This window comes from Streptomyces sp. NPDC085866, assembly GCF_044541035.1.
Classification (GTDB): domain Bacteria; phylum Actinomycetota; class Actinomycetes; order Streptomycetales; family Streptomycetaceae; genus Streptomyces.
Map to the genome: position 1 here is coordinate 56,558 of NZ_JBITSQ010000003.1, position 55,689 is coordinate 112,246.

Annotated in this window: 49 protein-coding genes and 2 pseudogenes (2 of these 51 only partly in view); 28 read left to right on the forward strand and 23 right to left on the reverse strand. The window is 72.2% G+C overall.

Going from position 1 to position 55,689, the window contains the following annotated elements; all coding sequences use genetic code 11:
- Window positions 1–512, forward strand: partial view of a peptide deformylase gene (locus tag ACIF83_RS07070; protein WP_393471138.1) — the 3' portion only. The gene continues 133 nt to the left of window position 1, outside the view; the window shows 512 of its 645 coding nt (coding positions 134–645); its start codon lies off the left edge, out of view; its stop codon occupies window positions 510–512.
- Window positions 513–520: 8 nt separating this feature from the next.
- Here ACIF83_RS07070 and ACIF83_RS07075 read toward each other — a convergent pair whose 3' ends face one another.
- Complete coding sequence (locus tag ACIF83_RS07075) at window positions 521–1,951, reverse strand: dihydrolipoyl dehydrogenase family protein (protein WP_393471136.1); 1,431 nt, start codon at window positions 1,949–1,951, stop codon at window positions 521–523.
- A gap of 176 nt (window positions 1,952–2,127) precedes the next feature.
- Between ACIF83_RS07075 and trxA the strand changes: the two genes are divergently transcribed.
- The gene (gene trxA, locus ACIF83_RS07080) at window positions 2,128–2,502 is read left to right on the forward strand and encodes a thioredoxin (protein ID WP_393471133.1); all 375 of its coding nucleotides are present in this window, start codon (window positions 2,128–2,130) and stop codon (window positions 2,500–2,502) included.
- A gap of 29 nt (window positions 2,503–2,531) precedes the next feature.
- On the opposite strand, the pseudogene ACIF83_RS07085 reads toward trxA, so the two are convergent.
- Window positions 2,532–3,990 (reverse strand): annotated as a pseudogene (locus ACIF83_RS07085) (aldehyde dehydrogenase family protein); the annotation flags it as partial.
- A 153-nt stretch (window positions 3,991–4,143) separates the two neighbouring features.
- Window positions 4,144–5,190, reverse strand: coding sequence for a LacI family DNA-binding transcriptional regulator (locus tag ACIF83_RS07090; protein WP_398137957.1), 1,047 nt, complete (start codon window positions 5,188–5,190; stop codon window positions 4,144–4,146).
- A 146-nt stretch (window positions 5,191–5,336) separates the two neighbouring features.
- Between ACIF83_RS07090 and ACIF83_RS07095 the strand changes: the two genes are divergently transcribed.
- The gene (locus tag ACIF83_RS07095) at window positions 5,337–5,999 is read left to right on the forward strand and encodes a TetR/AcrR family transcriptional regulator (RefSeq protein ID WP_393471127.1); all 663 of its coding nucleotides are present in this window, start codon (window positions 5,337–5,339) and stop codon (window positions 5,997–5,999) included.
- Between the two features lie 25 nt (window positions 6,000–6,024).
- Complete coding sequence (locus tag ACIF83_RS07100) at window positions 6,025–7,179, forward strand: FAD-dependent oxidoreductase (RefSeq protein WP_399724187.1); 1,155 nt, start codon at window positions 6,025–6,027, stop codon at window positions 7,177–7,179.
- Between the two features lie 7 nt (window positions 7,180–7,186).
- Here ACIF83_RS07100 and ACIF83_RS07105 read toward each other — a convergent pair whose 3' ends face one another.
- Window positions 7,187–7,867, reverse strand: a complete 681-nt coding sequence (locus ACIF83_RS07105) for a TetR/AcrR family transcriptional regulator (protein ID WP_393471121.1) — start codon at window positions 7,865–7,867, stop codon at window positions 7,187–7,189.
- A 102-nt stretch (window positions 7,868–7,969) separates the two neighbouring features.
- Here ACIF83_RS07105 and ACIF83_RS07110 point away from each other — a divergent pair, with 102 nt between their 5' ends.
- Window positions 7,970–8,527 (forward strand): NAD(P)H-dependent oxidoreductase, encoded by a 558-nt coding sequence (locus tag ACIF83_RS07110; protein ID WP_393471118.1) that lies wholly within the window; start codon window positions 7,970–7,972, stop codon window positions 8,525–8,527.
- Between the two features lie 60 nt (window positions 8,528–8,587).
- On the opposite strand, the gene ACIF83_RS07115 is transcribed toward ACIF83_RS07110, so the two are convergent.
- A complete protein-coding gene (locus tag ACIF83_RS07115; RefSeq protein WP_399724190.1) occupies window positions 8,588–9,565 on the reverse strand; it encodes an ArsR family transcriptional regulator in 978 nt (325 codons plus the stop codon).
- A gap of 56 nt (window positions 9,566–9,621) precedes the next feature.
- On the opposite strand from ACIF83_RS07115, the gene ACIF83_RS07120 reads away from it, so the two are divergent.
- Window positions 9,622–10,956: an MFS transporter gene (locus ACIF83_RS07120; protein WP_399724193.1), complete on the forward strand. Its 1,335-nt coding sequence runs from the start codon at window positions 9,622–9,624 to the stop codon at window positions 10,954–10,956.
- 9 nt (window positions 10,957–10,965) lie between these two features.
- Entirely contained in the window at window positions 10,966–11,946 is a 981-nt protein-coding gene (locus tag ACIF83_RS07125; RefSeq protein WP_393471112.1) for an alpha/beta hydrolase, read from the forward strand.
- A gap of 3 nt (window positions 11,947–11,949) precedes the next feature.
- Here ACIF83_RS07125 and ACIF83_RS07130 read toward each other — a convergent pair whose 3' ends face one another.
- The 3 genes from ACIF83_RS07130 to ACIF83_RS07140 form a co-directional block, all read right to left on the reverse strand.
- A complete protein-coding gene (locus ACIF83_RS07130) occupies window positions 11,950–12,408 on the reverse strand; it encodes a (2Fe-2S)-binding protein (RefSeq protein ID WP_398137953.1) in 459 nt (152 codons plus the stop codon).
- Between the two features lie 26 nt (window positions 12,409–12,434).
- Window positions 12,435–14,513: a molybdopterin cofactor-binding domain-containing protein gene (locus ACIF83_RS07135; RefSeq protein WP_399725173.1), complete on the reverse strand. Its 2,079-nt coding sequence runs from the start codon at window positions 14,511–14,513 to the stop codon at window positions 12,435–12,437.
- A 502-nt stretch (window positions 14,514–15,015) separates the two neighbouring features.
- Complete coding sequence (locus tag ACIF83_RS07140) at window positions 15,016–15,318, reverse strand: hypothetical protein (RefSeq protein ID WP_399724197.1); 303 nt, start codon at window positions 15,316–15,318, stop codon at window positions 15,016–15,018.
- A gap of 466 nt (window positions 15,319–15,784) precedes the next feature.
- Between ACIF83_RS07140 and ACIF83_RS07145 the strand changes: the two genes are divergently transcribed.
- The 7 genes from ACIF83_RS07145 to ACIF83_RS07175 all read left to right on the forward strand — a co-directional run bounded on the left by ACIF83_RS07145 (window position 15,785) and on the right by ACIF83_RS07175 (window position 22,499).
- A complete protein-coding gene (locus tag ACIF83_RS07145) occupies window positions 15,785–17,206 on the forward strand; it encodes an amidase (protein WP_399724200.1) in 1,422 nt (473 codons plus the stop codon).
- Between the two features lie 26 nt (window positions 17,207–17,232).
- Window positions 17,233–17,451, forward strand: a complete 219-nt coding sequence (locus ACIF83_RS07150; RefSeq protein WP_386576775.1) for a hypothetical protein — start codon at window positions 17,233–17,235, stop codon at window positions 17,449–17,451.
- 133 nt (window positions 17,452–17,584) lie between these two features.
- Window positions 17,585–19,075 (forward strand): flotillin family protein, encoded by a 1,491-nt coding sequence (locus ACIF83_RS07155; RefSeq protein ID WP_399724203.1) that lies wholly within the window; start codon window positions 17,585–17,587, stop codon window positions 19,073–19,075.
- Between the two features lie 211 nt (window positions 19,076–19,286).
- A complete protein-coding gene (locus ACIF83_RS07160) occupies window positions 19,287–20,186 on the forward strand; it encodes a polysaccharide deacetylase family protein (protein WP_393471097.1) in 900 nt (299 codons plus the stop codon).
- Window positions 20,187–20,248: 62 nt separating this feature from the next.
- Window positions 20,249–20,737 (forward strand): hypothetical protein, encoded by a 489-nt coding sequence (locus tag ACIF83_RS07165; protein WP_399724206.1) that lies wholly within the window; start codon window positions 20,249–20,251, stop codon window positions 20,735–20,737.
- Window positions 20,734–21,972 carry a hypothetical protein gene (locus tag ACIF83_RS07170; protein WP_398137950.1) on the forward strand — a complete coding sequence of 413 codons (1,239 nt, stop codon included), beginning with the start codon at window positions 20,734–20,736 and terminating at the stop codon, window positions 21,970–21,972. Before ACIF83_RS07165 ends, ACIF83_RS07170 begins: the two co-directional genes overlap by 4 nt.
- Window positions 21,973–22,052: 80 nt before the next feature.
- Window positions 22,053–22,499: a type II toxin-antitoxin system PemK/MazF family toxin gene (locus tag ACIF83_RS07175; protein ID WP_393471088.1), complete on the forward strand. Its 447-nt coding sequence runs from the start codon at window positions 22,053–22,055 to the stop codon at window positions 22,497–22,499.
- 6 nt (window positions 22,500–22,505) lie between these two features.
- On the opposite strand, the gene ACIF83_RS07180 is transcribed toward ACIF83_RS07175, so the two are convergent.
- Window positions 22,506–23,333 carry a TIGR02452 family protein gene (locus ACIF83_RS07180; protein WP_399724211.1) on the reverse strand — a complete coding sequence of 276 codons (828 nt, stop codon included), beginning with the start codon at window positions 23,331–23,333 and terminating at the stop codon, window positions 22,506–22,508.
- 275 nt (window positions 23,334–23,608) lie between these two features.
- On the opposite strand from ACIF83_RS07180, the gene egtA reads away from it, so the two are divergent.
- From egtA to egtD, 4 genes are read left to right on the forward strand one after another with little or no spacing between them, the layout of a single operon-like run.
- Window positions 23,609–24,925 carry an ergothioneine biosynthesis glutamate--cysteine ligase EgtA gene (egtA, locus tag ACIF83_RS07185; protein ID WP_399724213.1) on the forward strand — a complete coding sequence of 439 codons (1,317 nt, stop codon included), beginning with the start codon at window positions 23,609–23,611 and terminating at the stop codon, window positions 24,923–24,925.
- Window positions 24,922–26,259 (forward strand): ergothioneine biosynthesis protein EgtB, encoded by a 1,338-nt coding sequence (egtB, locus tag ACIF83_RS07190; RefSeq protein WP_399724216.1) that lies wholly within the window; start codon window positions 24,922–24,924, stop codon window positions 26,257–26,259. Before egtA ends, egtB begins: the two co-directional genes overlap by 4 nt.
- On the forward strand, window positions 26,259–27,074 hold the full coding sequence (gene egtC, locus ACIF83_RS07195) for an ergothioneine biosynthesis protein EgtC (RefSeq protein ID WP_399724219.1): 816 nt from the start codon (window positions 26,259–26,261) through the stop codon (window positions 27,072–27,074). Before egtB ends, egtC begins: the two co-directional genes overlap by 1 nt.
- Window positions 27,071–28,033 (forward strand): L-histidine N(alpha)-methyltransferase, encoded by a 963-nt coding sequence (egtD, locus tag ACIF83_RS07200; RefSeq protein WP_393471075.1) that lies wholly within the window; start codon window positions 27,071–27,073, stop codon window positions 28,031–28,033. Before egtC ends, egtD begins: the two co-directional genes overlap by 4 nt.
- 6 nt (window positions 28,034–28,039) lie before the next feature.
- On the opposite strand, the gene ACIF83_RS07205 is transcribed toward egtD, so the two are convergent.
- Window positions 28,040–29,296: an extracellular solute-binding protein gene (locus tag ACIF83_RS07205; RefSeq protein ID WP_393471072.1), complete on the reverse strand. Its 1,257-nt coding sequence runs from the start codon at window positions 29,294–29,296 to the stop codon at window positions 28,040–28,042.
- A gap of 214 nt (window positions 29,297–29,510) precedes the next feature.
- Between ACIF83_RS07205 and ACIF83_RS07210 the strand changes: the two genes are divergently transcribed.
- Window positions 29,511–29,726, forward strand: a complete 216-nt coding sequence (locus ACIF83_RS07210) for a dodecin (protein WP_097258557.1) — start codon at window positions 29,511–29,513, stop codon at window positions 29,724–29,726.
- A gap of 26 nt (window positions 29,727–29,752) precedes the next feature.
- Here ACIF83_RS07210 and ACIF83_RS07215 read toward each other — a convergent pair whose 3' ends face one another.
- On the reverse strand, window positions 29,753–30,244 hold the full coding sequence (locus ACIF83_RS07215) for a hypothetical protein (RefSeq protein WP_399724222.1): 492 nt from the start codon (window positions 30,242–30,244) through the stop codon (window positions 29,753–29,755).
- Between the two features lie 61 nt (window positions 30,245–30,305).
- On the opposite strand from ACIF83_RS07215, the gene ACIF83_RS07220 reads away from it, so the two are divergent.
- Window positions 30,306–30,680 carry a (2Fe-2S) ferredoxin domain-containing protein gene (locus ACIF83_RS07220; protein WP_393471066.1) on the forward strand — a complete coding sequence of 125 codons (375 nt, stop codon included), beginning with the start codon at window positions 30,306–30,308 and terminating at the stop codon, window positions 30,678–30,680.
- Between the two features lie 684 nt (window positions 30,681–31,364).
- Window positions 31,365–32,369: an LLM class flavin-dependent oxidoreductase gene (locus ACIF83_RS07225; protein WP_399724225.1), complete on the forward strand. Its 1,005-nt coding sequence runs from the start codon at window positions 31,365–31,367 to the stop codon at window positions 32,367–32,369.
- Between the two features lie 5 nt (window positions 32,370–32,374).
- On the opposite strand, the gene ACIF83_RS07230 is transcribed toward ACIF83_RS07225, so the two are convergent.
- Window positions 32,375–34,852: an ATP-dependent Clp protease ATP-binding subunit gene (locus ACIF83_RS07230; protein WP_399724228.1), complete on the reverse strand. Its 2,478-nt coding sequence runs from the start codon at window positions 34,850–34,852 to the stop codon at window positions 32,375–32,377.
- 192 nt (window positions 34,853–35,044) lie between these two features.
- Here ACIF83_RS07230 and ACIF83_RS07235 point away from each other — a divergent pair, with 192 nt between their 5' ends.
- The gene (locus ACIF83_RS07235; RefSeq protein ID WP_399724231.1) at window positions 35,045–35,236 is read left to right on the forward strand and encodes an antitoxin; all 192 of its coding nucleotides are present in this window, start codon (window positions 35,045–35,047) and stop codon (window positions 35,234–35,236) included.
- A 70-nt stretch (window positions 35,237–35,306) separates the two neighbouring features.
- A complete protein-coding gene (locus tag ACIF83_RS07240) occupies window positions 35,307–37,664 on the forward strand; it encodes an ATP-binding cassette domain-containing protein (protein WP_399724234.1) in 2,358 nt (785 codons plus the stop codon).
- On the opposite strand, the gene ACIF83_RS07245 is transcribed toward ACIF83_RS07240, so the two are convergent.
- From ACIF83_RS07245 to ACIF83_RS07265, 5 genes are all read right to left on the reverse strand, one after another.
- Entirely contained in the window at window positions 37,640–38,482 is an 843-nt protein-coding gene (locus ACIF83_RS07245; RefSeq protein WP_399724237.1) for a lysophospholipid acyltransferase family protein, read from the reverse strand. The genes ACIF83_RS07240 and ACIF83_RS07245 overlap by 25 nt on opposite strands.
- Complete coding sequence (locus ACIF83_RS07250) at window positions 38,482–39,252, reverse strand: GNAT family N-acetyltransferase (RefSeq protein WP_399724240.1); 771 nt, start codon at window positions 39,250–39,252, stop codon at window positions 38,482–38,484. The genes ACIF83_RS07245 and ACIF83_RS07250 overlap by 1 nt, the downstream gene beginning before the upstream one ends.
- 236 nt (window positions 39,253–39,488) lie before the next feature.
- Window positions 39,489–40,238 (reverse strand): succinate dehydrogenase/fumarate reductase iron-sulfur subunit, encoded by a 750-nt coding sequence (locus ACIF83_RS07255; protein WP_386576797.1) that lies wholly within the window; start codon window positions 40,236–40,238, stop codon window positions 39,489–39,491.
- Window positions 40,235–42,181 (reverse strand): fumarate reductase/succinate dehydrogenase flavoprotein subunit, encoded by a 1,947-nt coding sequence (locus ACIF83_RS07260; protein WP_399724243.1) that lies wholly within the window; start codon window positions 42,179–42,181, stop codon window positions 40,235–40,237. Before ACIF83_RS07260 ends, ACIF83_RS07255 begins: the two co-directional genes overlap by 4 nt.
- Before the next feature lies 1 nt (window position 42,182).
- Entirely contained in the window at window positions 42,183–42,854 is a 672-nt protein-coding gene (locus tag ACIF83_RS07265; RefSeq protein WP_145877876.1) for a succinate dehydrogenase, read from the reverse strand.
- Between the two features lie 120 nt (window positions 42,855–42,974).
- On the opposite strand from ACIF83_RS07265, the gene ACIF83_RS07270 reads away from it, so the two are divergent.
- Entirely contained in the window at window positions 42,975–43,868 is an 894-nt protein-coding gene (locus tag ACIF83_RS07270; protein WP_393471044.1) for a LysR family transcriptional regulator, read from the forward strand.
- A gap of 36 nt (window positions 43,869–43,904) precedes the next feature.
- Here the strand turns inward: ACIF83_RS07270 and ACIF83_RS07275 are convergent, their stop codons facing one another.
- Together ACIF83_RS07275 and ACIF83_RS07280 are read right to left on the reverse strand one after the other, a co-directional pair.
- Entirely contained in the window at window positions 43,905–45,377 is a 1,473-nt protein-coding gene (locus tag ACIF83_RS07275; RefSeq protein ID WP_145877113.1) for an APC family permease, read from the reverse strand.
- A gap of 82 nt (window positions 45,378–45,459) precedes the next feature.
- Complete coding sequence (locus tag ACIF83_RS07280) at window positions 45,460–46,194, reverse strand: FadR/GntR family transcriptional regulator (protein ID WP_399724248.1); 735 nt, start codon at window positions 46,192–46,194, stop codon at window positions 45,460–45,462.
- 215 nt (window positions 46,195–46,409) lie between these two features.
- Between ACIF83_RS07280 and ACIF83_RS07285 the strand changes: the two genes are divergently transcribed.
- On the forward strand, window positions 46,410–47,828 hold the full coding sequence (locus ACIF83_RS07285; protein WP_399724251.1) for an amino acid permease: 1,419 nt from the start codon (window positions 46,410–46,412) through the stop codon (window positions 47,826–47,828).
- Between the two features lie 325 nt (window positions 47,829–48,153).
- Here the strand turns inward: ACIF83_RS07285 and ACIF83_RS07290 are convergent, their stop codons facing one another.
- From ACIF83_RS07290 to ACIF83_RS07300, 3 genes are all read right to left on the reverse strand, one after another.
- Window positions 48,154–50,298, reverse strand: a complete 2,145-nt coding sequence (locus tag ACIF83_RS07290) for a putative bifunctional diguanylate cyclase/phosphodiesterase (protein WP_398137941.1) — start codon at window positions 50,296–50,298, stop codon at window positions 48,154–48,156.
- Complete coding sequence (locus ACIF83_RS07295) at window positions 50,295–51,107, reverse strand: SAM-dependent methyltransferase (protein ID WP_399724254.1); 813 nt, start codon at window positions 51,105–51,107, stop codon at window positions 50,295–50,297. The genes ACIF83_RS07290 and ACIF83_RS07295 overlap by 4 nt, the downstream gene beginning before the upstream one ends.
- A gap of 256 nt (window positions 51,108–51,363) precedes the next feature.
- Window positions 51,364–52,335 (reverse strand): SCO0930 family lipoprotein, encoded by a 972-nt coding sequence (locus tag ACIF83_RS07300; protein WP_398137939.1) that lies wholly within the window; start codon window positions 52,333–52,335, stop codon window positions 51,364–51,366.
- 744 nt (window positions 52,336–53,079) lie between these two features.
- Here ACIF83_RS07300 and ACIF83_RS07305 point away from each other — a divergent pair.
- Window positions 53,080–53,208 (forward strand): hypothetical protein, encoded by a 129-nt coding sequence (locus tag ACIF83_RS07305; RefSeq protein ID WP_393471024.1) that lies wholly within the window; start codon window positions 53,080–53,082, stop codon window positions 53,206–53,208.
- A 31-nt stretch (window positions 53,209–53,239) separates the two neighbouring features.
- Window positions 53,240–54,004: a DUF4239 domain-containing protein gene (locus ACIF83_RS07310; RefSeq protein WP_398137938.1), complete on the forward strand. Its 765-nt coding sequence runs from the start codon at window positions 53,240–53,242 to the stop codon at window positions 54,002–54,004.
- Window positions 54,005–54,101: 97 nt separating this feature from the next.
- Here the strand turns inward: ACIF83_RS07310 and ACIF83_RS07315 are convergent.
- Window positions 54,102–54,503, reverse strand: a pseudogene (locus ACIF83_RS07315) (hypothetical protein); the annotation flags it as partial.
- A 673-nt stretch (window positions 54,504–55,176) separates the two neighbouring features.
- Between ACIF83_RS07315 and ACIF83_RS07320 the strand changes: the two are divergent.
- Window positions 55,177–55,689: the 5' portion of a class F sortase gene (locus tag ACIF83_RS07320; protein WP_393471331.1), read on the forward strand. 162 nt of this gene lie beyond the right edge of the window; 513 of the gene's 675 nt are visible here — the first part of the coding sequence; the start codon lies at window positions 55,177–55,179; its stop codon lies beyond the right edge, outside the window.

Here is a 55,689-nt window from a genome sequence, read left to right on the forward strand (position 1 = left end):
TCGGCCCCGCTCTGCTGGACCGCTTCGTGGAGGCCCTGCGCGTCACCATGCACGCGGCTCCGGGCGTGGGCCTGGCCGCACCGCAGGTCGGCGTACCGCTGCGGATCGCGGTGATCGAGGACCCGGCGCCGGTGCCGGAGGAGATGGCGCTGGCCCGGGGCCGGGTGCCGCAGCCGTTCCGGGTCCTGGTCAACCCGTCCTACGAGCCCGTCGGCACCGCCCGTGCCGCGTTCTTCGAAGGCTGCCTGAGCGTGCCGGGCTGGCAGGCCGTGGTGGCCCGGCACGCCGAGGTGCGGCTGCGCGGCCAGGACGAGCACGGCCGCGAGCTGGACGAGGTGTTCACGGGCTGGCCCGCGCGCATCGTCCAGCACGAGACGGACCACCTCGACGGTCTGCTCTATCTCGACCGTGCCGAGCTGCGTTCCCTGTCCACGAACGAGGCGGTGGCCGCCCGCTGGGGGCAGCCGACCCCGCACGCGGCGGCCGAGGCGCTGGGCTTCGAACTGCCCTGAGCCGGCCGTCAGTTGTCCCGGTAGGCCTCCAGCAGCCGCAGCCACACCTCGCTGAGCGTCGGATAGGACGCAACCGCGTGCCACAGGCGGCCGACCGGGACGCGGCCCGCGACCGCGACGGTCGCCGAGTGGATCAGTTCGCCGACGCCGGGCCCGACGAAGGTGACACCCCGCAGGATCTCCTCCTCCAGGTCGACCACCATGCGGGCGCGGCCCTTGTAGCCGTCGGCGTACAGTCCGGCGCCGGCGACGGAGGAGAACTCGACGTCGACTGCGCGGACGCGGTGGCCGGCCTGTTCCGCCTCGGCGAGGGAGAGGCCGACGGCTGCGGCCTCCGGGTCGGTGAAGACGACCTGGGGCACGGCGTGGTGGTCGGCGGTCGCGGCGTGCGCGCCCCAGGGCTCGTCCCGCAGGGGGTTGCCCGTGGCCCGGGCGGCGATGGCGGCGCCTGCGATGCGGGCCTGGTACTTGCCCTGGTGGGTGAGGAGGGCGCGGTGGTTGACGTCGCCGACCGCGTACAGCCAGTCGGTGCCGTCGACGCGGAGGCTGTCGTCGACGTCCAGCCAGGAGCCCGGCTCCAGGCCGACGGTGTCGAGGCCGATGTCGTCGGTGTGCGGGACGCGGCCGGTGGCGAAGAGGATCTCGTCGGCCTCGAGGCGGTCGCCGGCGTGGGTGACGGCCACGACGGTGCCGTTCTCGCGGGCGACGGACTCGACCGTGGTACCGGTGCGGACGTCGACGCCCGCCTCGGTGAGGGCCTCGGCGACCAGTTCCCCGGCGAACGGCTCCATGCGGCCCAGCAGGCCCTTGCCGCGGACCAGCAGGGTGACCCGCGAGCCGAGGGCCTGCCAGGCGGTGGCCATCTCGGTGGCGACGACACCGCCACCGACCACGATCAGCCGGCCGGGTGCGGCCTTGGCGCTGGTGGCCTCGCGGCTGGTCCAGGGCTTGACCTCGGCCAGCCCCGGCAGGTCGGGCAGCTGGGCGCGGGTGCCGGTGCTGACGGCCACGGCGTGCCGTGCGGTGAGGGTTGTCACGGTGCCGTCGGGGCCGGTCACGGAGACCGTGCGGGGGCCGGCGAGGCGCCCCTGGCCGCGGTACAGGTCGGCGCCGATGCCGTCCAGCCAGCGGACCTGGCCGTCGTCCTTCCAGTGCGAGGTGTACTCGTCCCGGCGGGCCAGGACGGCCGGCGCACCGAGGGGACCCCGGACTGCCTCGGCCAGGCCGGGCAGGCGGCGGGCGTCCGCCTGGGCGATGACCGGCCTGAGCAGCGCCTTGCTGGGCATGCAGGCCCAGTACGAGCACTCGCCCCCGACCAGCTCGCTCTCCACGACCGCGGTGGTGAGGCCGGCCGCACGGGTGCGGTCGGCGACGTTCTCCCCCACGGGCCCGGCCCCGAGCACCACGACGTCGTACGCGATGGATTCCGTTTCCGTCATGGAGCCAGTCTGGTGGGTGGTAGGCACGGGGGCCACACGGGTACGCGCACGGAACACGGCCGTGCACGCTCGGAACAGGCATGGAACACGCACGGAACAGGCATGGAATAGGCGACCGCATCGCCGTGTTTCCGCCGTCGGCACAAGCCCCCACACCAGGAAGAGGGAATCACGCCATGAGCAGCACTGTGGAGCTCACCAAGGAGAACTTCGACCAGACCGTCACCGAGAACGAGTTCGTCCTCATCGACTTCTGGGCCTCCTGGTGCGGGCCGTGCCGTCAGTTCGCGCCCGTCTACGAGAAGGCCGCCGAGGACAACCCCGACCTGGTGTTCGGCAAGGTGGACACCGAGGCCCAGCCGGAGCTGGCCCAGGCCTTCGGCATCCAGTCGATCCCGACACTGATGATCGTCCGGGACCAGGTCGCGATCTTCGCCCAGCCGGGTGCCCTGCCCGAGGCCGCCCTCACGGACGTCATCGGACAGGCTCGGAAGGTGGACATGGAAGAGGTCCGCAAGAGCATCGCCGCCCAGGAGGCGAAGGGCGAGTGACGCCGGGGCAGCAGCCCTGGGCAGCTCTGGAAGGGGTACGGCGCCACGTCGCCGCGTACGGTCGTCCAACGCAGTTCGGTGAAGGCGCCCAGGTTGGCCCCGCTGCCGAAGCGGGCGCCGGTGCCGGACGCGGCGACGCCGCCGAACGGGGCCACCGCCTCGTCGTTCACCGTCTGGTCGTTGATGTGGACGATCCCGGTCGGGATGCGCTCGGCGAGGTCCAGGCCGCGTGCGGGGTCGCGGCTGACGATGCCGAGGGAGAGGCCGTAGGCGCTGTCCGCCGCTAGCGCGGCCGCCTCGTCGGCGGTGGCGAAGGAGCGGACCGGGGCGACCGGGCCGAAGACCTCCTCGGTGTAGGCGGGGGTGTGGTCGTCGACGCCGGCCGGCGCGGTCGGCCGGTGGAAGAGCCGGTCGTGGGTGCCGCCCGCGGCGAGTTTCGCACCTCGGGCCGCGCTCTTCTCCACCAGGCCGTGGATCTTGGTGAGTCGGCCCGCGTCGTGACCGGGCCCCGAGGTGCACCTGGTCGCGGTACGGGGCGCCGACGGCGAGCGAGTCGGCCTTGGCGGCCAGCCGTTCGACGTACTCCTCGTAGAGCGAGGCGTGGACGAGGTGGCGGCCGGTCGTCATGCAGATCTGGCCCTGGCGGAAGAAGGAGCCCCAGGCCGCAGGGGAGATCACCGCGTCCAGGTCGGCGTCCGCCAGCACGATCAGGGCCGAGTTTCCGCCGAGTTCGAGGTGGGCGCGCTTGAGGTGGCGGCCGGTCGGCTCGCCGACGGCACGGCCCGCCGCCGTGGAGCCGGTGAAGGAGACGACGGGGACGAGCGGGTCCTCGACCAGCGCCTGCCCGACGTCGGTGCCGCCGGGCAGCACATGCAGCAGGTCCTCCGGCAGGCCCGCCTCGGCGAGAACGGCGTCGAGCGCCAGTCCGCCGCAGACCGCGGTGCGCGGATCGGGCTTCGGGACCACCGCGTTGCCCAGTGCGAGGGCGGGGGCGGGGGCGACGGAGCGGACGGAGAGGATCAGCGGGGTGTTGAACGGCGCGATCACGCCGACCACCCCGGCAGGGACCCGGCGGGTGTACGACAGCCGGGGCGCCTCGCTGGGCAGCACCTGTCCGGCGGGGCGGGAGGCGAGGGCGGCGGCCTCGTAGCACTCCTGGGCGGCGACGTGCAGTTCGAAGTCCGCCCTGCCGGGGACGGACCCGGACTCGCGGACCAGCCAGGTGCGCAGTTCGTCGGCGTGTTCGGTGAACAAGTCCCCTGCCCTGCACAGCACTTGGGTCCGTACGAAGTGCGGTGTGCGGGCCCACTCCCGCTGGGCGGCGCGGGCGGTCCGGGCCGCTGGGGCGACGTCCTGGGGCGCGGCGAGGGTGAGGGCGGCGAGCGCGTCGCCGGTGGCAGGCTCGGTGACGGTGGCGGGCTCGGTGACGGTGTACTCGGGTCCCGCCGGGGTGCGGGTCTGCCAGGACTTCGGGTCGAGCAGCGGCATGTCGGCTCTCCGATCGGTCGCCGGGCGGTACGGCTCGGGGTGCGGGCCGGGTCCGGGGACGCGCCTGTCGGGCTGAGCTCGATCCATTCTGTTGATCGCGAAACTACATCGGGGCGCACCTCTCCGGAACCCCGACCGTCACCGGAAACCGGCTCAGCTGGAGGCGCGCTGGACGAGCGAAGCGCCCAGCACCCTGCGCACCTCGGGCTCGCCGCCGGGGTCGCGCACCGCGCGGTCGACCAGTTCCGCGAGTTCGCGGCCGGAGGGCAACTCGATGTGGACGGTGCTGAGCCGGGGCCGCAGCAGCCGGCCCAGCATCAGGTCGTCGGCGCCGACGACAGCGATGTCTTCGGGGATGCGCACGCCCTGGTCCTGCAGGGCGCACATCAGCAGCATGGCGTACTCGTCGTTGTAGGCGAACACCGCGTCCAGACCCAACTCGGGCCAGCGGGCAGCGAGTTCGGCGGCGGCCCGCTCGGTGTACGCGAGCGGCAGCGCGGTCACGGTCGCGTCCGTGCCGCGCAGGGCCTGATGCACACCGGCGAGCCGGGGCCGGGAGAAGGACTCCAGGCCCGGCTCCTCGGGGACGATCACACCGATACTGCGCCGGCCGCGGGCGTACAGATGCGTACCGGCACAGTGGCCGACGGCGTCGTGGTCCATGAGCAGGGCGTGTGCGCCGTCGACGCGTTCGGGGCCGAGGGTCACCACGGCGCGGGCGCCGGACCGCTTGAGGACCGCGACGCCCTGCGGGCCGAGCCCCGCGCCCGGCACCAGGACGGCGACGGGACGCAACTCGGCCCAGGCGCGGGCTGCCTCGTCGCCCTGGAGGCCGACCGTGCCGTACTGCACGACCGTGTAGTCGAGGCGGCCGAGGGCCGACTGGAGATCGCCGAGGAAGTGGCTGTAGAGCGGGCCCACCGGGATTGTCGGGGCGGGCATCAGAACCATACGGCTGTGTCCGGCGCGCAGACTGCGGGCGGCGGCGTGGGGCACGTACCCCAGCTCCCGCGCGGCCTCGCGGACGCGGCGGCGCGTCGGCTCGCTGATCCGTACGGCGCTGGTGTTGTTGAGGACGTAGGAGACGGTCGCGCGCGAGACGCCGGCCAGCCGGGCCACATCGGCACTCGTGGGGACGGAGTGCGGTGCGGGCGCAGCGGACGGGGACGTGTTCGGTATCTGCACCATGACAGACCGCATCTTGGCAGAGGGGCGGCGGGCGGGGGTGGGCGGGGGAAGGTGGTTGACCGCTGAACGAAAGCCCCGTCCAGCAACCGCAGGTGGAACTGCACGAACACGTTCGCCACGAACTTGTTCGGAACGAACATGTTCGTTACCGTGAAGGCATGACAGCTTCCCCCCGCTCCCGTCGCGAGCGTCCCGCCAAGCCCGCCCTCACCCGGGAGGGCATCGTCGCCGCCGCGGTGGCGATCCTGCGTGCCGAGGGACTGCGGAAGGTGACCATGCGGCGGCTGGCACAGGAGCTCGACACAGGTCCCGCCTCGCTGTACGTCTACGTCCGCAACACCGACGAGCTGCACGCGGCCGTCCTGGACGAGCTGCTCGGCACGGTCGGCCCCGCTCCGGCCGAGGGCACCTGGCGCGAGCGGCTGGAGCGCGTGCTCACCGACTGCACGCGGATGCTGCTGGAGCATCCGAGTCTGGCGCGCTCGGCACTGACCGCCCGGCCGAGCGGCCCGCACTACCTGAACCTGATCGAGACGCTGCTCGCCCTGCTCGACGAGGGCGGGGTACCGCGCGAGCGGGCGGCCTGGGGCGTCGACCTGCTGCTGCAGCACGCCACCGCGACCGCCGCCGAGCACGCCGGGGAGGAGTCCCCGGGCGACTGGCAGGCGCTGGACAGCGCCCTGCGCGGGGCGTCCACGGACACCCACCCGCACATCGCCGCGACCGGCGAAGCCCTGCTGTCAGGTACCCCCGAGGCCCGGCTGTCCTGGGCCCTCCGCGCGCTGATCAACGGCATCGAACGCACCGCCGTACCCGACTGACCCCCTCACCTCCCAGGAGGCCACCATGACCACCCCTGCCCACACCCTCCCCCACCACCCCATCGCCATAGTCGGCGCAGGACTCGGCGGACTCGCGCTCACCCGGGTGCTGCACGTGCACGGCATCGAGGCCGCCGTGTTCGACCTGGACCCCTCGCCGGCCGCGCGGACGCAGGGCGGCATGCTCGACATCCATGACGACTCCGGCCAGGAGGCGCTGCGCGCGGCCCGGCTGCACGAGGCGTTCCTGGCCCGCGTCCACGTCGGCGGCGAGGCCACGCGGGTGCTCGACCAGGACGCGACCGTCCGCCTGGAGGAGCCCGACGACGGCACCCGCGGACGCCCCGAGATCGACCGCGGTGACCTGCGCGACCTGCTCCTGGACTCCCTGCCGCAGGGCACGGTCCGCTGGGGCGTGAAGGTGACCGGCGCGCGCCCGCTCGGCGCCGGCCGGCACGAGGTGACCCTCGCGGACGGCAACGCCTTCACCACGGACGTACTGGTCGGCGCGGACGGCGCCTGGTCCCGCATCCGCCCGTTGCTCTCGTCCGCACAGCCCGCCTACACCGGCGTGTCGTTCGTCGAGGCGGACCTGCTGGAGGCCGACGCGCGCCACCCCGGGAGCGCGCGGGTGGTCGGCGGCGGCATGCTGTTCGCGCTCGGCGCGGGCCGGGGCTTCCTCGCGCACCGCGAGTCCGACGGCAGCCTGCACGTCTACGCCGCCGTCGAGGCACCGGAGGACTGGCTGGACGGCATCGACTTCACCGACACCGAGGCGGCCGAGGCGGCCGTGCTCAAGGAGTTCGACGGCTGGGACGACAGCCTGAAGGCACTGGTCACGGACGCGGACGGCGCGCTGGTGCCACGGCGGATCCACGCCCTGCCGGTCGGTCACCGCTGGGACCGGGTCCCCGGGGTCACCCTGCTCGGCGACGCCGCGCACCTGATGTCGCCGTTCGCGGGCGAGGGCGCCAACCTCGCGCTGCTCGACGGCGCCGAACTGGGCCTCGCACTCGCCGCGCACCCCGGGGACACCGAGGCAGCGCTGGCGGCCTACGAGGAGAGGATGTTCCCGCGCGCCGAGTTCTCCGCGTCCGAGTCCGCGCGCAGCGCCGCGATGCTGTTCCGCGCCGACGCGCCGCAGGGGCTGCTCGACATGTTCGCCGCCGACCACGGCTGAACACGGCTCAGCCGGAGCGCTCCGTGCACGTCACCCGGGCCACGAGGTCGTGCCAGCCGGACTCAAGCCGTTGCATCGGCATCCCGCACTGCCGGGTCAGATGGTGGATCAGCGCGGGGTCGAGATAGGCCATCAGCGTCTGGGAGAGGAGTTCGCAGTCGGCGGTGGGCACGATCTGCCGCAGCAGCATCGCGACGTGCGTGCGCAGGGCCTGCAACGAGGGGTGCGAGAACCGGCGGGCCGGTTCCGGCTGGGCGGCCAGCTGCAGGTCCAGCTGTTCGGCCGACCGGTAGAGCACGGCCACGCCGAAGGCACGCAGCCGCTCCAGGGGCGGAGCCCCGGGACCCAGCGGCGTCGGCCCGCCGAGGAAGTCGGCCTGCAACTGCCGCGCCGAGTGGTCGAGCAGCGCCATCAGCAGCCCGTTGCGGTCGCCGAAGCGGCGGAAGACCGTCCCCTTGCCCACCTGGGCCGCGGCGGCCACCGCTTCCATCGTCACTCCGGCCACCCCGTGCTCCGCGATCAGCCGGGCGGCGGCCTCCAGCAGCCGGGCGCGGTTGCGGGCCGCGTCGGCACGCAGGCACGGCTCCTCGGGGGCCGGCTCGACCTCCAGCAGCTGAGGGGTTTCGAGGGGCTCCTGAGGCTTCGGGAAGGGCGGCAGGGGGCTGGACATGAAGCCAGCGTAAAGCATCGGGAATGAAACTGGACCGCGGTCCGGTTAGCCTGATAGAAACTTAAACGGACCCCGGTCCGGATCGTGACAGCGATGTTTCACCCCCCTTGGAGTACAGCCATGTCTGTTCGTATCCTCGCGCTCGTCGGCAGCCTTCGCGCCGGTTCGCACAACCGCCAGCTCGCCGAGGCGGCCGTCAAGCTCGCTCCTGAGGGTGCCGAGGTCGACCTGTTCGAGGGCCTGGCCGAGATCCCCTTCTACAACGAGGACATCGACGTCGAGGGCAGCGTCCCGGCCGCCGCCGCCAAGCTGCGTGAGGCCGCCCGGGCCGCCGACGCCTTCCTGCTCTTCTCCCCCGAGTACAACGGCACCATCCCGGCCGTCCTGAAGAACGCCATCGACTGGCTGTCCCGCCCCTACGGCGCCGGCGCCTTCGGCGGCAAGCCCGTCGCCGTCATCGGCACCGCCTTCGGCCAGTACGGCGGCGTGTGGGCGCAGGACGAGGCCCGCAAGGCCGTGGGCATCGCCGGCGGCAAGGTGATCGAGGACATCAAGCTGTCCATCCCGGGCTCCGTGACCCGCTTCGCCGAGACCCACCCGGTCGACGACGCCGAGGTCGCCGCCCAGCTGACCGAGGTGGTCGCCCGCCTGCACGGGAACGTGGGCGCGGCTGCCTGAGCCGTAGCCACCAGCGAGGGGCCGGAGCCGTGCTTCGGCCCCTTTCGCGTGCCGCCGGGGTCACACCGAGGCCAGCCGCTCCCCCAGCGGGCTGCGCCGGTACAGCACCCGGCGGCCCTCCCGGGCGCGGGTGACCAGGCCCGTGGCGTGCAGCACCCGCAGGTGCTGGGAGACGGCGCTCGGTGTCACGCCGAGGCGGCGGGCGAGTTCCACGGTCGGGAGGGGTTCGACGAGCAGGCGCAGCAGGGTGGTCCTGGGCGCGCCGAGCAGCGAGCCGAGCGCCGAGGTGTCGGGTGCGGGCTCCGGCTCCCACAGGGTGGCGGCGCCCCGGCCCGGATAGTCCAGCATCGGGGGCTCCTCGGCGCTGATCGGCGGTGCCGGCTTGTGCGCGAACAGGGACGGGACCAGCCGCAGACCGCGCCCCGATCCGTCCACCTGGTGGTGGCCGATCATCTGGTCGATGGTCAGGACGCCGTCCCGCCAGCGCAGGTTCGGATGCAACTCGGCGAAGAGCAGCCGCGCACCGCCCGTGGCCAGCTGCCGGGCGCGGTGGGTGATGTCGGCCTCCAGCACGAGCCGTATCCGCGGCCAGTGCGGCAGCAGGGCCGACTCCCAGTAGCGCCGCAGCGACGAGCAGATCCTGTCGACCAGTTCGAGGACGTCCGGGTCGCCGGGGGCCGCGGCCTGCCGCAGAGCCTCGGGGAGGGGCCTCGGTGCGTGGGCGGCGTACAGGTCGCGGCGTACGACCTCCACGGGTGTGGCCCGTACGACGGCCAGCTCCTCCTCGATCGTGGGCGCGAACGACGTGGGCCTCGGTGTCAGGAAGTCGGGCAGCGTCAGGGTGTCGCCCACCAGGGTGGACAGCAGCCGCAGGTCGGCCGGGTCGAGCGTGCGCAGGACGGACGTGCGCCACCGCACGTGGAGCGGATAGAGGGCGGGGGCGCGCAGAGCCCGCAGGCTGCCCATGACCTCGGACAGCGGGGAGACCGCGAACCGGGTGTCGGCGAGGTCGTCGACACCGAGCAGGAAGCTGATCATGTAGCCCCGGCCTACATCCTTTGGCAACCGCCCGTGCGTGCCGTGGACTTCGGCACATGTCGGATCACAATGCAGCGCAGCGTACCGCGCCCGTACCCCGCTCCTCCCGGCTGATTCCGCTGCTGGCCATGGCCTGCGGGGTCGGGGTCGGCAATGTCTACTTCCCGCAGGCGATCGCCCCGCTCACCGCGGCGGGCCTCGGCGTCTCACCCGACACGGCGGCCGGCGTGGTCACCGCGACCCAGTTCGGCTACGCGGCGGGCATCTTCCTGTTCGTCCCGCTGGGCGACCGGCTTCCGCCCCGCCCACTGCTGGTCACCCTGCTCACGCTGACCGGCCTCGGCCTGTGCGCCGCGGCCGCGGCGCCCGCGCCGGCGCCGCTGCTCGCGGCGAGCATCCTGGTCGGGGCGACGACGGTGATCGCCCCGCTCGCCGGGGCGCTGGCGGCCGGACTGGTGCCCGAGGAGCGCCGGGGCGTGGTCGGGGGCACGCTGCTGAGCGGTTCCCTCGCGGGCATGCTGCTCTCCCGCACGGCCGGCGGCACCCTGGGCGAGCGACTGGGCTGGCGGGTGCCGTACGTCCTCGCGGCCCTGCTCACCCTCGCGGTCGCGCTGCTCCTGGCCCGCGCGCTCCCCGACTCGGCCCCGCCCTCCCGGCAGCGGTATCCGCGGCTGCTGACCGAGCCGCTGCGCCTGCTGCGCACACAACCGGCCCTGCGCCGCTCCTGCCTCTACCAGGCGACGGTGTTCGCCGGCTTCTCCGCCGCGTGGACGGGCGTCGCGCTGCTGCTCACGGGCCCGGTGTACGGCCTGGGTGCGGACGCGGTCGGGCTGCTGGCGCTGGTCAACGCGGCGACCATGGTCGTCACGCCGTTCGCGGGACGCCTGGTGGACCGGCGGGGGCCGGACGGGGTGAACCTGGTGTGCTTCGTGATCGTCGCCGGCTCGGCGGGAGTGCTTGCCCTGGGCGCGCTCGGCGGCACGTCCGGCCTGGCCGCCCTGGTGGCGGGCACGCTCCTCCTGGACGTCGGCATGCAGTCCGGGATGGTCGCCAACCAGGTCCGGATCTACGCCCTCGGCGGGGAGATCCGCAGCCGCCTCAACACCGCGTACATGACGTGCGCCTACCTGGGTGGCAGCCTGGGGTCGTGGCTGGGCACGGGGGCCTACGGGCGGTTCGGCTGGGCCGGGGTGTGCGCCCTGGTCGCCCTGCTCACCGCGCTGGGGCTGATACGGCACTCGGGCCAGTTCCGGGCACCCGCCGTCCGGCGGACAGGTTCCGCCGGACGGCGGCCTCCGGGCTCCTCGGGGTACGCGGATCATGGCCGCAGGAGCCACTGCGGGTCGTACGAGTCGCCCGACGGGTGGCCCGAGCCGCATGAGTCCAGGTGAGGAGAAGCCATGCCCCAGGTCCCGCCCCCGCCCCCGTTCGACCCGGAACTCGCCGCCGCACTGGAGCTGATCAAGGACCAGATCTCGCCCGGCCTCACCCTGGAGGAGATCCCCGCCGTCCGGCAGAGCGCGGGCATCGAGCTGCTGGGACAGCTCGACCTCACGATGGGCGGGGCCTTCGAGGCGGAGGACCGCACGGTGCCCGGCCCGGAGGGAGCCCCGGAGATCTCGCTCCTCGTCTGCCGCCCCACGTCCGCCGACCCGGCCACCCCGCTGCCGGTGATCTACCACGTGCACGGCGGAGGCATGGTCCTCGGCGACAACCGGGCCGGCGTGGACGGCCCGCTGGCCTGGGCGCGCGAGCTGGGCGCGGTGGTCGTGTCGGTCGAGTACCGCCTCGCGCCCGAGCACCCGCACCCGGCGCCGATCGACGACGTGCACGCGGGCCTGCTGTGGACGGCCGCGCACGCGAAGGAGATCGGGGGCGACCCGGACCGGATCGTCATCGCGGGCGCGAGCGCCGGCGGCGGCCTGACCGCCGCGCTCGCCCTCCTGCTGCGCGACCGCCAGGGCCCGCCGGTCATCGGCCAGTTGTTGATGTGCCCGATGCTCGACGACCGCAACGAGTCCGTCTCCAGCCATCAGATGGCGGGCCTCGGTGCCTGGGACCGCACTGCCAACGAGACCGGCTGGACGGCACTGCTGGGCGAGCGCCGGGGCGGCCCCGACGTCCCGTCCCACGCAGCCCCCGCCCGCGCGACCGACCTGTCCGGCCTGCCGCCGGCCTTCCTCGACGTCGGCTCAGCGGAGACCTTCCGGGACGAGGTCGTCGACTACGCCTCCCGCATCTGGCAGTCCGGCGGCACGGCCGAACTCCACGTCTGGCCGGGCGGCTTCCACGGCTTCGACGGGTTCGCCCCGCAGGCGGCCCTGTCCCAGGCGGCCCGGGCGGCCCAACTGGACTGGCTGCGACGTCTGTTGGCCGGCTGAGGGTCAGCCACCGCTCTCCGCTGCCTTCTTGATCGCCTCCCGGATGCGGGCGTACGTGCCGCAGCGGCAGATGTTCTCGATGGCGTCGATGTCGGCGTCCGTCGGGTGGGGCGTCCGCTTCAGCAGGGCGGTGGCGGCCATGATCTGACCCGGCTGGCAGAAGCCGCACTGGGCCACGTCGCAGTCCAGCCAGGCCTGTTGGACCGGGTGCAGGGTGTCGCCGTCGGCCAGGCCCTCGATGGTCGTCACGGTGCGGTTCGCGCAGTCGGCGACCGGGACCACGCAGGGCTGGATCTCGGCGCCGTCGAGGTGGCTGGTGCAGGCGCGGCAGACGCCCACACCGCAGCCGTACTTGGGGCCGGTGACGCCGAGCAGGTCGCGCAGGACCCACAGCAGGGGCATGTCGGCGGGGGCCTGAACGGTCACCTGTCTGCCGTTGAGGGTGAAGGAGTACGAACGCATGGATGCCTCGGAAGATGGGTCGGCGGTCAGAAGGTGAGCGGGAAGCTGCGCGGTGCGGTGCCGGTCGCGCGGGCGTAGGCGTTGGCGACCGCGCCGGACGCCGCCGGGACGCCGAGTTCGCCGGCACCGCCCGGCTCCCCGGTCGAGGGCAGGACGTGGGCCTCGAAGACGAGCGGGGCGTGGCGCTGGCGGGCGTAGCGGAAGTCGGCGAAGCTGCCTTCGCGTACGGCGCCCCGGTCGATGTGCAGGCCCGCCTGCAGGACCACGGAGATGCCGTCGATCGCGGAACCCATCAACTGGGCTTCCAGCCCACGGGGGTTGACTGCGGTGCCCACGTCGGCCGCCATCACCACCTTGGTCACCCGGGGGTTCTTCGGGTCGGTCGCGTCGATCTCGGCGAGGCAGGCCACGCAGGAGCCGTACTCCTCGTGCACGGCGATGCCCTGGGCGCATCCCGCGGGCATGGTGCGGCCCCAGTGCCCGGCGGCCGCCGCCCTCTCGAGGACCGCCCTGACCGCCTTGTTCCGCAAGGTGGTCCGGCGGAAGGCCACCGGATCCTCGCCGAGCTTGCGGGCGATCTCGTCCACGACGATCTCCTCGGCGGTCCGGACGGTCCCGGAGTCCACCGACCGCCAGGCGCCGAGCGGCACGGCCAGCTCGATGCTGCCCGAATCGCCGGACACGCGGCCGAAGTTGTACAGGCCCGTCTGGCTGGGCAGAGGGCCGGACGCGGCCCGCACACCGCCCTGGGCGGACAGGCCGGCGCCGTCGTACGACTCCGACACCGACGCCATCACCTGTTCGAAGGCCACCACCCGGCCCCCGGCCACACTGGCCCGGATCCGGTGGTGGCTCGCGGGACGCATACGGCCGTGCCGGATGTCGTCGCCGCGACTCCACATCAGCTTCACCGGGCGGCGGGTCGCCTTGGAGACCAGCGCCGCCTCGATCGCGGCGTCGTAGTTCAGCCGGCGGCCGAACGAGCCACCGGCGCGCACCACATGGACCTTGACCTTCGACGGGCGCAGACCGATCGCCTGGGCGATCGCGTCCCGCGCGTCCATCGGGGTCTGGGAGGAGAACCACAGCTCCGCGCGATCGGCGCGGACGTCCGCCACCGCCGTGAGCACCTCCATCGGGGCGTGACCGACGAAGGCGAACGCGAACTCGGCCTCCACGGGTGTCGATCCGTGCGGCGGGGTGCCGAGCCGGGGCACGGCGGCCTTGAGCCGGGAGCGTATCTGCGCGTCGGACAGGGCGTGCAGCGGGCCGGGCGCCCAGGTGAGTCGGAGGGCGTCCCGGGCGCGGAAGGCGTGGTGGAAGGTGTCCGCGACGACGGCGACACCGCCGGGCAGCCGGACGACCGCGTGGACGCCCGGCAGGGCGCGGGCGGCCCGGTCGTCGACCGAGACGAGCTTGCCCCGGATCGTCGGCGGCCGGGCCACCACCGTGGGCTTCGCCCCGGCCACCGCCACGTCGCCGGCGTACTTCGCCCGGCCGGTGACGATGTCCCGCGCATCGATCCTGGTCGTCGGCCGGCCGATCACCCGGTGCCGGGACGCGGGCTTGGGCTTGCTCGGGACGGCGGGCCGGTGGACACGGGCCGCGCTCGCGGTCAGCGAGCCGAAGGTGGCCGTGCGCCCGTCCGGGGCGACGACCATGGTGTCGCGGGTACGCAGGGTCCGGGCGGGCAGGTGCCAGCGGCGGGCCGCAGCGGTCACCAGTTTGGCCCGGGCGGTGGCGGCGAGCCGGCGCGCCGGGTCGTACAGCGAACTCACCGAACTGGAGCCGCCGGTGTACTGGTTGCCCTTGGTGCGGGCGTCGGCGAGCGGGATGCGCACATCGGTGAGACGGGCGTCCAGCTCCTCGGCGATCATCATGGCGACCGCGGTGGTGATGCCCTGTCCGACCTCGGCCCGGGGCAGCCGCACGACGACGTGGTTGTTCTCCGTGACCTCGAGGACCAGCATCTCCTCGTCGGTGCCGGTCACCAGGACGTGGGTGCCGCTGTCGGCCCGGTCGGGCTCGGCGCCCTGCGCGCGCGAAGGGGTACAGGCGAGCGGAGCGGCAACCGTCAGGGTGGCCGCGGCCACCGTGTAGACCATGAATCCACGGCGGGACGGGCCTGCGGGGGGCAGGGGCTCGGTGCGGTCCAAACGAGGGCTCCTGTCGGCGCGTGGGGCGGTCGGGACACGGCACGCAGTGCGGCACCTGTCCTGGGGTCGGCTCACTCGACAGGTAGGAGGGCCCTGACCGCGCACCGGTTGCCTGACGGATCCCGATCCGGTCCGCCAACCCGCAGATGACCGAAGAGGCACACCTCAGGCCTGGCTGAGGGCGTGCACCTTCCGGAAGGCCCCCGCACGGGCCGCGACCTCCTCCTTCGTCGCGTACCACGTGCCGGCGTCGGCCGCCCCGTGCGTGCCGTCCGCGCCCCTGCCGGTCCGCCACCGGCCGCCGGACGAGGGCTCCCGCGTCGGTCGGGCCGTTCCGCCGCACAGTTCGAGTGCGCCGCTCGTCCGTGCCGCTGTGGTCGCCGGGTCCGACAACCCTCCGATCCGGCCGACTCGCCGGGAGCGAACCGGTGTCGGCCCCGCCATGGCGTCCTCACCCCGAAGCGACGACCCCGGTAGCCGGCGCGCTCGCCCACGCGGCCTCCCGCACACCGCCGGCGATCACCGCGCACGTGAACAGGATCGCAGGGGCACTCCACTCCCAGGAGGCGAGCCCGATCACCGGCAGGACGAAGATCGAATGGACGGCGGAGACGGCGAACGCGCCCCGAGCCCAGCCCCCGCCGGTCATCGGCCGACGTACGGTCACCCAGTGGCGCCACCACAGTCCGGCGGCCATCGCCGCGATGCCGGCCATCACGGCAGCGCCCAGCCGGGCCAGATCGGCATCGGTCACGCCGCCGGGTTCCGGTGCGCTCGAGCCGGTCGTGTGCACGCTCAGTGCGACCGCAGTCCATCCGAGGGCCGCCGCACTCAGCAAGGAAGCCAGAACCGCTGCGCGCCTGCGGCCCCAATTCATTTCAGAATGCATGGAGTTCGGTTTCATGACTCATCCTAGCCAGCGCTCGTCCGTGCGTTCGGGGGCGCGGCGCCAGGCCCGGGCAGTCACCGGTACGAAGCGCGCAGCAGGGTGCGGCGGGACGAGGTGGGGGCAGTACTCACGGGCGGCTCTCCTGAACTCACATGTACGATATTTCGTACGTAGTTTGATAAATCGCCCAGAAACCAAGGTGCAGGCAGGTTCACGTCAATGGTTTGAACTTGACTCGATGTCAGCTGTGCGAAACCTGTACGGCACCGGCCGCTCTGCGGTTACCGTTCAGTAGACATCATGTCAGGAGGCTCCCGGAGGTGCTCCCGCAATGACGCCCGACCGTGCCGCAGGCCTTGCGGAGTCCGCCCGTGCGCTCGCCGCAGGGGAGGTGAGCTCCCGCACGCTGGTGGAGCGGGCCCTGGCCCGGATCGAGGCCACCCAGCCGACCCTGAACGCCTTCCGGATCGTACGCACCGAGGCCGCGCTCGCCGAAGCTGACGCCGCCGACCGGGAGTTGGCCACCGGAGCACGGCGCCCGCTGCTCGGGGTTCCGGTCGCGGTGAAGGACGACATGGACGTGGCCGGCGAGCCGACCGCGTTCGGCTGCCCCGGCGACTTCCCGCCGGTCGCCCGGGACGGGGAGGCGGTACGCCGGCTGCGGGCGGCCGGGGCGGTGATCGTCGGCAAGACGAACACCTGCGAGCTGGGGCAGTGGCCGTTCACGGAGGGCCCGGCATTCGGGGAGACCCGCAATCCCTGGCACACGGGCCACACCCCGGGCGGTTCGTCGGGCGGTTCGGCGGCCGCGGTCGCCGCCGGGCTGGTACCGGCCGCGCTCGGCTCGGACGGCGCCGGTTCGGTGCGGATCCCGGCCTCCTGGACCCATCTGATCGGCATCAAGCCGCAGCGCGGGCGCATCTCGACCTGGCCGCGCGGCGAGGCCTTCCACGGCATCACCGTCAACGGCACCCTGGCCCGCACGGTCGCCGACGCGGCCCTGCTGCTGGACGCCGCGAGCGGCAACCACGACCGGGACCCGCACCGGCCGCCCGCGCTCACGGTGTCGGACGCGGTCGGCCGCGACCCCGGCCGGCTGCGCATCGCCCTGTCACTGAAGCCGCCGTTCACGGCGGTACCCGCGCGGCTGCGCCCGGAGGTCCGGGCCCGGATCCTCGAACTCACCGAGAAACTGGCCGCGTTGGGGCACACCGTCGAGGAGGCCGACCCGCCCTACGGCCAGATCGGGCTGACCTTCGTGCCCCGCGCCACCGCCGGCATCGCCGACCACGTCCGCGAGACCCCCGACCCCGCCCTGCTCGACCCGCGCACCCGGGACGCGGCCCGGCTGGGCCGGCTGCTCGGCGGGGCCCCGCTGCGGGCGGCCCGGCGCGCCGAGGCGGTCCTGCACCGGCGGATCGGCGCGTTCTTCGAGTCGTACGACGTCGTCCTGGCGCCGACGACGGCCGCTCCCCCGCCCGCGATCGGCGCCCTGTACCGGCTCGGGGGGCTCGCCACGGACCGCGCGATGATCGCCGCCTGCCCCTATGCCTGGCCCTGGAACGTCCTCGGCTGGCCCGGCGTGAACGTACCCGCCGGGTTCGTCGGCGCACTGCCGGTGGGCGCCCAACTGCTCGGCCCGGCCAACAGCGAACTCCTGCTGGTCTCCCTGGCCGCCCAGCTGGAGGCGGAGCTGCGCTGGCACGAACAGTGGCCGCCGCAGAAGGCGGACGCCGACAGCACGGCGGCATGAACGCGTTCCGCCCGTACCCTGTGACCATGGACGATGCGTCGATGGTCGGGCTCGTGGGACGGGTGACGGGGACGATCGGGCCGGGACTGGTCGGCGAGGTGATCGTCCGGGTGCGTGGCGGCGCGGAGCACTTCCTCGCCTACGCGGCCGACGGCACCGGCCGGATCGAGCGCGGCACGGTGGTGATGGTGGTGGAGTACCTGCCGCCGAGGACGGTCTACGTCACCGCCGCGTACGACAGTTGAGCGCGTTCAGCCCCAGGTGAGGGGCGTGTGCGTCAAGATTGCAACAAGGATTCATCAGCGTCTTCTCGGCGTGTCCGCGCAGGCGCACACTCCCTTCGTTCGGTGCCGAAAGGGCACCATGCAAAGGGGGCGAATGCCGATGGTTGTCGGCGTCGTTGCGGGGGCGGTCGTCGTTGCCGTCCTCGTTCTGATCGGTCTGTTCAAGATGATGTGGCGGGTCGCCGAACCGAACGAGGCGCTCATCATCTCCGGGTCCAAGCACCGCACCGAGGGCCTCGAGGAGGGCATGGGCTTCCGCATCGTCACCGGGCGCGGCACGCTGGTGCTGCCCGGGGTGCAGGCGGTGCGCAAACTCTCCCTGGACCTGAACGAGACCGAGCTGCACGTGGACTGCGTGACGCACCAGGGCATCCCGCTGAAGGTGCGGGGCGTGGTCATCTTCAAGGTGGGCGACGACTTCGTGTCGATCGCCAACGCGGCCCGCCGCTTCCTGGACCAGCAGCGGATGATGTCGGAGCGGGTGCACAACGTCTTCGCCGGTCATCTCCGCTCCATCGTGGGCGGGTTGACGGTCGAGGACATGATCCGCGACCGGGAGAAGCTGACCGGGCAGACCCGGGCGGCCTGCGGCACGGAGATGGAGAAGCTCGGTCTGATCGTCGACTCGCTGCAGATCCACGAGATCGAGGACCCGACGGGGTACATCCAGAACCTGGCCGCCCCGCATGCCGCCGCCGTCCAGCGGGACGCGCGCATCGCGCAGGCGGAGTCGAACCGTCTCGCCACCGAGGCCGAGCAGCAGTCGTTCGCCCGGATGGCCGAGGCCACCCGGGACAGCGAGATCCTGCAGGCCGGCTACCAGGCCGAGCGGGACAAGGCGGCGGCACGCGCCCGCCAGGCCGGTCCGCTCGCCGACGCGGGCGCCCGGCAGGAGGTCGTGGTCCAGGAGACGCGGGTCGCCGAGCTGGAGGCGCACCGGCGGGAGCAGCAGCTCCAGGCGGACGTTCGCAAGCCGGCCGACGCCAAGGCCTACGAGAAGCGCACGCTGGCCGAGGCCGAGCGTGACGCGCGGATCTCGGCGGCGCAGGCCAAGGCGAAGGAGACGGAACTGGCGGCCGCGGCCGAGGCGACCCGGGTCAAGACGGCCGCGGGCGCCGAGGCGGAGGCCACCCAGACCCGGGGTGCGGCCACGGCCGCGGCGACCCGGGCAACCGGTGAGGCGGAGGCCGCGGCCGCGCAGGCCAGGGGTCTGGCCGACGCCGAGGCGACCCGGGCCAAGGGTCTCGCGGAGGCGGAGGCCATCAAGGCCCGCGCCACCGCCCTCGCCGAGAACCAGGAGGCGGTCGTCGCCCAGCAACTCGCCGAGAACTGGCCGGAGATCGTCCAGGCCGGTGCGTCCGCCTTCGGCAACGTGGACAACATGGTGCTGCTCAACGGCGCCGACGGCATGGCCGAGTTGTTCGCCAAGGCGCTCACGATGGGCGGCACGGGCCTCGGGCTCGCCCGTCAGCTCCTCTCCTCGATGAACCAGAACGGGCAGGCGCAGAACAGCACCGCGCCGTCCCTCAACGGGCATGCGGCACCGCCGGTGCAGAAGGTGCAGGTGGAGCAGGACGAGGACTGAACACCGACCCGTCGGTCCGTTCCGGGGTCCTCGGTTTCGAGGGCCCCGGTGGGCTGGACTGAGGCACTTCGGCCGCGGAAGGCGACGCCTGGGGCAATCCCGACCGAACCCTTACCGCCCCCTTTCCGGTTGCGGCATCGCCACCACGTACGGTTTCCGTGGCGGGCGTCGGCCGCCCCGATTGAGGAACTTCGACCAGGTGGGGGCGTGGATGACTGCCAGTCGCCGTGCTGTGCTGGCCGGTTTGACGGGCGGCGTGCTCGCCGGCTGCGCGGGCCCGAAGAGCTCGACGAACATCCGGGTGCCCGCGTCGCCCACACCCTCGGTGACCGCCTCCGGCACTCCCGCCACCAGGGCTCCCGCCACCGTCGCTCCCTCGGCCACTGCACCCGCCACCGTGCCCGAGGTCACCCGCGCCGAGATCGTCGCCCGCTACGGACACTCCGTGCCGCACACCTGGGGGTTCGACGCGCCCGGAGTGGCGCACGCGTTGCCGGCCACGAAACGCGCGATCGCGCTGACCTTCGACGCCTGCGGCGGCCCGGGCGGCAGTGGCTACGACCGCGCGCTGATCGACTTCCTCCGCCGGCGGGAGATACCGGCGACCCTCTTCATCAACTCCCGCTGGATCGACGCCAACCCGGCCGTCTTCCGCCGACTGGCCGCCGAGCCGCTGTTCGAGATAGCCAACCACGGCACCCGGCACCGCCCGCTGTCCGTCACCGGACGCTCCGCCTACGGCATCCCGGGCACCCGCGGCGCCGGCCAGGTGTACGACGAGATCGCCGGCAACCGCGCGAAGCTCACCCGCCTGCTGGGCACCCCACCGCGCTTCTTCCGCTCCGGCACGGCGTACTGCGACGACGTCGCGGCACGGATCGTCGGCGATCTCGGGGAGCGCTTCGTCAGCTTCTCCGTGAACGGCGACGGCGGCGCGACCTTCACGCCCGGACAGGTCCGCGCCACCGTCTCCTCCGCCCAGCCCGGTTCGATCGTCATCTGCCACATGAACCACCCCGAGGGCGGCACCGCCCGGGGCATCACCGCTGCCGTCCCCCATCTCCTGGCGGCGGGCCACGACTTCGTCCGCCTCTCGGACGGACTGCGCTGACCGGACGGCGCACCGGGATGGCATGCTTCTGGCGAAAGACCGTCGGACCAAAGGGAGTTCAGGTGCCGGAGTCAGCTCGGACGCAGGCCGTCGTCGTTCTCGACCCGGCGGAGCTGCCCGCCGTGCATGAGCTGGCGGCCGCCCACGGCGTCGAACTGCAGGAGGTGCCGCGGCGCGGCATCGAACCCGTCACCACCGTCACTCTGGTCCTGATGGGCGCGGCGATCGCCGTCGGCGCTCTGCAGCACACGCTGGAACAGCACAAGGGTGGCCAGGTGATCGACCTCAGACCGGGCGCGCCACGGGTGATCTACCGCACCCCGGACGTGGTCTACGGAACGGTGGTCGTCCTCGCGGCCGACGGCACGGTGACCGTGGAGGTCAAGGAGCCGGACGGCATGTTCGGCAAGGTGATCTCCGTGCTGCCGAACCTCCTCTCCGCCGGCGGGAGCGGCACCGAGCAGGTCACCGCGACTGTCACGGCGAGGTTCGGCGCCGACGTGGAGGTCCGGCCCGCGGCCGGACGGCCGACTCCGGGTGGTGACGCGTGAGCGGGGACATGGAGCGGGGGCGGCAGCAGGAGGCGCAGGACTTCCTGAATCTGCTCAGGGCACAGGTTCAGGCCGAACAGGGCACGTCCGGGCGGCTGCCGGGAACCGGGGCCGCCGTGCGGGACCTGACCGAACGGCTCCTGCGCGACAGCTTCAACGCCGAGCAGGGCAACGACCCTCGGGTACGGGCGCGGGTGGAGCAGGAAGCCGCCCGCAACCTGCGGAACCAGGACGACGTCTTCGCCGAGATGTTCGCGGGGATGCAGGACCACATCGAGCGGACGGCCAAGGCCCGGATACAGGGCGACGGCCTGGACCTCGCGGCGATGCGCCCGCTCATCAGCCATCTGCGAACCGGACAGCTCAACGCGGTGAGCATGCGCGTGCCGGGCCGCCACGGTGCCCACCTGGTGCTCGTCGAGGACCAGATGCCGCTCTTCGCCTCCAAACTCAGCAAGGCGGTCGCCTGGTCCTTCCCCTACGGACCGGCCGCCGCCGAGGGACTGATCGACGTCCGGTGGAACCTGGCCGCCGCGGTCGAGCGGATCGAGACCGTGCCCGAGGTCGCCGAGCGGTTCACGGACATCGTCGTGGCCTACGCCGTCTCGGGCCGGGTCGGTGACGCCGGCCACCACCTGCTGCCACCGGGCCCGTTCAACCTCGCCGGGATGCTGCGCGACGCCCTCGAGTACTTCGTCATCGGCCACGAGTACGCCCACATCATCAGCGGCCACCTGAACTCCGCGGTCCGGCGCAAGGGGGTGCTGCCGGTCGAGGAGGCCGAGGTACTGGCGTACTCGTGGGGGCAGGAGTTCGACGCCGACCTGATCGGCATGGTCCTGTCCCTCAACGCGGGGATCGAGCACGACAACCGCGACCTGTGGGTGGGGTTCCTGGGTGTCAGTCTGTTCTTCGACGCCCTGGACGTGATGGACCGCGCCGTCGCCCTGCTGCAGACGGGCGACGAGCACGCCCGTCAACTGGGCTCCCATCCACCGTCCGACCTGCGCAAGCAGCGCCTCCGCGCGGTCCTGCCGCAGATGGCCGATGCCGACAGAGTGCGGATGACCCTCGAACTGGCCGACATCCAGGGGCAGATCATCGGCGAACTGTGGGCGCGCACCCGCCCGGCCCTGCTGAGTCTGCACCGGCGCGGCGTGCCGACGGCCCGGTCCTGGCGGACCATCCCGAAGGAGACCGGCGACCCGGGGACCGCGCCGACCGCGTCGCACTGAGAGCTCCGGCCGGTCACGGTCACGGTCCACAACCGGAGGGCGGTTGCCCAACTCCTCGGCGTACGCCCTAAGGTGCCCCCGTGACTGCCTTTACCGACGAAGACATCCCCGGCCGCCACGGCCCCTCCGCCACCGTCGAGGCCGACCCGCGCGAGGTCGGCAAGGTGCGGACCGAGTACTCCCCCGCCCACGACGGCGACCCCGACCCGGGCGAGATCGTGTGGACCTGGGTGCCGTTCGAGGAGAACGACGGCCGGGGCAAGGACCGCCCGGTGCTGGTCGTGGCCCGGGAGGCGGCGGGCACCTTCCTCGCCGTCCAGCTGTCCAGCAAGCGGCACGACGGCGACCGGGAGTGGGTGGCCATCGGCAGCGGGCCGTGGGACCGGTCCGGACGCGACTCGTGGGTGGACGTGGACCGTGTACTGCGGCTGCACGAGGAGGGCATGCGCCGGGAGGCGTGCGCGATCGACCGGATGCGGTTCGATCTGGTCCGCCGGCGGCTCCACGAGCGGTACGGCTGGACCTGACACTCTCTAGGGCTGCGGCAGGCGCTGCGGAAAGGCCCGTACGAAGGCCTCCCGGACCGTCGCTCCCGGCGTACGGTCCAGGACGCCGAACACCACATGTTCGAATGCCCGAGCGAACCGGCCGCCGGGCCCGAGCAGTGCCCGGAAGGCGCCCGCGACCTGCGCCGGGTCGTTCCGGAAGACACCGCACCCCCAGGCCCCCAGCACCAGCCGCCGGTAACCGTGGGCGGCGGCGGTCTCCAGGACCCGCTCGGCCCGCCGGGTCAGGACGGCCGGGAGTTCACCGACGCGCTCCGGTGCCGTACGCCGTACGACGCCCGCGTTGGGGGCGGCGGCGGTCAGGAAGCCCGCGAGGTACGGCTCCGGCAGCAGGCGGCCCCGGTCGTCGCGGAACACCGGCACGGCCGGGGTGTGGATCACCCGGTCCGTGTAGAGCGGGTCGCGGTGGGCGCGGTGATGGTCGTAGTACTCCCGGGCTCCGAGCAAGCAGGTGTACAGCGCGGAGGCGCGGCACAGGGCCTCCTCCTGGGCCTGGGCGCCGTTCAGATAGCCGCCGCCGGGATTGCGGGCCGAGGCGAAGTTCAGCACCGCGACCGGAGCGTCCGCGAGCCGACGGGCGGCTTCCAGACTGCTCTCGCCCGTGACCTGGAACAACGTCTCCGCAACCGCCGTCGCGGACACCGGTACCGGCCCGGGGCCGTACATCCGCGTGCCCGCCCGGGCGGCCTCGATCTCCGCCGCGACGGAGACCTCTCGGCCGTCCGGCAGGCGGTACCCCCCTGACGCCACGATCCGCTCGGTCTCCGTGGCGATGCCGCGCAGGCGCGCGCTCACGGCGCCACCCCCGTGGGCGCCATGACCGCGGGCCGCGCAGCCTCCCCCGTCGTGCTCATGCAGGCATCCTGGGTGATGCTGGTGATGCGGTGCAACGGAGTTTCCGGGTCCCGGAACGGCCTGGAAACGCCCAAGAAAACGGAGATTACCGATCCGGAACGTCCCGATGGGCACCCTTGTGCGAATCGTTTCGAGGGTCTTGGGTGGGACGAGTGCCTGCCCGGCTCACCGAACGCCGGGCCGGTGACATGGTGGAATCTCAGGAGGATCCCGACATGTCCGACTCAATAACCGATGGTGGCGACTGTACGGAGCACCGCACAGCCGTCACCGAGGCCGAGGTCGAGGCCCTCGTCCGAGGCATCTGTTTCAAGACGGGCCCGCCCCGCACGCTCGGGGTCGAAGTGGAATGGCTCGTCCACGAGCTGCGGCAGCCGCAGCTCCCGGTGTCACCCGAACGACTCGAAGCGGCCTACGCCACCCTGCGGACCGTGCCCCTGAAGTCGCCGCTGACGATCGAACCCGGCGGCCAGCTGGAGCTGAGCTCACCGCCCGCCACCTCCCTGATGGAGTGCATAGACACCGTCTCGGCCGACCTGGACACGGTCCGCGCGGTCCTCGCCGAGGACGATCTGGGACTCGTCGGCGTCGGCCACGACCCCTGGCACCCACCCCGCCGGTTCCTGCACGAACCGCGCTACGACGCCATGGAGGCCTGCCTCGACCGCACCGGCACGGCCGGCCGGCACATGATGTGCACCTCGGCCTCCGTCCAGGTGTGTGTGGACGCCGGCCACGAGGAGCCCGGGCCGCTCGGGCACGAGTGGCGCTGGCAGCTGGCGCACCTACTGGGCGCGGTGCTGGTGGCCGCGTTCGCGAACTCCCCGCTGATCGGCCGGCAGCCCACGGGCTGGCGGTCCACCCGGCAGCTGCTGTGGATGGAGATCGGCGTCGCCGGCCGGGCGGGCGGGCCCCCGCCGGACGGCGAGCCGCGGGACGTCTGGACCCGGCATGTGCTGGACGCCCCGGTGATGTGCGTCCGCAGCGACAGCGGTTCGTGGGAGCTGCCCGAGAACCTGACCTTCCGCGAGTGGACCCGCTCGCGCTCACCCCGGCCGCCCACCCGGGCGGATCTCGACTACCACCTCACCACCCTGTTCCCGCCGGTCCGGCCTCGCGGCCACCTGGAGCTGCGCATGATCGACGCGCAGCCCGGCGAGGACGGCTGGGTCGTGCCGCTCGCGGTGACGGCGGCGCTGTTCGACGACCCGGAGGCCGCCGAGTCCGCGCACCGGGCGGTGAAACCCCTGGCGGAGCGGACGCTGAACCTGCCCGCCCCGCACAATCCGCTGTGGACCGACGCGGCCCGGTACGGGCTCGCCGACCCCGAGCTGCGCGAGGTCGCCGTCGCCTGTTTCGCGGCGGCGCTCGAGGCCCTGCCCCGGCTCGGCGCCACACCCGCGGTCATGGACGCAGTGGCGGCCCATCTCCACCGCTACGTCGTCCAGGGCCGCTGCCCGGCCGACGACCTGCTGGACCGCCTGCGCGACACGGACCGTCGTGCCCACAGGAGGAAGGACATGCGCACATGACCGCCCCGGAGACCGAGGTCACGGACAGCGAGCCGGACAGCGAGGCGCTGCGCGAGCGTGCGCTCGCCTCGCTCACCACCGCCCGCGCCCGCACCACGCTGCTGACCAGCTGCGTCGAGGACCCCGACCTCACCGCGCAGCACTCCCCGCTGATGTCACCGCTGGTGTGGGACCTCGCCCACATCGGCAACCAGGAGGAGCTCTGGCTGCTGCGGGCGGTCGGTGGCCGGGAGGCGATGCGGCCCGAGATCGACGGCCTGTACGACGCCTTCGAGCACCCGCGCTCCGAGCGGCCCTCGCTGCCGCTGCTGCCGCCCGCCGAGGCCCGCAGCTACGCGGCCGAGGTGCGCGGCCGGGCCCTGGACCTGCTGGGGGCCGCGGACTTCCACGGCAGCCGGCTGACCGAGGCCGGGTTCGCCTTCGGGATGATCGCGCAGCACGAACAGCAGCACGACGAGACGATGCTGATCACCCATCAGCTCCGCAGGGGCCCGCAGGCTCTGACCGCCCCCGACCCCGAACCGGCGCCGCTGTTCACGGGCCCGGCCGAAGTCCTCGTCCCCGGCGGCCCGTTCACCATGGGCACCTCCACCGAGCCGTGGGCGCTGGACAACGAACGCCCGGCGCACCCGGTGGACCTGGCGCCGTACTGGATCGACACGACCCCGGTGACGAACGCGGCGTACCAGGCGTTCATCGAGGACGGCGGCTACGACACCGAGCGCTGGTGGACGCCCGAGGGCTGGGCACACATCCGACAGCACTCCCTCACCGCCCCGCTGTTCTGGCGCCGCGACGGCGGCCAGTGGCTCAGGCGTCGCTTCGGGATCACCGAGGTGGTGCCGGCGGACGAGCCGGTGCTGCACGTGTGCTGGTACGAGGCGGACGCCTACGCCCGCTGGGCCGGGCGCCGGCTGCCGACCGAGGCCGAGTGGGAGAAGGCCGCCCGGTACGATCCGGCCACCGGCCGCTCCACGCGCTACCCGTGGGGCGACGCCGACCCCGCGCCCGAGCACGCCAACCTGGGCCAGCGACACCTCAGGCCCGCCCCCGCCGGCAGCTACCCGGCCGGTGAGTCCCCGCTCGGCGTACGGCAGTTGATCGGGGACGTGTGGGAGTGGACGGCCAGCGACTTCCTGCCGTACCCGGGCTTCCAGGCATTCCCGTACAAGGAGTACTCGGAGGTGTTCTTCGGCTCCGACCACAAGGTGCTGCGCGGCGGCTCGTTCGCCGTGGACCCGGTGGCCTGCCGGGGCACGTTCCGCAACTGGGACTACCCGATCCGGCGGCAGATCTTCTCCGGGTTCCGCACCGCCCGCTCGGAGGCTGTCTGATGTGCCGTCATCTGGCTTACCTGGGACCCGAGGAGCCGCTCGGCCGACTCCTCGTGGGCCCCCCGTACAGCCTGTTCCGGCAGTCGTGGGCGCCCCGGCGGCAGCGATACGGGACGGTCAACGCCGATGGTTTCGGGGTGGGTTGGTACGCCCCCGGCGATCCGGTCCCGGCCCGCTACCGGCGGTCCGGGCCGATCTGGGCGGACCCTTCCTTCACCGACCTGTCCCGGGTCGTGCGCACCGGTGCCGTGCTCGCTGCCGTACGCGACGCGACCCGCGCGGGCGCGGACGGCGAGGCCGCGGCGGCACCCTTCGCCGCCGACCGGTGGCTGTTCAGCCACAACGGCGCGATCGCCGGCTGGCCGGACTCGGCCGCACCGCTGGTGTCCGCCCTGCCTCCGGTCGAACTGCTGTCGCTGGAGGCACGCACCGACTCGGCGTTCGTCTGGGCGCTGGTGCTGCACCGGCTGCGGCTCGGTGACGACCCCGCCGACGCCCTCGGCGGGGTGGTTCGCGAGCTGGCCGAGGCGGCCCCCGCCTCCCGACTGAACCTGCTGCTCACCGACGGCACCGGCATCAGCGCGACCGCCTGGGGCGACAGCCTCTGGTACCGCACGGAGCCCGGCACCGGCACGGTCGTCGCCTCCGAACCGTATGACGACGACCCGCTCTGGCAGGAGGTCCCCGACCGCACCGTGCTCACGGCGAGCCGCACCGACGTGCTGCTCACCCCGCTCGAGGACCCGGCGTCCTCCCCCACTCTCGACTCCGCTCGAGCGGGGGCACCCCCATCACCGAAGGAGCCCTGTACGTGAGTCCCCTGCACGTCACCCGCACTCTCCCCGAGGACGCGACGGACGCCGCGCTGCGCGCGGACGTCCTTGCCGGCCTCACGGTCGACCCCAAGACGCTGCCGCCCAAGTGGTTCTACGACGCCCGGGGCAGCGAGCTGTTCGAGCAGATCACGGAGCTGCCCGAGTACTACCCCACGCGGGCCGAGCGCGAGATCCTCGTCGCCCGGTCCGGCGAGATAGCCGCCGCGAGCGGCGCGCGCACCCTGGTCGAGCTGGGCTCCGGTTCCTCGGAGAAGACCCGCTATCTGATCGACGCGCTCACCTCGCTGGCGGCGTACGTCCCCGTCGACGTCAGCGAGAGCGCCCTCACCCAGGCCGGGCAGGCACTCATCGAGGAGCGTCCCGGACTCGACGTGCACGCGCTGATCGCCGACTTCACCGCCCCGCTGGCGTTGCCCGAGACGCCCGGACCGCGGCTGCTGGCGTTCCTCGGCGGCACGATCGGCAACCTGCTGCCCGCCGAACGGGCGAAGTTCCTGGCCTCGGTGCGCGCCCTGCTCGCACCGGGCGACGGACTGCTGCTCGGCACGGACCTGGTCAAGGACGAACAGGTGCTGGTCCGGGCGTACGACGACGCGGCCGGGGTGACGGCCGCGTTCAACAAGAACGTCCTGGCCGTCATGAACCGGGAGCTGGGCTCCGACTTCGACCCGGAGGCCTTCGACCATGTGGCGCTGTGGGACACCGAGCAGGAGTGGATCGAGATGCGGCTGCGCTCGCGCACCGCGCAGACCGTGAAGGTGCCCGCCCTGGACCTCGCCGTGGACTTCGCGGCGGGCGAGGAACTGCGCACCGAGGTGTCGGCGAAGTTCCGCAAGGAGGGAGTGACCGCAGAACTCGACGCGGCCGGGCTGGAGTTGACCCACTGGTGGACGGACGCCGAGGGCCGCTTCGCGCTGTCGCTCAGCGTGGCGCGGTGAGTCGGGTCAGCCCAGGTTCGGAGTGAGGGCTTCGGTGATCTTCCGGCCGGCCCGGCGCGCCTCGGTCGCCGGGTCGGCCCCGCCGAGGACCTTGGTCATGTAGCCCTTGATCGGGTTGTCGGCCTCGACCGCGGCCCACTGCGGGCTGTTGGGGGTCGCCCTGCCGTGCGCGGCGCCCGCCGCCATGGCGGCGACCCCCTCCTCCCCCGCGACCGCGCCCGCCAGGGTGGTCTTGTTGGGCACGTAGTTCATGGTGCGGGCGAGTTCGGTGTCCCACTTGGCTCCGGTGAGCGCCCCGACGACCGCGGTCGCGGCGAACTGGTCGTCGGTGTTCTGCGGGACGACGAGGTCGGAGCCGCCGGTGAAGACCGTGCCGGGCCGGGCGGCGGTCCTGCCGGGCACCGGGAAGAAGCCGAGCTTGTCCTTGAGGTCCGGGTTCTGCTGCACGATCGACTGGGCGAGCCCCGGTACCGCGATGATCTGCGCGACCTTGCCGCCTGCGAACACCCCAGCCTGGGGCGGGTGTTCCTCGTCCGCGTCCACGGGCCCCTCGCCGAGCGCCTGGAGCCGCCGGTAGAAGTCCATGCCGCGCAGGGCCGCCGGGGTGTCCAGGGTGCCGCGCCACTCGTAGTCCTTCTGCTCGGCCAGCTCGCCGCCCTCGTCCCAGATGAAGCCGGAGAGGGTGTACCAGTCCTGTCCGGCCAGGTAGATGCCCTGGTCGCCGCCGGAGTTGAGCTTCTGAGTGTCGGTGAGCCACTCGTCGCGGGTCTTCGGCGGGGCGGTGATGTCGGCCTGTGCGAAGAGGTCCTTGCGGTAGATGACGACCCGGTTGGCCGCGTACCAGGGCACGCCGTACTGCTTGTTGCCGTCCTTGCCGGGTTCGGCGAGGCCCGGCAGCCAGCGCTCCTTGCCCCAGTCGCGCATCGACTCCAGCGTCAGGTCGGCGAGCCGGCCGCCGTCGACGTACTGCGGGACCTGGGTGTTGCCCACCTCGATCACGTCGGGGCCGTCCTTCGCGTCGCTCCTGAGCGCCTTCTGGACCTTCTCGACGATGCCGGTCCACTCCTGGATGCGGATGTCGAGCCGCAGGTCCTTGTGGGTGCGCTCGAAGTCCTCCGTGAAGCGCCGCAGGAAATCCTTCGAGGCACTGTCCTTCATCAGCCACACGGTGACGGTGTGCCGGTCCTGGCCGCCCGGGAGGAGGCCGCAGCCGCTGACGAGGGAGCCGGTGACGCAGAGAAGGGCGAGCAGACGACGTCTCACGAGGGGTCCTGTTCTGTCTGACGGACAGGGGAAGGGGCCCGACGTGGGGGGACGAGCCGGTGCTCGCACGGGTGTCTGGATTTTGGTATGGACCAATGCGACGGTCAAGGGCTACCGGGGGTACGGCCGCGACGCCTCGCGCTCCGCCTCCGCATACGGCACCGTGGAGTGACGCGTGACACACCCGTCACGGCGGCACAGCGAGGAGCACCGCATGACCAACCACACCTACCGGGTCTCGGAGATCGTCGGCACCTCCCCCGACGGCGTCGACAAGGCCATCCGCAACGGCATCGCCCGGGCGGCCCAGACCGTGCGCAACCTGGACTGGTTCGAGGTGACGCAGGTCAGGGGGCAGATCGAGGACGGGCAGATCGCGCACTGGCAGGTCGGTCTGAAGGTGGGCTTCCGCATCGAGGACGGGGAGTAGGCCCTCAGGACGGCAACCACCGGCCCTCAGGTCCGGCCCTCACGCTCCTGGGCGTCCTCCAGCGCGGCGGACTTCGCGGCCCAGCGGGCCCGTACGACGGCGAATCCGGCGCGCTCGGCGTCGTCGCAGACGAGTTCGTCGTCATCGACGAGGAACCGTATCTCGCGGTCGCGGGCGAGCCGGCGCAGGATCTCCAGCTTGGTGAACCGGGCGGGCCTGCGGTCGGCGTTGCTCCGCATGTGGAGGCGCCCCTCCGGCAGCCCCTGCTCGGCGAGCCAGTCGAGCGTGTCGCGCCGGCATCGCTCGGGCCGCCCCGTGAGGTACACGATCTCGCACTCGCGGGCCTGCTCCAAGGCGAGCGTCACGCCCTCGGCGAGCGGCGGATCCTGGGGCGCGGCCGCGAAGAACCCGGCCCAGTTCCGCGGCAGGTCCTGCAGGAAGTGCTGCCGATGGGCGGTGTCGGCAAGGGTGTTGTCCAGGTCGAACACGGCAACCGGGCGCGCACTGCTGTCTGTCACGGGGCCACCATAGCCACCCCCTGCGTCAACTCCCCAGGGGCGCGGGCCTCATGCTTCTCCCATGTCTTCTGTTCCCACCCTCGTCGTCTGCCGGGGCTGCTGCTGCGGCAACCCGGCCAAGCACCCCGGTACCGATCACGACGGCCAGCTGGACCGTTTGCGGGCCGCTGCGGCCGAGGGCGGCTTCGCGGTGCGCACGACCGACTGCCTGGGGCCGTGCGACCAGGCGAACGTCGTGGTCGTACGCCCCTCCGCCGAGGGGCGGCGGGCGGGCGGCAGGCCCGTGTGGATCGGGTTCGCCCTGGACGACGACTGCACGGCCGAGGTCGGCGAGTGGGCGCGTACGGGCGGGCCCGGGCTGGCCGAGCCGCCACTCGCGCTGGAGCTGCAGATGATCGAGGCCCCGCGAGGCGCACGGACACGGTCGGGCCGGTGACCGCCGCGCCCAGCCGAAGGCGAGCTGATCTGCTGCGCCCCGAGGGCTGAGCCGGACCGGCGTACGAGGGGGCGGTCCTACTCGCGAGGAGCGAGAAGGGAGCCACGCGTGAGTGGGCGGACGGCCGGCGCGACGGCGAAGCCGGACGCGCTACGGCGGGCACGGGACGCCGCGGCCCGGGAGGCGTGGGCCGACGCATACCGGCTCCTGCACGGCCTGGACGCCGCTGATCCCACTCCCCGACGACCGTGCCGCGCTCGCCGACGCCGCCCGGTGGACGAGCCGGGTCGAGGAGTCCGTCGCCCAGCGGATGCGGGCCCACGCCGGGTACGTGGCGGCCGGCGCCGACCGGCGGGCCGGATTCATGGCGTGGCCGCTCTTCTACGAGCACCACCTGGCGGACCGCACCGCCATGGCCGTCGGCCGGCCGCGCCGGGCCCGAGTGCGTCGAGCGGTGCTTCCTCGTCTGGATGGACGCGGAGGAGGGCGCAGGAGCGCGGCGCGTTCGACGAGGCGATGGCCTCGGCCACAGCGGGCCCGGCTACGGGACCTGCGACAACTACCGCGGCAACCGCGCCCGTCTGGTGGAGCTGGAGCGGAGCCACGGCCCGGGCAACCGGTTCCGTCCGAACCACGACATCGCGCCGTGCGGAATCCTGCGGGCTCCAGGGTGTTGAACCTCGTATGAGTTCCGTGACCGGCGCGACCCGCTTCTCCGTCCTCGACCGTTCCCGCACCCGCGCGGGCCGGCCGCCCGGCGAGGCGCTGCGGGACACGGTCACGCTGGCGCGGGAGGCGGAGGCGCTCGGCTATCACCGGTTCTGGGTGTCCGAGCACCACGGCGTGCCCGGGGTCGCCGGGTCGGCGCCGACCGTGCTCGCCGCCGCCGTGGCCGCGGCGACCCGCACGATCCGGGTCGGCACCGGCGGGGTCATGCTGCCCAACCACCAACCCCTCGTCGTGGCCGAGCAGTTCGGCGTGCTGGAGTCGCTCTTCCCGGGCCGGATCGACATGGGGCTCGGCCGTTCCGTGGGCTTCACGGACGGAGTGCGCAAGGCGCTCGGGCGGGACAAGGACGACGCCGAGGACTTCGCTGCGCAACTCGGCGACCTGCTGGGCTGGTTCGAGGGAACCTCGCCGACCGGGGTGCACGCCCGCCCGGCGGAGGGCCTGCGGGTGCCGCCGTTCGTGCTGGCCATGGGCGAGGGCGCGCGGATCGCGGCCCGCGCCGGCCTGCCGATGGTCATCGGTGACCTGCGGGGCCGCGAAAAGATGCTACGCGGCATCGACGCGTACCGCGCCCGGTTCCGCCCCTCCCCGTGGGCGTCCGAGCCGTACGTGGTGATCTCCGGCACGATCGCCGTCGCGGGCACCCCGCAGGCCGCGCGGCGGCTGCTGGTCCCGGAGGCCTGGGCCATGGCGCACGCGCGGACCCACGGCACCTTCCCGCCCCTGGCCCCGGCCGAGGAGATCGAGGCCCGCGCGATGACCGCGAAGGAGCGGGACTTCTACGAGTCCGGTCTCACCGGTCACCTCGCCGGCACCGAGGACCAGGTCGCGCCCGAGCTGGAGACGGTGCTGAAGGAGACGGGCGCGGACGAGGTCCTGGTCACGACCAGCTCGTACGACCGTACGGCGCTGCTGGACTCCTACCGGCGCCTCGCCGCCCTCTTCGCACCCCGCGGCTGAGCGGCTCAGCCCTGCAGGTCGGCAGGCCTGTCCGCGCGCATCATGACGGAGCCGTCCGCCGCGTCCACCACGGCGCGGTCACCCGGTACGAGTTGCCCGGACAGCAGCATGTCGGCGAGGCGGTCGTCCACCTCGCGCTGGATGGTGCGGCGCAGCGGGCGGGCGCCGAAGTCGGGCTGGTAGCCGATGTTCGAGAGGAGTTCGGCGGCCGCGTCGGTGACCTCCATGGTGACGTCCTGGGCGTGCAGCCGGCGCCGGGTGTGCTCCAGCAGCAGGTCGACGATCTGACGCAACTGGGTGCGGTCCAGGCCGCGGAAGACGATGATCTCGTCGATGCGGTTGAGGAACTCGGGCCGGAAGTGCTGCTGGAGGGCGGGCATGACGGCGTCGCGGACCTTGGCGTAGTCCTCGGTGCCGGCGGCCAGGATGCGGTCGGCGCCGATGTTCGACGTCATGATGACCACGGTGTTCTTGAAGTCGACCGTGCGGCCCTGGGAGTCGGTGAGCCGGCCGTCGTCCAGGAGCTGCAGCAGGGTGTTGAAGACGTCCGGGTGGGCCTTCTCCACCTCGTCCAGCAGCAGCACGGTGTACGGCTGCCTGCGCACCGCCTCGGTGAGCTGGCCGGCCTCCTCGTGGCCGACGTATCCGGGAGGCGCCCCGACCAGGCGGGAGACGGTGTGCCGCTCCTGGAACTCGCTCATGTCGAGGCGGATCATGCGGCTCTCGTCGCCGAAGAGGGCGGCGGCGAGGGCGCGGGCCAGTTCGGTCTTGCCGACGCCGGTCGGGCCGAGGAACAGGAAGCTGCCGATGGGCCGGTTGGGGTCGCTCATACCGGCGCGGGCGCGGCGCACCGCGCGGGCGACGGCGGTGATCGCCTCGTCCTGGCCGACGACCCGCTCGTGCAGGTGCTCCTCCAGCTTCAGCAGCCGTTCCCGCTCCTCCTCGGTGAGCTGGGAGACGGGGATGCCGGTGGTGCGGGAGACGACCTGGGCGATGTCCTCGGCGGTGACCTTCGGGACGTGCTCCTCCGCCTTGCCCGCGGCGGCCAGTTCGCCCTCGGCCTCCCTGATCCGGTCGCGCAGGTCCTTGGCGCGTTCGTACTCCTCGTCGGCGACCGCCTGGTCCTTCTCCCGGTTCAGGGCGGCGATGCGGTCCTCGATCTCCCGGGTGTCGGCCAGGGGGGTCTTGGCACGCAGCCGGACCCGGGCTGCGGCCTGGTCCATCAGGTCGATGGCCTTGTCGGGCAGGAAGCGGGAGGTGATGTACCGGTCGGACAGCTCGGCCGCGGCGACGACCGCCTCGTCGGTGATGCGGACCTGGTGGTGGGCCTCGTACCGGTCGCGCAGGCCGCGCAGGATCTCGATGGTGTCGTCCACGCTGGGCTCGCCGACCAGGATGGGCGCGAAGCGGCGCTCCAGGGCGGCGTCCTTCTCGATGTGCCGGCGGTACTCGTCCACGGTCGTCGCGCCGATCAGGTGCAACTCGCCGCGGGCCAGGGCGGGTTTGAGCATGTTGCCCGCGTCCATGGCGCCCTCGCCGCCGCCTCCGGCACCGACGACGGTGTGCAGTTCGTCCAGGAAGAGGATCAGTTCGTCGCTGTGCTCGGACACCTCGTCGAGGAGCTTCTTCAGCCGTTCCTCGAACTCGCCGCGGTACTTGGTGCCGGCCACCATGCCGGCCAGGTCCAGGGAGACCAGCCGCTTGTCGGCCAGCGTCTTGGGGACGTCCCCGGCGACGATGCGCTGGGCGATGCCCTCGACCACGGCCGTCTTGCCGACGCCGGGGTCGCCGATCAGGACGGGGTTGTTCTTGCTGCGCCGGGAGAGGACCTCGATGGTCTGTTCGACCTCCTCCTCGCGTCCGATCACCGGGTCGAGGCGGCCCTGGCGGGCGTCCTCGGTGAGGTCGCGGCCGTACTCGTCGACGGTCGGCGTGTTGCTGGGCTTCTTCCGCTCGGCGGTGCCCTCGGTGGGCAGCCTGGCCGGCTCCCAGCCGCCCTCGCCGAGTGCCTGCCCGGCCGCCGACTCCGGGTTCGCGGCGAGCGCGCGCAGGATGTGACCGGGGCCGATGTAGGAGTCGCCCTCGGCGCGGGAGATCTGGTAGGCGTCGAGCAGGGCGCGCTTGGCGGACGGGGTGAGGGTGTTCGGCTCGGTCTTCTCGCCGCCGTTCGCGCCGGTGCCGAGCTGCTCCCGGATGCGGTCGGGGTCGGCGCCGGCCTCGGCGAGCAGACGCCGGGTGGACTCGTTGCGGGTGGCGGCTGCCAGCAGGTGCCGGGCGTCGAGTTCCTCGCTGCCCTCGGTCGCGGCGATGTCCCTGGCCTCGGCCACCAGGTCCCGGGCCCGTTCGGACAGCAGGCTGCCGATGTCGACGCGCTGCGGCCGGCGGGCGGACGCGGCCGGGCCGCCGCTGCCGAAGAACCGGGACATCAGCTCGTCGAACTCCTCGAACGGGCTGCGTCCGAAACCGAAACCGGGAGTGCTCATGGGGGCAGGCCTTTCTGCGGCGACAGGCGTCCGCCCCCCAAACTCGCACATAAGGGACACCTGTGCACTTGCGCCCCCCGGCGGGCTCATGCGCCGTGCTCTCGCTCCGCGCGCCCCCGCCCGTCGAGATGCGAGCCGCGCCCCGGCCGGTGACCCTGGAAGGCGGAGCGTCTATCCCTCAGGAGGGATGCCATGTCCATGCTGGACAAGATCAAGGGCATGCTCAAGGGCCACGAGGACGTGGCGAACAAGGGCATCGACAAGGGCGGCGACTACGTCGACGAGAAGACCCAGGACAAGTACAGGTCCCAGGTCGACACCGCCCAGCAGAAGCTGAAGGACGAGCTCGGAAGCCAGGAGCGGGACACCCCTCCGCATCCGTAGCCGGGACCCGGCGGGCTAGAATGGCGGGGTTTGCCCCCGCCCCGGCAGGCCCGTACGGAGTGTCCCCCCGATGCACAGCCCTCATGATCCGTACGACCCCTACGTCCGTGTCCGCGGTGCCCGCGAGCACAACCTCAAGGGTGTCGACGTAGACATCCCACGGGACGTACTGGCCGTGTTCACCGGCGTGTCCGGCTCGGGGAAGTCGTCCCTGGCGTTCGGCACCGTGTACGCCGAGGCGCAGCGACGCTACTTCGAGTCGGTAGCGCCGTACGCACGCCGGCTGATCCACCAGGTCGGGGCGCCCAAGGTCGGCGAGATCACCGGGCTGCCGCCGGCGGTCTCCCTCCAGCAGCGGCGCTCGGCCCCCACCTCCCGCTCCTCCGTGGGCACGGTCACCAACCTCTCCAACTCCCTGCGGATGCTGTTCTCGCGCGCCGGTGACTACCCGCCCGGCGCCGAGCGGCTCGACTCGGACGCGTTCTCCCCGAACACGGCGGCCGGTGCCTGCCCGGAGTGCCACGGTCTCGGCCGAGCGCACCGCACCACCGAGGAGTTGCTGGTCCCCGACCCCTCGCTGTCGATCCGCGAGGGAGCGATCGCCGCGTGGCCCGGGGCCTGGCAGGGCAAGAACCTGCGCGACATCCTCGACACGCTCGGGTACGACGTGGACCGGCCCTGGGGCGAACTCCCCGCCGAGCAGCGGGACTGGATCCTCTTCACGGACGAGCAGCCGGTCGTCACCGTCCACCCGGTCCGGGACGCCGACCGGATCCAACGGCCGTACCAGGGCACGTACATGAGCGCCCGTCGGTACGTCATGAAGACGTTCTCCGACACCAAGTCCCCGACCCTGCGGGCGAAGGCGGAACGCTTCCTGACCAGTGCGCCCTGCCCGGTGTGCGGGGGCAGCAGGCTGCGGCCCGAGGCGCTGGCGGTGACCTTCGGCGGCCGGAGCATCGCCGAGCTGGCCGCGCTGCCCCTGACCGACCTGGCCGGGCTGCTCGACGGTGGCACCGAGACGGCCCGGGTCCTCACCGACGACCTGAAGTCCCGGATCGCGCCGGTGGTCGAACTGGGCCTCGGCTATCTCAGCCTGGACCGGGCCACCCCCACCCTGTCCGCGGGCGAGCTGCAACGGCTGCGGCTCGCCACCCAGTTGCGCTCCGGGCTGTTCGGCGTGGTGTACGTGCTGGACGAGCCGTCGGCCGGACTGCACCCGGCGGACACCGAGGCCCTGCTCACGGTGCTGGACCGGCTCAAGACGGCCGGGAACTCGGTGTTCGTGGTCGAACACCACCTGGAGGTGGTGCGCGGCGCGGACTGGCTGGTGGACGTGGGTCCCGGCGCGGGCGAGCACGGCGGACGGGTGCTGTACAGCGGCCCGGTGGCCGAGCTGGCCTCGGTCGAGGAGTCGGCCACGGCCCGCTACCTCTTCGACGAGGCCCCGGGCCCGGCGCGTGAGGTCCGCGAGGCGCGCGGCTGGCTGAAGGTGGGGCCCGTGACCCGGCACAACCTGCGCGGGGTGACGGCCGAGTTCCCGCTGAGCGCGTTCACCGCCGTCACCGGTGTCTCCGGCTCCGGGAAGTCCACGCTCATCGGCGAGCTGACGGAGGACCTGGCCGGGGTCGGCCGTCTGGTCCGGGTGGACCAGCGGCCGATCGGGCGCACTCCGCGCTCCAATCTGGCCACCTACACCGGCCTGTTCGACGTCGTACGGAAGGTGTTCGCCGCCACCGACGCGGCGCGGGAGCACGGCTACGGCGTCGGGCGGTTCTCCTTCAACGTGGCTGGGGGTGCCCCCTCCGGGGGAGGGCGCTGCGAGACCTGCCAGGGCGAGGGGTTCGTCAGCGTGGAGCTGCTGTTCCTGCCCAGCACGTACGCGCCCTGCCCGGACTGCGCGGGCGCCCGCTACAACCCCGAGACCCTGCGGGTGACGTACCGGGGACGGAACATCGCCGAGGTCCTGGACCTCACCGTCGAGGACGCGGCCGAGTTCTTCGCGGACACCCCGGGTGCGGCCCGCAGCCTGGGCACGCTGCTCGACGTGGGCCTCGGCTATCTGCGTCTGGGCCAGCCCGCCACCGAGCTGTCCGGCGGGGAGGCCCAGCGGATCAAGCTGGCGAGCGAGCTGCAGCGCGGCCGTCGCGCCCACACCCTCTACCTGCTGGACGAGCCGACGGCCGGTCTGCACCCGGCCGACGTCGAGGTGCTCATGGACCGGCTGCACGGGCTGGTCGACGCCGGGCACACGGTGGTCGTGGTCGAGCACGACATGACCGTGGTCGCCGAGGCGGACTGGGTGATCGACCTCGGGCCGGGCGGCGGCGACCGGGGCGGGCACATCGTGGCAGCCGGGCCACCGCAGCGGGTGGCACGGGCGGCGGGCAGCGCCACGGCGCCCTATCTGGCCCGGGTCATGCCTTGACTCGGGGCGCCCTTCGGCTCCAGCAGGACGGCATGGGTCCAGGCGGCCTCGGAGGGGACCGACTGGGCGGCACGGGCGAGGGACCGGCGGTCGGGCTGGGCGCCGGGCGGTATCACCGGCCGGATGTCCACCTCGGCCACCAGGCCCCGTGCGCGGGCGACCCGCCACAGGGAGGCGAGCAGGGTGTCCTCGCCGACGAACGCGGCCGCGGTGCTCGCGGCCCCGTCCTGGCGGTAGCGCAGCCGGACCGGCTGCACGGGCACGCCCGCGTTCAGCGCGGCCTGGAAGACGGCCCGGTGGAAGCGGCCGTGCGCCCGCCCGCACCAGGTGCTGCCCTCGGGAAAGGCGACCACGGCCGCGCCCTCCCGCATGGCGTGCGCGATCCGGGCGACCGTGTCGGGCAGCGCGCGAAGCCGGTCGCGCTCGATGAAGACCGCCCCGCCGCGCGCGACCAGCGCCCCCGCCACGGGCCAGTCACGGATCTCGGTCTTGGCGAGCATCCGGGCGGGGCGCACGGCGGCCAGCAACGGAATGTCCAGCCACGAGACGTGGTTGGCGACCAGCAGCAGACCGCCGGCCGGTGCGGCGGTGCCGGTGAAGCGGACCCGGACCCCGATGGCCCGCACGATCGACCGGCACCACCGCCTGACCCACTCGGCGGGGATCCTCCCACCGAGCGGGGACAGCACGATCCCGGCCAGCACCAGGAGCGTGACCGCGGTGAGCCGCAGCACGGCACGGGGTACGGCCGCGGCGGGTGCGGCCGGCTCCACGCAGGCGCCCGGGGTGCAGGGCGCGGTGGGCAGCCAGACGCTCATCAGGCCGGCACGAGGGAGAGGAAGTGCTTCAGATAGCGCGGGTTGACCCGGCGCATCGACAGCAGCACGTACAGGTCGGCGACCCCGAAGTCCGGGTCGTGCGCGGGCTCCCCGCACACCCAGGCGCCGAGACGGACGTAGCCGCGCAGCAGGGCGGGCAGTTCCATCCGGTCGGCCGGAACATCGGTGTTCGGGATCCACGGCAGCAGGGGCCGTACCCGGAACTCCTCGGGGGCCAGGTGCTTGGCGCGCACCCGCTCCCAGGTGGCCGTGGCAAGCGCGCCGCCGTCGCCGAGCGGCACGGAGCAGCAGCCCGCCAGCCACTCGTGGCCCCGGTCGACCATGTACCGGGCTATCCCGGCCCAGATCAGGCCGATGACCGTGCCGTCCCGGTGGTCGGGGTGCACGCAGGAGCGGCCGACCTCGACCAGTCCGGGCCGGATCCCGTCGAGCGGGGCGAGGTCGAACTCGCTCTCCGAGTACAGCCGGCCGGCGACCGCGGCGCGCTCCGGCGGCAGCAGCCGGTAGGTGCCGACGACCTGCCCGGTCACGGTGTCGCGCACGAGCAGGTGGTCGCAGTACGCGTCGAACGGGTCGACGTCGAGGCCCGGCTGCGAGGTGGTCAACAGGGCGCCCATCTCGCCGGCGAAGACGTCGTGCCGCAGCCGCTGCGCGGCACGGACGTCGGCCTCGTCACGGGCGAGGGTGACGGTGTAGCGGGTGGGTGCCGCGGGCTGCGGAGGACGGTCGAGCGTGGTGACGCCGGTCATGGCTCTCTCCATGGTCACGGGCCGGGGTCGGCAGGAGCGGCGGAGCGGCGGTCCGCTCTGCCGGTCCTGTTCTTCCGACGCCGGTTGGCGTACGCGTGACAGGTGGCCGGAGAGTGGGTGTGGGCTTGCTGAACGGCATGGGTGAGGGAGCCGGTGAAAACCAGACGGGGCCGGAAGGAGCACCTCTCCCGACCCCGCCCGTCCGCCTACTGGTCGGCGAACGTCTTCTCGTACGGCTAGCGCCCGGCCACCTTCCGGGTGGCCCGCAGCCACTCCTTGTTCATGCTCGTGATGGACACCAGCGGGATCCCCTTGGGACAGGCGGTCGCGCACTCACCCGTCAGCGTGCAGCCCCCGAACCCCTCCGCGTCCATCTGCGCCACCATGTCCAGCACCCGCGTCTCCCGCTCGGGCGCCCCCTGGGGCAGCACGTTGAGATGGTTGACCTTGGCGGAGGTGAACAGCATCGCCGCACCGTTCGGGCAGGCCGCCACGCACGCGCCGCAGCCGATGCACTCGGCGTGCTCGAACGCGAAGTCGGCGTCCGCCTTGGGGACGGGGGTGGCATGGGCCTCGGGCGCGGAGCCGGTGGGCGCGGTGACGTAGCCGCCGGCCTGGATGATCCGGTCGAACGCCGACCGGTCCACGACCAGGTCCTTGATCACCGGGAAGGCCGAGGCGCGCCACGGCTCGATGTCGATCGTGTCGCCGTCCTTGAAGGACCGCATGTGCAGCTGGCAGGTGGTGGTGCGCTCGGGGCCGTGCGCGTCGCCGTTGATGACGAGCGAGCAGGCGCCGCAGATGCCCTCGCGGCAGTCGTGGTCGAAGGCGACCGGGTCCTCGCCCTTGAGGATGAGTTCCTCGTTGAGGGTGTCGAGCATCTCCAGGAAGGACATGTCGGAGGAGATGCCGTCCACCTCGTACGTGGACATGGTGCCTTCGGCGTCGGCGTTCTTCTGCCGCCAGACGCGCAGGGTGAGCTTCATGCGTAGCTCCGCTGGGTGGGGTGTACGTACTCGAAGACCAGGTCTTCCTTGTGCAGGGTGGGTGCCTCGCCGGTGCCGGTGAACTCCCAGGCGGCCGCGTAGGAGAACTCCTCGTCCCTGCGCGCCGCCTCGCCGTCGGGAGTCTGCGACTCCTCGCGGAAGTGGCCGCCGCAGGACTCGGCGCGGTGCAGCGCGTCGAGGCACATCAGCTCGGCGAGCTCCAGGTAGTCGACGATGCGGTTGGCCTTCTCCAGCGACTGGTTGAACTCCTCGCCGGTGCCGGGCACCTTGATGCGCCGCCAGAACTCCGCACGGATCTGCGGGATCCGCTCCAGGGCCTTGCGCAGGCCCGCGTCGGTGCGGGCCATGCCGCAGAACTCCCACATGAGTTCGCCGACCTCGCGGTGGAAGGAGTCGGGGGTGCGGTCGCCGTCGACGGACAGGAGCAGGTTGAGCCGGTCCTCCGTCTCGGCCAACACCTCCTGGACGACGGGGTGTTCGGCCGTCACGGCCTCCTGGTGCGGGTTGCGGGCGAGGTAGTCGTTGATCGTCGACGGCAGGACGAAGTAGCCGTCGGCGAGGCCCTGCATCAGGGCGGAGGCGCCGAGGCGGTTCGCGCCGTGGTCGGAGAAGTTGGCCTCGCCGATCGCGAACAGGCCCGGGACGGTCGTCTGCAGGTCGTAGTCGACCCACAGGCCGCCCATCGTGTAGTGCACGGCGGGGTAGATCCGCATCGGCACCTCGTACGGATCCTCGTCGGTGATCCGCTGGTACATGTCGAAGAGGTTGCCGTACTTCGCCTCGACCGCCTTGCGGCCCATCCGCTTGATCGCGTCCGCGAAGTCGAGGTAGACGCCCTGGCCGCCGGGGCCGACTCCCCTGCCCTCGTCGCAGACGTTCTTCGCGGCGCGGGAGGCGATGTCACGCGGGACCAGGTTGCCGAAGGAGGGGTAGATGCGCTCCAGGTAGTAGTCGCGCTCGTCCTCGGGGATCCGGTTCGCCGGCCGGTCGTCGCCCTTGGCCTTGGGCACCCAGATCCGGCCGTCGTTGCGCAGCGACTCGCTCATCAGGGTGAGCTTGGACTGGTGGTCGCCGGTGCGCGGGATGCAGGTGGGGTGGATCTGCGTGAAGCAGGGGTTGGCGAAGTAGGCGCCGCGCCGGTGCGCCCGCCAGACCGCGGTCGCGTTGGAGTTCATGGCGTTCGTCGACAGGTAGAAGACGTTGCCGTAGCCGCCGCTCGCGAGTACGACGGCGTCGGCGAAGTATGTGTCGATCTTCCCGGTGACGAGGTCCCGCGCCACGATGCCGCGCGCCCGCCCGTCCACGACGATCAGGTCCAGCATCTCGGTGCGCGGGTGCATCTCCACGTTCCCCGCGGCGATCTGCCGGGACAGCGCCTGGTAGGCGCCCAGCAGCAGCTGCTGACCCGTCTGGCCGCGGGCGTAGAAGGTACGGGACACCTGGACGCCGCCGAAGGAGCGGGTGTCGAGCAGGCCGCCGTACTCGCGGGCGAAGGGCACGCCCTGCGCCACGCACTGGTCGATGATCTCCACGGAGATCTGCGCGAGCCGGTGCACGTTGGACTCGCGGGCCCGGAAGTCGCCGCCCTTGACGGTGTCGTAGAACAGCCGGTGGATCGAGTCGCCGTCGTTGCGGTAGTTCTTCGCCGCGTTGATACCGCCCTGCGCGGCGATCGAGTGGGCGCGGCGCGGCGAGTCCTGGTAGCAGAACTGGACGACGTGGTAGCCCTGTTCGGCGAGCGTGGCGCCCGCGGAGCCGCCGGCCAGGCCGGTGCCGACCACGATGACGGTGTGCTTGCGGCGGTTGGCGGCGTTGACCAGCTTGGCCTCGAAGCGGCGCTTGTCCCAGCGCTCGTGGATCGGGCCGGAGGGGGTCGTGCCGTCGGCTACGGGCTCACCGGTGGCGTATTCGGTGTAGGTCATGTCAGCTCACCACTCCGGTCATGACGCCCACGGGTACGGCGATGAAGCCGGCCGTGAGCAGCAGCGCGAGGACGTCGGCGACGGTCTTCAGGGCGCGGTCGCGGGCCCGGCTGCCGACGCCGAGGGTCTGGGCGGCGCTCCAGAAGCCGTGCCGGATGTGCAGGCCGAGCGCGAGCATCGCGACGATGTAGATGACGTTGCCGTACCAGGTGGAGAAGGTGTCCACCACGTTCTGGTACGGGTGGCCCTCCTGGAAGCCGCCGGAATGCACGGTGCCGGTGGTGAGGTCCAGGAGGTGCCAGACGATGAACAGGCCGAGGATGATCCCGCCCCAGCGCATGGTCCGCGTGGCGTAACTGGCCCGCGGCTTCCTGTGCACGTACTTGCTGGGCCGTGCCTTGATGTCACGGCGGCTGAGCTGGTAGGCGGACGTGGCGTGGGCGACCACGGCGACGACGAGGACGATCCGGATGAGCCAGAGCGTCCACTCGTAGTGCATGAAGGGTTCGCCGACGGTGCGCAGCCAGTGGGCGTAGTGGTTGAACTCGCCCGCCCCGAAGTAGATCTTCAGGTTCCCGATCATGTGCGCGACCAGGTACAGCAGCATGATCACACCGCTGACGGCCATCACCGTCTTCTTGCCGACGGTGCTGTCCCACACGGTGCGCGCCATGGACGGCCGTCGGTCCGTCCGCGTTGCCAGAGCCATGGGTCAGAACGCTAGGGCCGAAGGTCCCGATCGGTCCAAGACATGGTCCGGTTTGTTTCCATAGGCTGAGGCTATCCTTCCATCATGCAGTTCCAGCAGCTCCAGTACTTCGTGGCCGTGGCCGAGACCCGGCACTTCACCCGGGCCGCCGAGCTGGTCCATGTCGCCCAGCCGTCCCTGTCGCAGCAGATCAAGGCACTGGAGCGGGAGCTGGGCGCGGACCTGTTCCTGCGCGCCCGGGGCAACATCACGCTCACCGACGCGGGCGAGGCACTGCTGCCGCTGGCCCGGCGGATCCTCGCGGACGCCGACACGGCCCGGTACGAGGTGCAGGAGCTGGTGCAGCTGCGGCGGGGCCGGGTGCGCCTCGGCGCGACGCCGAGCCTGTGCACCGGCCTGCTGCCGGACGTCCTGCGCGCCTTCCACGACCGCTACCCCGGCATCCAGCTGCTGATCGAGGAGGGCGGCTCGCACGATCTCGTGCGGGAGCTCGCCCGCGGCGCCCTCGACCTCGCCCTGGTCGTCCTGCCGCTGCCGACGCCCGCGCCCGCGCTGACCACGGTGGAGCTGCTGCGGGAGGATCTGGTGGTGGTGTCCTCACCGGAGGCAAGGGCGCCGGGCACCTCCGGTGCGGGCGGCCGGGTCGTGCGCATCGCGGACCTGGAGAGCGAGCGTCTGGTGATGTTCCGGCACGGCTACGACCTGCGCGAGCTGACCGTGGCCGCCTGCCGCGCCGAGGGCTTCGAGCCGGACTTCGCGGTCGAGGGCGGGGAGATGGACGCGGTGCTGGGCTTCGTAAGGGCGGGGCTGGGGGTGGCCGTCGTACCGCGCATGGTCGCGACGCGGTCGGGACGGGGACTGCGGGTGACTCCGCTCGCGCGGCCGGGCTTGCATCGGACGATCGCGCTGGCCCATCGCAGTGATGTGGCTCCGCCTCGGGCGGCGCGGGAGTTGCAGCGGATGCTGGTGGAGCGGTGACCTCGAGCGCGACGACGTCGACGACCCGTCGGAGACTCACTCCACGTCGGCGATGACCGAACCGACGCGTCCGGCCAGGTCCGGGTCGCGGCGGACCAGGTGGGTGGCGTAGCCGACGGCGGCGAGCAGAGCGGCCAGGGCCGCGAAGGGGAACCAGTTGTACGGTGCGGGCTGGCCCGGCTTGGCGAGGTAGTAGAGCGGGACCAGGATCGCCAGGGCGCCGATCGACGGGAGCACCAGGTGCCGTACGGTCCGGAACTCCTGTGGCCGGTAGCGGCGGTAGTACAGCGGCAGGGCGATGTTGGAGGCCAGGTAGACGAGCAGGATCAGGATGGTGCCCAAGGTCGAGGACTCGGTGAAGAAGACCACGGGGTCCATCGGGCCGCCGTCGGCTCCCACCAGGTGCCCGAGGCCCCAGCCGCCGATGATCAGCAGGGCGGTGACGGCGAAGGTGACGATCGCGTTGTTGGGCGTACGACGGAGGGGGTGGACGTAGCCGAAGAAGGACGGCAGCAGTCCCTCCCGTCCGGCGTTGAACACCAGCCGGGCCTGGGAGTTGATGCCCGCGATCAGCACACCGAGGGTGGAGGTCAGGCCGCCGACGTAGGCGAGGAAGGACAGTGCCCCGAGGGTGTCGTCGGCGACGTCGATGAAAGGGATGGGCGAGTCGCCGAGCCGCTGGACGTCGTAGCCGAAGCCGGTCACGGTGGCGTAGGAGAAGAGGATGTAGCTCACCGTCATGATCGCCACGGAGGAGAACACCGCACGGCCGACGTTGCGCCGCGGGTTCTCCGTCTCCTCGGCGAGCGCCGCCGAGTTCTCCCAGCCGACGAACAGGTAGACGGCGAGCGGAAAGCCCGCCGCCAGCCCCTTGAGACCGTGCGTGATGTGGCCGGGGACGAAGGGGGCGGCGGAGAGGCTGCCGCGGTGCTCGACGAGCGCCGCCACCGAGACCACGACGAGGACCAACATCTCCACGGCGAAGAAGTAGCCGGCCCACTTGGTGGAGACGACGATCCCGCGCAGCATCAGCACGACCGACAGCCCGGTCAGCAGCAGCGTCCAGATGATCCACGGGACGTCGAGGCCGGTGTAGTGGTGCAGGGTGATCTGCACGAACCCGCCGGAGATCGCGATGACGGAGGCCATCGCGATGATGTAGCCCAGCCCGGCCAGCAGGGCGGTGGTCACGGCGCTGACCGGCCCGAAGGTCTTGCCGACGAAGGTGATGAAGCTGCCCGCCGAGGGATGTGCCCGGGAGAACTCGGCGAGCGTGTTGCCGAGCAGCGCGACGGCGACCCCCGCGGCAGCGATGGTCAGCGGGGACGCGACGCCCGCGGTGGTGGCCAGGAACGCGAAACCGAAGAAGAAGCTCATGGCCGGGCCGACGTTGGCCATGGTGGCGGCGGCGATGTCCGCCATGCCGAGGACGCCGCCGCGCAGACGCTGCGGCGTGCCGCCGGCAGGGCCCGGTGTCGGCAGCGGGCCGACGGCTCCGGGGTCGGGCATGGCGCCTGCTCCTTCTGCGGGGGTGGTGTCGGTGCGATGGCTCTCGGGTACGTCGCCACGGACCGGGCGGTGTGGCCCGGTGTCAGGCCGGTGCGGTGTCCCGGTGCGCCTTGACCGCGGCCACCGCCGGGGCCATCGCGCCGCGGGCCAGTTCGTCGAGCAGGTCGGCGTGGTGGCGGTTGCGCGCCCGGACGACCTCGGGTGCCGGAGCGGGCACCAGCAAGCACTGGCGGCCCAGCAGATCGGCGGCGAACTCGCGGATCCCGGGGCCGCCGAGCGCCTCCGCGAGGTCGAGGTGGAAGCGGGTCTCCAGTTCGAGCAGCCGTGCCGGTGCGTCGGTTCGGTCCATCTCGTCGACCAGCGCCCGCAGCCCGTCGAGCCGGCCGTCCGGAACCTCGCCCACGGCGTGGGAGACCAGACCGCACTCCAGGAGGACGTGGACGGCGTCCAGTGAAGCCGCCTCGTCGGGGTCGTGCAGCACGGCGACGACCGTGTCCCATTCCTGGGCGACGAACGTGCCGCCCGCTCTGCCCCGCCGACGGTCGAGCAGGCCGTCCTGGCACATGCCCTCCAGCGCGCGGCGCACGGTGATCTCACTGATCCCCAGTTCCTCGGCGAGCACGCCGGCGTCGGGCAGCCGGTCCCCCGGCGCCGCCGACCTCAGGCGGACCCGCAGGGCGATCCGTGAACGGACGAGTTCCGATCCCGTCAGGCCCCTGCCGGGCAGGACACGGGTGTCCAGTGCCCCGGCACCCGGCGCGGGCCGCGCGGGACCTGGCTGGCTGTAGGGACCGAACTTGCCCGCTGTGTTCACCACGACGACACCCTAACGGCGACCACGCTGCTGGTTCGTGCATGAGCTCCCCTGAGAGCCGGTATGCGAGGGACGGGGCGGTGGCGGCACCCGAGGATGCGGCTCAGCGCTGAACGGAAAATAGAGCACAGTGAACATTTAAACAAGACTGTTTTTTTAGATCGTACTGAACTAATTTTCGTGCCGCCCTGGTCCGCACCCCCTCCATGGATGGCGAGATGACCACAACCCTCCCTAAGAGCCCGCCCAGCGAGTCCGGTCTGAAGCCCGGCCTCAAGAGCCGCCACCTGTCGATGATCGCGATCGGCGGGGTCATCGGCGCCGGCCTGTTCGTCGGCTCCGGCTCCGGCATCGCCGCCGCGGGCCCCGGCATCCTCATCTCCTACGCGCTCGTCGGCGCCCTCGTCGTGCTCGTGATGCGCATGCTGGGCGAGATGGCCGCGGCGAACCCCACGTCCGGCTCGTTCTCGGCGTACGCCGACCGCGCCCTCGGCCGCTGGGCCGGCTTCACGATCGGCTGGCTGTACTGGTTCTTCTGGGTCGTGGTGCTCGCCGTCGAGGCGACCGCCGGGGCGAAGATCCTCGCGGGTTGGATCCCGGCCGTCCCGCAGTGGGGCTGGGCCCTGATCGTCATGGTCGTCCTCACCGCCACCAACCTGGCCTCGGTCAGCTCCTACGGCGAGTTCGAGTTCTGGTTCGCCGGCATCAAGGTCGTCGCCATCGCCGCGTTCATCGTGATCGGTGGCCTCGCCCTCTTCGGTCTGCTGCCCGGCTCGGACCACCCGGCATCCGGCTTCTCCAACCTCACCGCGCACGGCGGTTTCCTCCCCAACGGCCCCGGCGCGATCCTCACCGGCGTCCTGATGGTGGTCTTCTCGTTCATGGGCAGCGAGATCGTCACGCTGGCGGCGGGTGAGACCGCAGACCCCCGGGCCGCGGTCACCAAGGCGACCAACAGCGTGATCTGGCGGATCGCCGTCTTCTACCTGGGCTCGATCCTGATCGTCGTGTCTCTGCTGCGCTGGAACGACCCGGCGATCCTCAAGGACGGCTCGTACGTGGCCGCCCTCAGCTCCATCGGCATCCCGCACGCGGCACAGATCATGAACGCCATCGTGCTGACCTCCGTGCTCTCCTGCCTCAACTCCGGCCTGTACACGGCGTCACGGATGGCGTTCTCGCTCGGTGGGCGCAATGACGCCCCGGCAGCCTTCGCGCGGACCACGGATCGCGGTGTTCCCCAGTCGGCCATCCTGGCCTCGGTGGTCTTCGGCTTCGTCGCGGTCGCCTTCAACTACCTGTGGCCGGACACGGTCTTCCAGTTCCTCCTCAACTCCTCCGGCGCGATCGCCCTGTTCGTCTGGCTGGTGATCTGCTTCTCCCAGCTGCGCATGCGCAGGATCATCCAGCGGGAGGCCCCGGAGAAGCTGATCGTCAAGATGTGGCTCTACCCGTACCTGACCTGGGCCACCATCGCCCTGATCACCTTCGTGCTGGGCTACATGCTCACCGACACGAGCGAGGGCGGCGGCCGCGACCAGGTGATCCTGTCCACTCTGGTGGCCGTGGGCGTGGTGGTCTTCGCACTGCTGCGGCAGCGGTTGGCCGGCAGGAACGAGGCACTGGACACGGTGTAGTCGATATCGCGCGGTTTGGACAGTCCGATCCGGTGACGGGTCGGACTGTCCTGTCCGGTGCGCCCCGGTCATGGAGCGCCGTCCCAAGCGCCCGCTCCCGCGGGCTCGTGGGGCCGCAGCCGCCCGGCCCCGGGCGAGCGGTGACGTCACCCCGGGGCGTCCCCGCAACCGGCCGCGCACTCCGGGCCCTGTCCACGGACGGGGGACGGCGAACACCTCGCCCTCGTGGTGCCGGGCGGCGACGCGCGGCACATTGTCGCCGAGGACCGGACACACCACTGCCTGTGCTCGCTTCCGTCCCGCTGAGGCCCCGGCCGGGACGGGCTCACCCCGTCGCGTCCACCAGCGCCAGTTCGTGCAGTCTCTCCGGTGGGCCCGGCCTCGCGTAGTACCAGCCCTGAGCCGTGTCGCAGCCCAGTATGCGGAGTTGTTCGGCCTGGGCGCCGGTTTCCACGCCTTCCACGGTGACCGCGAGGTCGAGGCTGTGGGCCAGGGAGACGATGCCCTCGACGATCTTGAGGTCGACGGGGTCGGCCGGGAACTGCTGCATGCCCTGGGTGAAGGAGCGGTCCAGTTTGAGGATGCTCACCGGGAGGCGACGCAGGTTGGCGAGGTTGGAGTAGCCGGTGCCGAAGTCGTCGAGGGCGATGTCGACGCCCATCTCGGCGAGTCGGCGCAGGGGTTTGAGGAGGTCGTCGTCGGCGCCGATCAGCGCCGACTCCGTGACCTCCAGGCAGAGGGCGTCCGGAGCGACGCCCGCGCGTTCGAGGATCTCCACCGTGTCCTGGACCAGGCCGGGGTGGCTCAGCTGACACGGGGAGAGGTTGACGTTGATGCGCAGCGGGCCGGCGGCCGTCTGCGCGCCGTATCGTTCTCGCCATTCGCGGGCCTGGCGGATGGACTCCTCCAGGACCCAGCGGCCGAGCGGGACGATCAGGCCCGTGTGCTCGGCGAGCGGGATGAAGCGGTCGGGGCCGAGGACGCCGTGCTGCGGGTGCAGCCAGCGGACCAGCGCCTCGGCGCCGCGGACGCTGCCGTCGCCGAGGTGGACCAGGGGCTGGTACTCGATGAAGAACTCGCCGCGTTCCAGGGCCGTGGGCAGAGCCGTGGTCAGACCGTGGCGGGTGATCGCGCGGGCGTCGGCCTCCGGGTCGGCCAGCTCGGAGCGGTTGCCGCCCGCCGACTTCGCCCGGTACATGGTGATGTCCGCGCTGCGCAGGACCTCCGCCGCGGTGCGCTCGCCCGCCGGGCCCTCCACGATGCCGAGGCTGCCGCGTACCAGCAGGTCACGGCCGTCGATGCTGATGGGCGTGATGAGCGCGTTCATGATGCGTTCGGCGAGTTCGTCGACGCCCCGCTCGGTGCCGGGGCCGGTGGTCAGGGCCACGAACTCGTCGCCGCCGAGCCGGGCGACCATCTCGCCGGGCGCGGTCGCGCAGGACTGCAGCCGGTCGGCGACCTCCACCAGCAGCCGGTCGCCGGCCGCATGGCCGAGGCTGTCGTTGACGGTCTTGAAGCCGTCCAGGTCGAGGTAGCACAGGCCGAAGCGCTGGCCCTGGCCGGCGCCCAGGGCCTTCTCCAGGCGCTCGAAGAACAGGGTGCGGTTGGGCAGGCCGGTGAGCGCGTCGTGCGTGGCCTCGTAGCGCAGCCGGAGGTTGAGCAGGCGGCGCTCGGTGGTGTCCTCCATGAGGGCCAGCTGGTACTGCGGGTCGCCGTCGGCGTCGCGCAGCAGGGAGACCGTGAGGTTGGTCCACAGGACCGTGCCGTCGGGGCGGTTGAACGCCTTCTCGACGTGGTAGTGCTCGCGCTCGCCGCGGACGAGTTCGTCGTACAGCTTCCAGGTCTGGGGCGCGTCCTCGGGGTGCGTCCACTCCATGACGTTGCGGCCGCGCACGGTCGTCTCGGAGCCGCCGAACATGCGCAGCAGTGCCTCGTTGACCTGGAGCACGTTGCCCTCCAGGTCGGCGATGCCGATACCTATGGCCGCGCCCTCGAAGACCGCCCGGAAGCGGGCCTCGCTGGCGTGCAGGGCCTGTGCCACGACGCCCTGGGCCTGCAACGCGGCCTGGGCGATGGCCTCCTGCTCGGCGAGGGTGCGCTCGCGCAGGGCCTGCGCGTACCCGGCGGCCATCGCGTGCTGCAACCGCGAGGAACGCATGCGCAGTTCGTCCTGGGGGCCGTCCTCGCCGCAGTAGAGGACCAGGTAGGCGTCGACGCAGTCCAGGGTGCGGGTGAGCGCCTCGGGGTCGGTGCAGTGTGCCTCGACCAGCGCGGCACCGACCGCCTTGGCCTCCTCCGAGTCGAAGCTGCGGGCCCGCAGCAGACCGCTCAACCGGCGTGCGAGCGGAAGGAGTTGTTCCGCGAACTCCGCGCGGGTCAGCGATGTGGAGGTGACCGGGAAGACCGCCCGGCTCCAGATCGTCGTCAGCCGGCGCAGTCTGTCCTCCGGCCCGTCCGGCTCCGCGCTCACGCCGTGCGCCCCACGCCGGCGAATCCGGAGAAGGCGTACGGATCCTCGTCCTCCGGCGCCGACTCCGGGCGCCAGTGCGGCATCGGCACCAGTCCGGGTTCCACCATGTCGTACCCCTCGAAGAACCGCGCGATCTCCTCGCGCGAGCGCATGATCAGCGGGTTGCGAATGTCCTTGTATACGTCCACCGCACCCTCGGCCCGCTCCGCCGGCAACGGGATTCCCTCGTACGAGGCATGGGTGAGGATCAGCAGGCTGCCGGGCGCGAGCACCTCGCGCAGCTCGGCCACCGCACCGTACGGGTCGTCCACGTCTTCCACGAAGTGCAGTATGGCAACGAGAAGGAGCGCCACTGGCCGATTCAGGTCGATGAGGCGCTCCAGTTGGGGGCTGGAGAGGATCTCCTGGGGCTTGCGCAGGTCGGCGGCGATCACGTCGGCGTCGGCGTTGCCCGCCAGCACCGCCTGGCTGTGCGCCACCGCCACCGGATCGTGGTCGACGTAGACGACACGGGCGCCCGGTGCGGCGGCCCGGGCCACCTCGTGGACGTTGCCGAAGGTCGGGATGCCGGAGCCGATGTCGAGGAACTGGGTGATGCCCTCGCCGGCCGCGAAGCGCACGGCCCGCCGCATGAAAGCCCGGTTGGCCTGCATGACCTTCGGCAGGCCCGGCATGAACTCCATCGCCTTGCGGGCCGCCTCCCGGTCGACCTCGAAGTTGTGCGAACCGCCCAGGTAGAAGTCGTAGATACGCGAAACGCTCGGCACCGAGATGTCGATGCTCCGTGGGGCCCAGGCGGGACGCTCCATGTATCTCTCCAAGGCGTAGGCGACAGGTCGAGGCGATCCGGTGTTCGAGCTGAGGCTACTGATCGCCCGCCAAAGGAGCGACCTGAACCGGAAATTGACCGTCCGTTCCCGGTCACTGCCTGCGGCAAGTGCGCAGGTGGCCCCGCTGTGTGACAGCCGTACGAAACAACGGTCCGCCCCCTCCGTGCGGTGCGGAGGGGGCGGACCTTCGATCGGGCGCCGGTGGGCGGGGCGATCGACCCTGGGGAGGTGATCTCTACTTGCCCGGCGCGCCGACCGGCTTGCCGTCGGGCGAGACGGCGTACCAAGTGCCGCCCACGCCCTGACCGTTGGTGTCACCGGGAGCCTTGTCACCGGAGAAGGTGTAGATGGGCCAGCAGTTGACGGTCATCTGCTTCTCGCCGTCGGGCCGGGTGAAGCCCATCAGGCCCTTCTTCTGGACGCCCTTGGTGTCCTCGGGCTTGACCGGGGCGACCGCGGGCCACTTCTCCAGGCAGGCGCCGGTGCAGTTCGAGATGACCTTCGGCCACGCCTTGTCCTTCAGGAAGCGGTAGACCGTCATGCCGTTCTTGTCCACGATGACGTCGCCCAGCTTGGGGTCCTTGCGGACGGACAGACCGGGCAGGGAGGCAAGCGAGGCCTTCTTGCCGTTGGGCGCGAGCGCGAACCACTTGCCGCCCACGCCCTGGCCGTTGACGTCGCCGGAGTTGACGTCCTTGGCGTAGCGGTAGGCGGGCCAGCCGCCGATGGTCAGCTGCTTGGTGCCGTCGGCGCGGGTGACCTCGCCGAGCAGCGCCTTGTCGATGCCGTCGCCGGCGGTGGCGTCGTCGGCGGGCACCGGCGGCCAGGTGGTGGCGCAGTCTCCGTCACAGTTCGACTTGGGCGGATTGGCGGTGTCCTTGTCGAACCGGTAGAGGGCCAGGCCGGAGCCGTCGGTCAGCACACTGCCCAGGTCGGGGTTGCGGGCCACGGTCAGCTTGCCCGCGGGGGCGGCCGGGCTCGGGGAGCTGGAGCTCTGGTTGCCGTCGGCGCCGTACCCGTTGCCCGCACCGGTGCCCGTGGGGGTTCCGCCGCCCGGGTTGCCGTAGTCCCCCGCCGCGGCCGTGGCCCCGACGTTCTGCGCCGCCGATGCAGGCGTGGTGCTGTTGTCCTGACCGCACGCCGTCGTCAGCACCAGCACCGAAGCGGCCGTGGCCACCAGTGAGGCGGTCCGCCAGGAGGTCTTCATTGCCAACTCCCCAAATTCGCCTGGATATTGCAGCGCCCTGCTGCGCCGCCGCACGGCCATGGGTACGCAGCGCAGGGGCCGGAGTGTTCAACGGGGACGCGAAATTCTTTCCGGATCCTGTGACGCGCCCTGTGCGCGGGGGGTCGTACAGGCGCGCATATCGGCCAGTTGGTCAGCTTCAGGTTTTCAAACCATTGATCGCCATTTGTCACCCCTTCGGATCGATCCGGACGCACTCCGGAGTACGACGGCGCTCCGCGCCTCATGATCTCCGTCGTGCATGGACCCGAAGTGACCCGATGTGCGCCCGCCCCACGGGTGTTGGCCCTTCTGGCACTGACCTGGACCCTGGTGGGCTGCCCGGTCGGGCCCGCGTCGGCCGACGCCTGCGCGTCCGCCTCGACGGGCCCGGACGGCACGGTGGCGGTGGCCGTGGCGGGAGGCGGCGACCACTGGCCGACGCCCCCGCCCTGCCCGAAGCCCACGCCGCCGCCGTGCCCGCCCACACCGACGCCCACGCCCACGCCGACCCCCACGCCTACGCCGAAGCCGAAGCCGACCCCGACGCCGAAGCCCACGCCGCGTCCGACGCCCATTCCGAAAGCCCCGCCGAAACCGAAGCCGCGGCCGCCCGCCCCGGCGCCACCCGCGCCCCGGCCGACGCCGACCCCGACGCCCCGGCCCGACCCGAAGCCGCGGCCCAAACCGTCGCCCAGGGCCCGCCCGCGGCCGTCCGTGACCCCTGTGAGCTACCCGGCGTACCACCCCCGGTCCAGCAGCCACCAGGCGCCCGACCACACGTCACCGGTCACCTACGTCCTGCTCATCACCGTTCCCGCGATCGTCGCCGTCGCGGCGCTGCGCCCGCGCTGACGCGCCGGCCGCTCACTTCTGGAGGCACCTGTTGTCGGATTGGCTTGTTCTCGTCCTCGCGATGCTGGGGGCCTGTGCCGTGGTGGTCGTCATCACCCTTGTACGGCACAAGAGGGCTCCCGACGACGAGGACCCCAGCGAGACCCCCGACGTCATCGAGTACATGACGATGTGGATCGGCGTCGTGTACGCCATCGTGCTCGGCCTCGCCATCGCGGGCGTGTGGGAGGCGCGCAGCGCCGCCCAGGACCATGTGCAGGCCGAGGCCCAGGCGCTGCACGAGATCTCGGAGCGGGTGCGGGTCTATCCGCCGGACGTCCGTGACCGCATCCGGGGCGATGCCGACACCTATGTCCAGTACGTGGTGACCACCGAGTGGAGGTCGATGACCGACCACGGGCGCGTCACCGAGCGCGGTACGGAACTGTTGGCGACGCTCCGCCACGACCTGACGGACTATCAGCCCAAGAACGACTTCGAGGCGCAGGCCTACCAGCCGCTGCTGGACCAGATGGCCGCGGCCGACCAGGCGCGCAACGCGCGCGCCGACTCGACCGGGGCGACGATGCCGGGCGTGGTGTGGTTCGGGCTGCTCGCCGGGGCGGTCATCACCGTCTGCATGGTCTTCGCGCTGCAGATCCGGCGCACCCGGCGCGAGTTGATCCTGGCCGGGTTCTTCTCCGCGACCATCGCCTTCATGCTGTTCCTCATCTGGGACTTCGACGCACCCTACAGCCGGGGCATCGCGGCGACCGCCGGGCCGTTCCTGAACCTGTTCCCGCACGTCAAGGGTTGATCGCGGACAGGTCTTCGCCCCGGTCCCCCTGCGGGAACCGGGGCGAAGGCCTGTCTTGCGTGTGGTGCGCTCCGCAGAACGGGATCCGGGGCTCCGGTCAGATCCGCCTCTCCGGGCGGCGGCGCATCAAGGACACACCGCCTCCGATGACCGCCGAGGCCACCAGCCCGCCGCCGATGGCCATGTCGGTCGGCGTGGCGCCGCTGGTGACGCTGCCACCGAGTCCGCCCTGGACGGCGCCCAGCACCGTGAAGGCGTTGGGGCGGGTCAGGGTGCGGCCGTTGCAGTCGACCGTGATGTCGTAGCGGCCGGGACGGGCGTCACGATCGATGGTGGCGATGCCGCGCGAGGTCTCGTCGCGGATCGCCGTCAGCTGGGTGGTGCGGAAGGCGCGGGAGGACGCCGTACCGCCGCGGCAGCCGTCCACGGTGATGGCGATCCGGCCGCCGCCGGCGATCGTGCTGGGCGTGGCGAGGATGTTGCGGGGGTTGCCGTCGCCCCGGCCCCCGTAGTCGTCCCCATGGCCGAAGTCGTCTCCGCGGCCGCCGAAGTCGTCGCCCCTTCCGTTGTTGTCACCCCGCCCGTTGTTCTCGCCCCTTCCGTTGTTGTTCCCCCGCCCGTTGTTGTTCCGATCGAAGTTGTCGCACCGGCCGTTGTCGCCCCGGCCGAAGTTGTCGCCCCGTCCGTTGTTGTTCCCCTGGCAGAAGTTGCCGTTGTTGTTCCCGAGGCCGTTCCCGATGTTGCCGTTGCCCGGGATGGTGATGACGGTGTTCGAGCCGCCTCCGCCGCCCATGCCGTCCGCTACGGCCACGGGGGCGGCCGGCCCGAGCACGGCGACCGCTGCGCACGCGGCCGCCAGGGCACGTTGGTTTCGCATGTGAACCTCCGCGGGAGGCACTCCGGGTCCCGTACCCGGACTATCGGCGAGAAGGCACCTCCCGACAGAACCCTCCGACGCCCGGAACACGCCCGCATGTCGAGAATGGTCCGTCCTGGTGAGCGGACACGCCACGGGAAAACCACACAATCGGATATTGCCGCAGGTCACGGACCGTCAGAAAAATCCTTTCGGCTGCAACTCGTATGGCGCACCAACAGGGTGACGGACCACCCGTTCGCCCGTCGCCCCGTCGCCCCGTCGCTCGTACGGGACTTAGGTTTTTCCCATGCGAATGTCTGCGTCCGTGCTGGCCGAGCTGGCCGAGGAGGAGGAGCGGAAGAGGCGCGCCCCTTGGGGCGTGATCGCGCTCGTTCTGCTGTCCGGCCTGGCGCTCATTCGGAATGGTTCCGGAGAATTCGACGTCGGGCCACCGCAGCCGGCGTCGGCAGCGGCGGCGACAGCGGACGGCGGTGCCACCCCGAGCCCCTTCGCGAGCGGCCCCGCCGCCCTGCCGTTCGCCGCCGCCGACCGGATCCGGATCCCCTCGATCCGGGTCGACGCGCCCGTCACGCCCGTCGGGCTGGACGCCCAGGGCTGGATCGGCGCTCCGCCGCCGGAGGATTCCAACCTGGCGGGCTGGTTCACCGGTTCGGTCTCGCCCGGCGAGAAGGGCACCTCGGTCGTCGTCGGGCACGTCGACAACAAGCAGGGCCCCGCCGTGTTCTACGGACTCGGGGCCCTGCAGAAGGGAAGCCGGGTCGACGTCGTGCGCAAGGACGGAAGGACCGCGGTGTTCGAGGTCTAC

Bases quoted from the DNA above. Each gene is read 5' to 3' on its own strand.
- ACIF83_RS07260 (WP_399724243.1), bottom strand. From the start codon at position 42,181: ATGACCTACACCGAATACGCCACCGGTGAGCCCGTAGCCGACGGCACG.
- ACIF83_RS07225 (WP_399724225.1), top strand. From the start codon at position 31,365: ATGAGTTCCGTGACCGGCGCGACCCGCTTCTCCGTCCTCGACCGTTCC.
- ACIF83_RS07300 (WP_398137939.1), bottom strand. From the start codon at position 52,335: ATGAAGACCTCCTGGCGGACCGCCTCACTGGTGGCCACGGCCGCTTCG.
- ACIF83_RS07285 (WP_399724251.1), top strand. From the start codon at position 46,410: ATGACCACAACCCTCCCTAAGAGCCCGCCCAGCGAGTCCGGTCTGAAG.
- ACIF83_RS07130 (WP_398137953.1), bottom strand. From the start codon at position 12,408: ATGCGTTCGTACTCCTTCACCCTCAACGGCAGACAGGTGACCGTTCAG.
- ACIF83_RS07230 (WP_399724228.1), bottom strand. From the start codon at position 34,852: ATGAGCACTCCCGGTTTCGGTTTCGGACGCAGCCCGTTCGAGGAGTTC.
- ACIF83_RS07120 (WP_399724193.1), top strand. From the start codon at position 9,622: ATGTCGGATCACAATGCAGCGCAGCGTACCGCGCCCGTACCCCGCTCC.
- ACIF83_RS07235 (WP_399724231.1), top strand. From the start codon at position 35,045: ATGTCCATGCTGGACAAGATCAAGGGCATGCTCAAGGGCCACGAGGAC.
- ACIF83_RS07275 (WP_145877113.1), bottom strand. From the start codon at position 45,377: ATGCCCGACCCCGGAGCCGTCGGCCCGCTGCCGACACCGGGCCCTGCC.
- ACIF83_RS07155 (WP_399724203.1), top strand. From the start codon at position 17,585: ATGCCGATGGTTGTCGGCGTCGTTGCGGGGGCGGTCGTCGTTGCCGTC.
- ACIF83_RS07160 (WP_393471097.1), top strand. From the start codon at position 19,287: ATGACTGCCAGTCGCCGTGCTGTGCTGGCCGGTTTGACGGGCGGCGTG.
- ACIF83_RS07115 (WP_399724190.1), bottom strand. From the start codon at position 9,565: ATGATCAGCTTCCTGCTCGGTGTCGACGACCTCGCCGACACCCGGTTC.
- ACIF83_RS07265 (WP_145877876.1), bottom strand. From the start codon at position 42,854: ATGGCGCGCACCGTGTGGGACAGCACCGTCGGCAAGAAGACGGTGATG.
- ACIF83_RS07090 (WP_398137957.1), bottom strand. From the start codon at position 5,190: ATGCGGTCTGTCATGGTGCAGATACCGAACACGTCCCCGTCCGCTGCG.
- ACIF83_RS07150 (WP_386576775.1), top strand. From the start codon at position 17,233: ATGGACGATGCGTCGATGGTCGGGCTCGTGGGACGGGTGACGGGGACG.
- ACIF83_RS07210 (WP_097258557.1), top strand. From the start codon at position 29,511: ATGACCAACCACACCTACCGGGTCTCGGAGATCGTCGGCACCTCCCCC.
- trxA (WP_393471133.1), top strand. From the start codon at position 2,128: ATGAGCAGCACTGTGGAGCTCACCAAGGAGAACTTCGACCAGACCGTC.
- ACIF83_RS07270 (WP_393471044.1), top strand. From the start codon at position 42,975: ATGCAGTTCCAGCAGCTCCAGTACTTCGTGGCCGTGGCCGAGACCCGG.
- ACIF83_RS07105 (WP_393471121.1), bottom strand. From the start codon at position 7,867: ATGCTTTACGCTGGCTTCATGTCCAGCCCCCTGCCGCCCTTCCCGAAG.
- ACIF83_RS07220 (WP_393471066.1), top strand. From the start codon at position 30,306: ATGTCTTCTGTTCCCACCCTCGTCGTCTGCCGGGGCTGCTGCTGCGGC.
- egtB (WP_399724216.1), top strand. From the start codon at position 24,922: ATGACCGCCCCGGAGACCGAGGTCACGGACAGCGAGCCGGACAGCGAG.
- ACIF83_RS07295 (WP_399724254.1), bottom strand. From the start codon at position 51,107: ATGGAGCGTCCCGCCTGGGCCCCACGGAGCATCGACATCTCGGTGCCG.
- ACIF83_RS07100 (WP_399724187.1), top strand. From the start codon at position 6,025: ATGACCACCCCTGCCCACACCCTCCCCCACCACCCCATCGCCATAGTC.
- ACIF83_RS07255 (WP_386576797.1), bottom strand. From the start codon at position 40,238: ATGAAGCTCACCCTGCGCGTCTGGCGGCAGAAGAACGCCGACGCCGAA.
- ACIF83_RS07245 (WP_399724237.1), bottom strand. From the start codon at position 38,482: ATGAGCGTCTGGCTGCCCACCGCGCCCTGCACCCCGGGCGCCTGCGTG.
- ACIF83_RS07075 (WP_393471136.1), bottom strand. From the start codon at position 1,951: ATGACGGAAACGGAATCCATCGCGTACGACGTCGTGGTGCTCGGGGCC.
- ACIF83_RS07125 (WP_393471112.1), top strand. From the start codon at position 10,966: ATGCCCCAGGTCCCGCCCCCGCCCCCGTTCGACCCGGAACTCGCCGCC.
- ACIF83_RS07110 (WP_393471118.1), top strand. From the start codon at position 7,970: ATGTCTGTTCGTATCCTCGCGCTCGTCGGCAGCCTTCGCGCCGGTTCG.
- ACIF83_RS07250 (WP_399724240.1), bottom strand. From the start codon at position 39,252: ATGACCGGCGTCACCACGCTCGACCGTCCTCCGCAGCCCGCGGCACCC.
- egtC (WP_399724219.1), top strand. From the start codon at position 26,259: ATGTGCCGTCATCTGGCTTACCTGGGACCCGAGGAGCCGCTCGGCCGA.
- ACIF83_RS07145 (WP_399724200.1), top strand. From the start codon at position 15,785: ATGACGCCCGACCGTGCCGCAGGCCTTGCGGAGTCCGCCCGTGCGCTC.
- ACIF83_RS07135 (WP_399725173.1), bottom strand. From the start codon at position 14,513: ATGGTCTACACGGTGGCCGCGGCCACCCTGACGGTTGCCGCTCCGCTC.
- ACIF83_RS07095 (WP_393471127.1), top strand. From the start codon at position 5,337: ATGACAGCTTCCCCCCGCTCCCGTCGCGAGCGTCCCGCCAAGCCCGCC.
- ACIF83_RS07240 (WP_399724234.1), top strand. From the start codon at position 35,307: ATGCACAGCCCTCATGATCCGTACGACCCCTACGTCCGTGTCCGCGGT.
- egtA (WP_399724213.1), top strand. From the start codon at position 23,609: ATGTCCGACTCAATAACCGATGGTGGCGACTGTACGGAGCACCGCACA.